The 57,030-nt window shown below is 61.1% G+C and carries 55 protein-coding genes and 1 pseudogene (1 of these 56 only partly in view); 29 read left to right on the top strand and 27 right to left on the bottom strand.

What is annotated here, in order from left to right:
- On the bottom strand, nt 1–91 hold the 5' end (the start) of the coding sequence (locus SB822_RS14400; protein ID WP_410854987.1) for a glycoside hydrolase family 19 protein. Its footprint begins 566 nt before the window's first position; 91 of the gene's 657 nt are visible here — the first part of the coding sequence; it begins with the start codon at nt 89–91; the stop codon falls past the left edge of the window.
- A gap of 372 nt (nt 92–463) precedes the next feature.
- On the opposite strand from SB822_RS14400, the gene SB822_RS14395 reads away from it, so the two are divergent.
- Together SB822_RS14395 and SB822_RS14390 are read left to right on the top strand one after the other, a co-directional pair.
- Nucleotides 464–844, top strand: a complete 381-nt coding sequence (locus SB822_RS14395) for a hypothetical protein (protein ID WP_009770173.1) — start codon at nt 464–466, stop codon at nt 842–844.
- A 180-nt stretch (nt 845–1,024) separates the two neighbouring features.
- Nucleotides 1,025–2,386: a hypothetical protein gene (locus SB822_RS14390; protein ID WP_039902123.1), complete on the top strand. Its 1,362-nt coding sequence runs from the start codon at nt 1,025–1,027 to the stop codon at nt 2,384–2,386.
- A gap of 50 nt (nt 2,387–2,436) precedes the next feature.
- On the opposite strand, the gene SB822_RS14385 is transcribed toward SB822_RS14390, so the two are convergent.
- The 4 genes from SB822_RS14385 to SB822_RS14370 all read right to left on the bottom strand — a co-directional run bounded on the left by SB822_RS14385 (nt 2,437) and on the right by SB822_RS14370 (nt 6,889).
- Nucleotides 2,437–3,483 (bottom strand): porin, encoded by a 1,047-nt coding sequence (locus tag SB822_RS14385; RefSeq protein WP_410854986.1) that lies wholly within the window; start codon nt 3,481–3,483, stop codon nt 2,437–2,439.
- Between the two features lie 185 nt (nt 3,484–3,668).
- A complete protein-coding gene (dctA, locus tag SB822_RS14380) occupies nt 3,669–5,024 on the bottom strand; it encodes a C4-dicarboxylate transporter DctA (RefSeq protein WP_410854985.1) in 1,356 nt (451 codons plus the stop codon).
- Nucleotides 5,025–5,091: 67 nt separating this feature from the next.
- Entirely contained in the window at nt 5,092–6,006 is a 915-nt protein-coding gene (locus SB822_RS14375) for a hypothetical protein (RefSeq protein WP_410854984.1), read from the bottom strand.
- Between the two features lie 31 nt (nt 6,007–6,037).
- The gene (locus tag SB822_RS14370; RefSeq protein ID WP_009770178.1) at nt 6,038–6,889 is read right to left on the bottom strand and encodes an amidohydrolase family protein; all 852 of its coding nucleotides are present in this window, start codon (nt 6,887–6,889) and stop codon (nt 6,038–6,040) included.
- 142 nt (nt 6,890–7,031) lie between these two features.
- On the opposite strand from SB822_RS14370, the gene SB822_RS14365 reads away from it, so the two are divergent.
- Nucleotides 7,032–8,300 carry a LysR family transcriptional regulator gene (locus tag SB822_RS14365; protein ID WP_410854983.1) on the top strand — a complete coding sequence of 423 codons (1,269 nt, stop codon included), beginning with the start codon at nt 7,032–7,034 and terminating at the stop codon, nt 8,298–8,300.
- Between the two features lie 152 nt (nt 8,301–8,452).
- Nucleotides 8,453–8,821, top strand: coding sequence for a hypothetical protein (locus SB822_RS14360; RefSeq protein WP_236674292.1), 369 nt, complete (start codon nt 8,453–8,455; stop codon nt 8,819–8,821).
- A gap of 250 nt (nt 8,822–9,071) precedes the next feature.
- Here SB822_RS14360 and SB822_RS14355 read toward each other — a convergent pair whose 3' ends face one another.
- Nucleotides 9,072–9,731, bottom strand: coding sequence for a peroxiredoxin-like family protein (locus SB822_RS14355; protein ID WP_086919481.1), 660 nt, complete (start codon nt 9,729–9,731; stop codon nt 9,072–9,074).
- Nucleotides 9,732–9,837: 106 nt separating this feature from the next.
- Between SB822_RS14355 and SB822_RS14350 the strand changes: the two genes are divergently transcribed.
- A complete protein-coding gene (locus tag SB822_RS14350; RefSeq protein ID WP_114223601.1) occupies nt 9,838–10,758 on the top strand; it encodes a LysR family transcriptional regulator in 921 nt (306 codons plus the stop codon).
- 15 nt (nt 10,759–10,773) lie between these two features.
- Here SB822_RS14350 and SB822_RS14345 read toward each other — a convergent pair whose 3' ends face one another.
- Both SB822_RS14345 and SB822_RS14340 read right to left on the bottom strand, forming a co-directional pair.
- Nucleotides 10,774–11,184 carry a RidA family protein gene (locus SB822_RS14345; RefSeq protein WP_410854982.1) on the bottom strand — a complete coding sequence of 137 codons (411 nt, stop codon included), beginning with the start codon at nt 11,182–11,184 and terminating at the stop codon, nt 10,774–10,776.
- 222 nt (nt 11,185–11,406) lie between these two features.
- Nucleotides 11,407–12,162 (bottom strand): SDR family NAD(P)-dependent oxidoreductase, encoded by a 756-nt coding sequence (locus tag SB822_RS14340; RefSeq protein ID WP_410854981.1) that lies wholly within the window; start codon nt 12,160–12,162, stop codon nt 11,407–11,409.
- Nucleotides 12,163–12,308: 146 nt separating this feature from the next.
- Here SB822_RS14340 and SB822_RS14335 point away from each other — a divergent pair, with 146 nt between their 5' ends.
- Complete coding sequence (locus SB822_RS14335; protein ID WP_079502393.1) at nt 12,309–13,226, top strand: LysR family transcriptional regulator; 918 nt, start codon at nt 12,309–12,311, stop codon at nt 13,224–13,226.
- A gap of 5 nt (nt 13,227–13,231) precedes the next feature.
- On the opposite strand, the gene SB822_RS14330 is transcribed toward SB822_RS14335, so the two are convergent.
- Genes SB822_RS14330 through SB822_RS14320 form a run of 3 tightly spaced genes read right to left on the bottom strand, consistent with a single transcriptional unit; the run spans nt 13,232 to nt 16,383 of the window.
- Nucleotides 13,232–14,473 carry a metal-dependent hydrolase family protein gene (locus SB822_RS14330; RefSeq protein ID WP_079489990.1) on the bottom strand — a complete coding sequence of 414 codons (1,242 nt, stop codon included), beginning with the start codon at nt 14,471–14,473 and terminating at the stop codon, nt 13,232–13,234.
- A gap of 51 nt (nt 14,474–14,524) precedes the next feature.
- A complete protein-coding gene (locus tag SB822_RS14325; RefSeq protein WP_079489987.1) occupies nt 14,525–15,022 on the bottom strand; it encodes a GAF domain-containing protein in 498 nt (165 codons plus the stop codon).
- Nucleotides 15,019–16,383 (bottom strand): MFS transporter, encoded by a 1,365-nt coding sequence (locus tag SB822_RS14320; protein ID WP_007736857.1) that lies wholly within the window; start codon nt 16,381–16,383, stop codon nt 15,019–15,021. The genes SB822_RS14325 and SB822_RS14320 overlap by 4 nt, the downstream gene beginning before the upstream one ends.
- A gap of 160 nt (nt 16,384–16,543) precedes the next feature.
- Here SB822_RS14320 and SB822_RS14315 point away from each other — a divergent pair, with 160 nt between their 5' ends.
- From SB822_RS14315 to SB822_RS14305, 3 genes are all read left to right on the top strand, one after another.
- Nucleotides 16,544–17,458: a LysR family transcriptional regulator gene (locus SB822_RS14315; protein ID WP_410854980.1), complete on the top strand. Its 915-nt coding sequence runs from the start codon at nt 16,544–16,546 to the stop codon at nt 17,456–17,458.
- Between the two features lie 153 nt (nt 17,459–17,611).
- Entirely contained in the window at nt 17,612–18,385 is a 774-nt protein-coding gene (locus tag SB822_RS14310) for an ABC transporter substrate-binding protein (protein ID WP_007736854.1), read from the top strand.
- A gap of 32 nt (nt 18,386–18,417) precedes the next feature.
- Nucleotides 18,418–19,260: a phytanoyl-CoA dioxygenase family protein gene (locus SB822_RS14305; protein ID WP_410854979.1), complete on the top strand. Its 843-nt coding sequence runs from the start codon at nt 18,418–18,420 to the stop codon at nt 19,258–19,260.
- Nucleotides 19,261–19,276: 16 nt separating this feature from the next.
- Here the strand turns inward: SB822_RS14305 and SB822_RS14300 are convergent, their stop codons facing one another.
- The gene (locus tag SB822_RS14300; protein ID WP_410854978.1) at nt 19,277–20,224 is read right to left on the bottom strand and encodes a LysR substrate-binding domain-containing protein; all 948 of its coding nucleotides are present in this window, start codon (nt 20,222–20,224) and stop codon (nt 19,277–19,279) included.
- Nucleotides 20,225–20,358: 134 nt separating this feature from the next.
- Between SB822_RS14300 and SB822_RS14295 the strand changes: the two genes are divergently transcribed.
- From SB822_RS14295 to SB822_RS14285, 3 genes are read left to right on the top strand one after another with little or no spacing between them, the layout of a single operon-like run.
- A complete protein-coding gene (locus SB822_RS14295) occupies nt 20,359–21,432 on the top strand; it encodes a Rieske 2Fe-2S domain-containing protein (protein ID WP_410854977.1) in 1,074 nt (357 codons plus the stop codon).
- A gap of 1 nt (nt 21,433) precedes the next feature.
- Nucleotides 21,434–22,591 carry an FAD-binding oxidoreductase gene (locus SB822_RS14290; RefSeq protein WP_410854976.1) on the top strand — a complete coding sequence of 386 codons (1,158 nt, stop codon included), beginning with the start codon at nt 21,434–21,436 and terminating at the stop codon, nt 22,589–22,591.
- 15 nt (nt 22,592–22,606) lie between these two features.
- The gene (locus SB822_RS14285) at nt 22,607–23,728 is read left to right on the top strand and encodes a DUF2817 domain-containing protein (RefSeq protein WP_410854975.1); all 1,122 of its coding nucleotides are present in this window, start codon (nt 22,607–22,609) and stop codon (nt 23,726–23,728) included.
- Nucleotides 23,729–23,734: 6 nt separating this feature from the next.
- Here the strand turns inward: SB822_RS14285 and SB822_RS14280 are convergent, their stop codons facing one another.
- From SB822_RS14280 to SB822_RS14255, 6 genes are all read right to left on the bottom strand, one after another.
- Nucleotides 23,735–24,562: an ABC transporter permease gene (locus tag SB822_RS14280; RefSeq protein ID WP_410854974.1), complete on the bottom strand. Its 828-nt coding sequence runs from the start codon at nt 24,560–24,562 to the stop codon at nt 23,735–23,737.
- Nucleotides 24,563–24,592: 30 nt separating this feature from the next.
- Nucleotides 24,593–25,846 carry an ABC transporter permease gene (locus SB822_RS14275; RefSeq protein WP_086919492.1) on the bottom strand — a complete coding sequence of 418 codons (1,254 nt, stop codon included), beginning with the start codon at nt 25,844–25,846 and terminating at the stop codon, nt 24,593–24,595.
- A gap of 67 nt (nt 25,847–25,913) precedes the next feature.
- Entirely contained in the window at nt 25,914–26,969 is a 1,056-nt protein-coding gene (locus SB822_RS14270; protein ID WP_007736835.1) for an ABC transporter substrate-binding protein, read from the bottom strand.
- 1 nt (nt 26,970) lies between these two features.
- Nucleotides 26,971–28,158: an ABC transporter ATP-binding protein gene (locus tag SB822_RS14265; RefSeq protein ID WP_007736834.1), complete on the bottom strand. Its 1,188-nt coding sequence runs from the start codon at nt 28,156–28,158 to the stop codon at nt 26,971–26,973.
- A gap of 32 nt (nt 28,159–28,190) precedes the next feature.
- Nucleotides 28,191–29,339: an SRPBCC family protein gene (locus SB822_RS14260; protein WP_079489960.1), complete on the bottom strand. Its 1,149-nt coding sequence runs from the start codon at nt 29,337–29,339 to the stop codon at nt 28,191–28,193.
- A gap of 189 nt (nt 29,340–29,528) precedes the next feature.
- Complete coding sequence (locus SB822_RS14255) at nt 29,529–30,455, bottom strand: LysR family transcriptional regulator (protein WP_007736830.1); 927 nt, start codon at nt 30,453–30,455, stop codon at nt 29,529–29,531.
- Between the two features lie 243 nt (nt 30,456–30,698).
- Between SB822_RS14255 and SB822_RS14250 the strand changes: the two genes are divergently transcribed.
- From SB822_RS14250 to SB822_RS14225, 6 genes are all read left to right on the top strand, one after another.
- Nucleotides 30,699–32,036, top strand: coding sequence for a flavin-containing monooxygenase (locus SB822_RS14250; protein WP_410854973.1), 1,338 nt, complete (start codon nt 30,699–30,701; stop codon nt 32,034–32,036).
- 54 nt (nt 32,037–32,090) lie between these two features.
- Nucleotides 32,091–32,528, top strand: a complete 438-nt coding sequence (locus SB822_RS14245) for a RidA family protein (protein ID WP_086919494.1) — start codon at nt 32,091–32,093, stop codon at nt 32,526–32,528.
- 10 nt (nt 32,529–32,538) lie between these two features.
- Complete coding sequence (locus SB822_RS14240; protein WP_007736824.1) at nt 32,539–33,216, top strand: DUF1028 domain-containing protein; 678 nt, start codon at nt 32,539–32,541, stop codon at nt 33,214–33,216.
- Nucleotides 33,209–34,378 carry an acetylornithine deacetylase gene (argE, locus tag SB822_RS14235; protein ID WP_114223589.1) on the top strand — a complete coding sequence of 390 codons (1,170 nt, stop codon included), beginning with the start codon at nt 33,209–33,211 and terminating at the stop codon, nt 34,376–34,378. The genes SB822_RS14240 and argE overlap by 8 nt, the downstream gene beginning before the upstream one ends.
- A gap of 123 nt (nt 34,379–34,501) precedes the next feature.
- On the top strand, nt 34,502–35,887 hold the full coding sequence (locus tag SB822_RS14230; RefSeq protein ID WP_410854972.1) for a purine-cytosine permease family protein: 1,386 nt from the start codon (nt 34,502–34,504) through the stop codon (nt 35,885–35,887).
- Nucleotides 35,888–36,273: 386 nt separating this feature from the next.
- Nucleotides 36,274–36,552, top strand: a complete 279-nt coding sequence (locus SB822_RS14225; RefSeq protein ID WP_410854971.1) for a cupin domain-containing protein — start codon at nt 36,274–36,276, stop codon at nt 36,550–36,552.
- Nucleotides 36,553–36,593: 41 nt separating this feature from the next.
- Here SB822_RS14225 and phnC read toward each other — a convergent pair whose 3' ends face one another.
- The 4 genes from phnC to SB822_RS14205 are packed head-to-tail and all read right to left on the bottom strand — an operon-like array spanning nt 36,594 to nt 39,446.
- Nucleotides 36,594–37,397 (bottom strand): phosphonate ABC transporter ATP-binding protein, encoded by an 804-nt coding sequence (phnC, locus tag SB822_RS14220; RefSeq protein WP_007736817.1) that lies wholly within the window; start codon nt 37,395–37,397, stop codon nt 36,594–36,596.
- A 13-nt stretch (nt 37,398–37,410) separates the two neighbouring features.
- The gene (gene phnE, locus SB822_RS14215) at nt 37,411–38,259 is read right to left on the bottom strand and encodes a phosphonate ABC transporter, permease protein PhnE (RefSeq protein ID WP_079502409.1); all 849 of its coding nucleotides are present in this window, start codon (nt 38,257–38,259) and stop codon (nt 37,411–37,413) included.
- A 1-nt stretch (nt 38,260) separates the two neighbouring features.
- Nucleotides 38,261–39,139 (bottom strand): phosphate/phosphite/phosphonate ABC transporter substrate-binding protein, encoded by an 879-nt coding sequence (locus tag SB822_RS14210; protein WP_410854970.1) that lies wholly within the window; start codon nt 39,137–39,139, stop codon nt 38,261–38,263.
- 7 nt (nt 39,140–39,146) lie between these two features.
- Nucleotides 39,147–39,446 (bottom strand): sulfur reduction protein DsrE, encoded by a 300-nt coding sequence (locus SB822_RS14205; protein ID WP_114223585.1) that lies wholly within the window; start codon nt 39,444–39,446, stop codon nt 39,147–39,149.
- Between the two features lie 272 nt (nt 39,447–39,718).
- Here SB822_RS14205 and SB822_RS14200 point away from each other — a divergent pair, with 272 nt between their 5' ends.
- Both SB822_RS14200 and SB822_RS14195 read left to right on the top strand, forming a co-directional pair.
- The gene (locus tag SB822_RS14200) at nt 39,719–40,102 is read left to right on the top strand and encodes a nuclear transport factor 2 family protein (protein WP_007732213.1); all 384 of its coding nucleotides are present in this window, start codon (nt 39,719–39,721) and stop codon (nt 40,100–40,102) included.
- Between the two features lie 243 nt (nt 40,103–40,345).
- Entirely contained in the window at nt 40,346–41,356 is a 1,011-nt protein-coding gene (locus SB822_RS14195) for a GlxA family transcriptional regulator (RefSeq protein WP_114223584.1), read from the top strand.
- 92 nt (nt 41,357–41,448) lie between these two features.
- On the opposite strand, the gene SB822_RS14190 is transcribed toward SB822_RS14195, so the two are convergent.
- Complete coding sequence (locus SB822_RS14190; RefSeq protein WP_079494357.1) at nt 41,449–42,669, bottom strand: MFS transporter; 1,221 nt, start codon at nt 42,667–42,669, stop codon at nt 41,449–41,451.
- A gap of 141 nt (nt 42,670–42,810) precedes the next feature.
- Between SB822_RS14190 and SB822_RS14185 the strand changes: the two genes are divergently transcribed.
- Nucleotides 42,811–43,731, top strand: coding sequence for a LysR family transcriptional regulator (locus tag SB822_RS14185; protein ID WP_097220776.1), 921 nt, complete (start codon nt 42,811–42,813; stop codon nt 43,729–43,731).
- A 44-nt stretch (nt 43,732–43,775) separates the two neighbouring features.
- On the opposite strand, the gene SB822_RS14180 is transcribed toward SB822_RS14185, so the two are convergent.
- Nucleotides 43,776–44,390, bottom strand: a complete 615-nt coding sequence (locus tag SB822_RS14180) for a DNA-3-methyladenine glycosylase (RefSeq protein WP_410854969.1) — start codon at nt 44,388–44,390, stop codon at nt 43,776–43,778.
- A 316-nt stretch (nt 44,391–44,706) separates the two neighbouring features.
- Between SB822_RS14180 and SB822_RS14175 the strand changes: the two genes are divergently transcribed.
- A complete protein-coding gene (locus tag SB822_RS14175; RefSeq protein ID WP_007732225.1) occupies nt 44,707–45,561 on the top strand; it encodes an SDR family NAD(P)-dependent oxidoreductase in 855 nt (284 codons plus the stop codon).
- 482 nt (nt 45,562–46,043) lie between these two features.
- The gene (locus tag SB822_RS14170; protein WP_007732227.1) at nt 46,044–46,532 is read left to right on the top strand and encodes a cache domain-containing protein; all 489 of its coding nucleotides are present in this window, start codon (nt 46,044–46,046) and stop codon (nt 46,530–46,532) included.
- 256 nt (nt 46,533–46,788) lie between these two features.
- Here SB822_RS14170 and SB822_RS14165 read toward each other — a convergent pair whose 3' ends face one another.
- Entirely contained in the window at nt 46,789–47,241 is a 453-nt protein-coding gene (locus tag SB822_RS14165) for an ester cyclase (RefSeq protein ID WP_007732229.1), read from the bottom strand.
- Nucleotides 47,242–48,404: 1,163 nt separating this feature from the next.
- Nucleotides 48,405–49,121 (bottom strand): transposase, encoded by a 717-nt coding sequence (locus SB822_RS14160; protein WP_410854968.1) that lies wholly within the window; start codon nt 49,119–49,121, stop codon nt 48,405–48,407.
- A 671-nt stretch (nt 49,122–49,792) separates the two neighbouring features.
- Between SB822_RS14160 and cysS the strand changes: the two genes are divergently transcribed.
- Nucleotides 49,793–51,199, top strand: coding sequence for a cysteine--tRNA ligase (gene cysS, locus SB822_RS14155; RefSeq protein ID WP_410854967.1), 1,407 nt, complete (start codon nt 49,793–49,795; stop codon nt 51,197–51,199).
- Nucleotides 51,200–51,255: 56 nt separating this feature from the next.
- Here the strand turns inward: cysS and SB822_RS14150 are convergent, their stop codons facing one another.
- Nucleotides 51,256–51,600: a BON domain-containing protein gene (locus tag SB822_RS14150; RefSeq protein WP_035540349.1), complete on the bottom strand. Its 345-nt coding sequence runs from the start codon at nt 51,598–51,600 to the stop codon at nt 51,256–51,258.
- Nucleotides 51,601–51,972: 372 nt separating this feature from the next.
- Here SB822_RS14150 and SB822_RS14145 point away from each other — a divergent pair, with 372 nt between their 5' ends.
- The 5 genes and pseudogenes from SB822_RS14145 to SB822_RS14125 all read left to right on the top strand — a co-directional run.
- Nucleotides 51,973–52,230 (top strand): MmgE/PrpD family protein, encoded by a 258-nt coding sequence (locus SB822_RS14145; RefSeq protein ID WP_410855080.1) that lies wholly within the window; start codon nt 51,973–51,975, stop codon nt 52,228–52,230.
- A 14-nt stretch (nt 52,231–52,244) separates the two neighbouring features.
- Nucleotides 52,245–52,607 (top strand): hypothetical protein, encoded by a 363-nt coding sequence (locus SB822_RS14140; RefSeq protein ID WP_410855079.1) that lies wholly within the window; start codon nt 52,245–52,247, stop codon nt 52,605–52,607.
- A 4-nt stretch (nt 52,608–52,611) separates the two neighbouring features.
- Nucleotides 52,612–53,358, top strand: coding sequence for an SDR family NAD(P)-dependent oxidoreductase (locus SB822_RS14135; RefSeq protein WP_410854966.1), 747 nt, complete (start codon nt 52,612–52,614; stop codon nt 53,356–53,358).
- A 289-nt stretch (nt 53,359–53,647) separates the two neighbouring features.
- Nucleotides 53,648–56,719, top strand: coding sequence for a formate dehydrogenase-N subunit alpha (fdnG, locus tag SB822_RS14130; RefSeq protein WP_410854965.1), 3,072 nt, complete (start codon nt 53,648–53,650; stop codon nt 56,717–56,719).
- A 9-nt stretch (nt 56,720–56,728) separates the two neighbouring features.
- Nucleotides 56,729–57,030 (top strand): annotated as a pseudogene (locus SB822_RS14125) (formate dehydrogenase subunit beta); the annotation flags it as partial.

Raw genomic sequence — 57,030 nt, 5'->3', positions numbered from 1 at the left:
AGCGGTCCATCGCGGCTTGCACTGCGTTGAGCCACAGGGCGGCACTCGCCTGGGTGCTGCCCGTCGCAGCCATGAACGTGATTGGGTCCATGTGGTACTCCATATCGTGAGACATCGAATCAGGGTTACGCCGCACGCATGGCGCGAATGCGAACGGATGCGACAGGGCCGATGGAGTGATGAGGCTGTTTTAATTAAGAGGCCGATGAAGAGCAGGATCGGGCGGGACGTCGGTGCGATACATGGATTGCATCTCTGACCATTCCGCGCGCGAGGCGGGTCTTGTCTAGGGTTTTAGCAGGTATTTTCCAGCGCGCCAGCGGGGCAGGGCATCGAATGTGGTCTTCGACACATTCACTCGCATCTGACCGTAAGCGAGGCATCGCTCATTGCCTGCGCATGTGCCAGGATGAAATGTTGCATCGCTGAGTAACGAGCAAACCGTTGCACAGAGGAGTTCGAAATGAGCGAACGCGAAACGCCGATGATGATCGCGGACCTGCCTCGCGATACCCGCAAGAATGTCGATGCGCTGCCTGGTAAGGTGGCCTACCTCTTCCCCGACGGAACGCGCATCTGGCGGCGAGACGGGAGAATCCACCACACGTCACCGCTGCGCAAGGGAGCGAGCCGAGCGAAGACCGAGGCGGAAATGTGGCTGGCATGCGAGATGAAAAGGCTCGGACTGAAGGGCATGGAGCGCGCGCATTCGCTGGGACGGCCAAATCCGCCCATTGACCACGGCTGGAAATCCAGGACCAACGACCCCGAACTCGCCGCCTGCTTCGGCCGGTTCGATGTCGGGCAGCGAGTGCGCGATCGGGCCTTCTTGGCCCGCAAATAGGCAAAGAAGTCCTGGGCGGCGTTGTGACCGGCGCCGTGCTTCGCGTGATCGCCGACACGACGGACGTTCGTGGTCGAATGGCGCGAGTTGCCTCGGTGGCTATCCTGTCGCCAGATTTCGGTACGTGCCACCCGACCATTTTCTCGACGGGTTGTGTTTCAAGGGAAGGAGAGCCACACCATGTCCACCACCTCCACCATCTTGCCGGTATCGGGCACCTCCCGCAAACCCACCCCCCTCACCGAAAGCCACCTCACCGGCCCGCGCCGCGCGATCATGCTGACCGTGGGCCTCATCGCGATCAACCTCGCGGGCGCGGCATTCATCCATTACGTCGTGAAGGCCGAGGACGCGTCGCTGGAACTCGCCGTCACGCTCGCGGCGTTCACGACGATCATGGTCGGCACGCCGCTCATCGTCTTTCTGAGCCTTATCTGGTTCACGCGCTATCGCGAGTTTCAAAACAGCCTGAAAGGCAGCGCACTATCGGCGTATCTGCAACGCTTCTGGTCGCAGCGGCTCATCTACGCGCTGGAGGACGCCGGCGCGCTACCGTGCTCGCCGCCTGCGCCGCGTCCTGCGGCGGGACATTGGCAGCGCGCGGCTGACGAGAGGCTCGACATCTGCGAGCGCCTGTTCGCGCGTGTCTATCATGAGCAATACGGCCTCGTGCCGTTCGTGCCCGCCGTGTTCATCCTGCTCGCCGTCGTCTACGCGGCGGCGGGGCTCGTCGGCACGAGCTTTTTCGATGTGAGGCCATGCGCGACGAGCGAATCTTCCGGCTGCATCTATGGCATCAGCCAACGCGTGCTGATGGCGTCGTTTGCGGGCTCGTTCATGTTCGTCGTGAGCGATTCCGTGCTTTCCATCCGCCGCAAGTCACTCAACGTTGCCGACGTCTACTGGTACGCGCTGCGCCTCTTTCTCGCTATTCCGCTCGCGCTCGTCATCAACAATGCGACGCAGTCGGACGGCGCACGCGCGGCAATGGCCTTCGCGCTCGGCACCTTTCCCGTCGATGCGCTGCTCAAACTGATCCGCCGCTTCGGCTTTCCGCAGCTCACCGAAGCGGACAAGACGGAGAACGCGCCCGACAGGCTGATCACGCTCGAAGGCGTGACGTTGCCGATCGTCGCGACCTTCGAGGCCGAAGGCATCAACTCCGTCGAGCAGGTGGCGGCCGTCGACCCCGTGCTGCTGTCGATCCGCACGGGCATGCCGTTTCGCTACATGCTGCGCCTCGGCTCGCAGGCGATCGTGCGGCGCCATTTCGGCGATGCGGCGGCGAAGCTGGTTCCCGTCGGGCTTGCGGACGTCGTGCCTGTCTATCTGCTGGTGAAGGCGCTGGATTCGACGGCATCGAAAGATCTGCCGTGCATCGCGCATCCCGACATCGTGCTGAAGGATGCCGCGCAACGGCTCTTTCCGGATATCGCCGACGACCAGCGCATGGCCGTGATCGACATGAAGTTCCGCCAGATTGCCGCGGAGGAATATACGCTGATGCTCGCCCGCATTACGCCACTCGACCCGTCGCTCTGATTGCGTGCTCCTGCGTGAAATGCGCGGCGGCGTGCGTGCGCCCGCCTGTTCTAGAACAGATGGTCGATACCGACGGTGACGGCCGTCTGGCTCGACGCGCCGGCCGGATTCAGCGTACTCACAACAGCGTGCCGGTAAGACGTATAGTCCCCCTCCGCGTAGAGCGTGGTGCGCTTGGACAGCAGATAACCGAGCGAAAGCGCGGACATCCCGCGACGCCCCGATTTGTCCGTCGAGACATTGGTCTGGTAGTACGCGCCGCGAAACACGAGGTACGGCGTCACGGTCCACGCAATGCCGCCAAAGCCGTTGTTGGTGACCATATGCGGCGCGCCCTGGTTCTGCTGGTCCTCGGACATGAAGCCGCCTGAAAACCGTACCGGGCCGAGTTGATAGCTGGCGCCGACCATGTAGTAGCTGTCGCTGACGTAGGTCTTGCCGGCCAGCACATTGCGATGGCCGTACAGGCCGCCAATCCCTATCGGTCCCGTCGTATAGTTGAGGCCGACCGCGCGCGCCGCGCCGCTGCTGAAGTCGCCCGCGACGCCGCCAAATGAATTGTCCGCTTCGACGAGCAGCGGGCCGAACGTGTTCTTGTACTTCACGTCGTTGTTGTTGCGGGTGCCATCGGATGCGACGGTCAATGGAATGATTGGCGTGAAATGAAAGCCGTACGGATCGTAAAAGCTGATGATGTCATGGGCGATCGTGTATTGGCGGCCGAGATCGAGCGAGCCATATTGCTTGTGTCCGATGCCGACGAATGACTGCCGGTTGAATATCAAGCCCGTCGTGTTGTCGAACTGGCCGTTACCCAGATTGAAGCCGCTTTCGAGCAGGAAGTGCGCGTTCCATCCGCCGCCGAGATCTTCTCTCGCGCGGAAATCGAGCTTGTTGGAGCTGTAGTAGCCGTTCGAATTCATCGTCGTTACCGATCCGCCGCCGGCGGCCGCGTTGGTCTGATGCCGCACGCCGCCATCGACGGTGCCGAAGAGTTGCACGCTCGATTGCGCATGCGCCGACGTGGCCGCGAGAAGCCCAATTGCCGTCGATACGCCCAGTCCAAGTCCAATGCGGTTCGTCCACTTTCCTTTCACACCTGTCTCCTGTTTTTTGATGTCTTGTCGACGCTGACGGGCGGTCGAACTTCTCCGCGTCCGTCATGCGATGTCCCGCGACTTCTATACGATTCGTATGACTAACTATTGTGTATGGTTCGCGGGAGTCATTTCTTGTGTTGGCAGGCAGTGCCGGATTCCGTCACCACCTACCGCCTGCCAGATCAACTCCCAGCCGAACTGCCGCCGGACTGTTTCAACGCGCCGATCGATGTGTCCATCGGTTTGAAGCCCGCCTTGAGTTCATTGCGCAGGGCAGTGCGGTTGAGCGCCTTCTCCCAGTTGGCGACCACGATCGTTGCGACGCTATTGCCGACGATGTTCGTGAACACGAATGCACTCGACAGCGCTTTGTGAATGCCGAGAATCAGCGCGATCGATTCCACAGGGATGGTGTTCGACGCGGCCAGCGTAGCGGCAAGCACGGCAATCGCAGCACCGGAAACACCCGCCGCGCCCTTCGACGTCAGCAGCAGCACTGCAAGCAGCACCAGCTGGTCGTGCCACGTCATCGGCGTGTTGGTTGCCTGCGCGAGAAACACGGCGGCAGCGGCGAAATAGAGGCATGTGCCGTCGTGATTGAACGTGTACGCGGTCGGCAAGACGAGGCCCACGACGGATTTTTCGCAACCGAGCCGTTCAAGTTTGTCGATCAGTTGCGGAAACACGGTCTCCGACGAACTCGTGCCGATCACGAGCAACAGTTCGGCGCCGATGTAGCGCATCAATCGCAACAGGCTGAAACCGTTCGCCTTCGCGATCGGCCAGAGAATCAGCACGATGAAAAGCGCGCAGGTCAGATAGAACTCGAGAATCAGCTTGCCGAGCGAGATCAGCGTGCCGAAGCCGAACTTGCTCACCGTGAAGGCGATCGCGCCAAACGCGGCGAGCGGGGCGACCTTCATCGTCAGGCCGATGATCCAGAACAGCGCGCTCGACACCGAATCGATCAGATCCATCGCCGGACGGGCGCGCTCTCCAATCGCTGCGAGACCGAACGCGAACAGCACCGAAAAGAACAGCACCTGCAACACGTCGCCGCCCGCAAACGCGCTGATTGCCGTATGAGGGATCACGTTCAGCAGGAACTCGCTCGTCGTGACGACGTGATGTGCTTTCGCAACATACGCATCGACAGCCGACGAATGGATGCTGCTCATGTCCACATTCATGCCGACGCCAGGCTTCAGCACGTTGATGACGACAAGTCCGATCACGAGTGCGAGCGACGTCACCACCTCGAAGTAGAACAGCGCCTTGATAGCGACGCGGCCTACTTTCTTGAAGTCCTTTACACCGGCAATGCCGCTGCATACGGTGCAGAAGATGATGGGCCCGATCAGCATCTGGATGACGCGGATAAACGCGTCGCCGACGGGCTGCAGGTTGATGCCGAGCTTCGGAAACCAGTAGCCGACGGCAACGCCGAGCGCCATGCCGGCGAGGACCTGGAAAGACAGATCGCGATAGAACGGCTGGCGTCCCCGGGGTTTGGATGCGGCCTTGCCGGGCAAGCTCATGATGTCTCCTTCTGAAACGGCGGCGAATCTGGATTCGCTTGGACTGGTTGGAGCGGTGTCTGTCGAACTAGCGGGCGGCGTCGCCGAGCACGTCGAGGCAGTCTGCAAAAATTTCGTCGACGCTCATCTTGCGCGGCAACAGTTGCTGGCTCTCGCAGAACGAAAGCGTCTCTTCGAGCGGACCGCGCAGCGCATCGATGCCGAACAGCAGCGGATCGGGCTTGCTCGCGTCCCGTACAGTCGCCACCGACTGTTTGCCTCGCAGCAACAGGTCGTAGACGGCCCGTACTGCGTCGGGATGCCGATCGACCAGTTCCTTCCTGACCACGACGACATGATTGATCGGCACATATCGATGCAACCCGTACCACGCGCGATCGGCGGCGGCCGCGTCGGCGATCAGCGGCGCAAGCGCGGGTTCGTCCGGTAGATCGTTGCCGAGGATCGCGGCATCGAGTTCGCCGGCGCGCAGCATCGGCAAGAGTTGCTGGCCCGGTTGCGCGCGGCGCACGAAGGACGGCTCGCGGTATTCGTCCAGATGTGCGCCTTCAAACGTCACCCAATCGATCTTGTCGATGGGCACTCCATAGGTTTGTGCGAGGATGGCCCGCACCCACATGCCCGTGGTCTGCGAATAAGCGCGTACGCCGATTCGCTTGCCTGCCAGATCGTCGACATTCAGTTGTCCGCGTTGCGCATTATAAATAATGCACTTTTGCTGGAAGCGCGCCGCGACCACGGCGGGCAGCAGCACGACGGGCTTGTTGTACGCCTTCGCCTGCAGATAGGTGACGATTGCCAGTTCGCTGACGTCGAATGCCTGTTGGCGCGCCATCGGCGCGAACACGCGATGGATGGGTTCGATGTCCTCGAACACCAGTTCGACGGCGGGATCGGTCAGTTCGCCGGATTTCAGCGCGCGCGTATGCGGATAGGTCTTCAGCGCGGTCTTCAGGCGCAGCGGTGTCCTTACGATGCTCACGTGTTTCTCTCCGTGTCGGCGGGTGCGGCGCTCAGCGGGCGAGCACGGGATAGAGCGCGCGTGCCGTATCGCCGAAAATCGCGTTGCGCGCGTCGGCGGGTAGCGTCGACAGACTGTCGCGCGCATCGGCGAGCAATTGCGGCAGCGTGCCTTCGGCGGCGGGGAAGTTGGAGCCCCATGCGATGCGTTGAGCGCCGAATGCTTCGAGCACGCGCGGGAAGAACTCGGCGGGCGTCGATGCGCCGCGCGAAGCCTCGGCAATCGTGCGATTGGTCAGCTTCAGATACACGCCTCGATGCGACGCAAGGCTGAAGAGCGGTGCGGCCGCTTCGTAGGGCGGGCCGCCTGCCAGTTCCGGGCGCGCGAGGTGGTCGAGCAGCACACGGATGTCAGGGAAGCGCGACAGCATGTTCAGCAACGCGGGAATGCCTTGCGCCGTCATCTGCAGACAGATCGAAACGTCGTGCTTCTGCGCATAGTCCCAGACGGGAAACGAACGCTCGTCGTCCAGCCAGCCCGCCTGGCCCGGCATCGTGCTGCCGGTCGTGAACAGACGCAGGCCACTCAGACCCGCGTCGAGCCAGCGCTGCATCTGCGTGACGGCGTCGGCGGCCAGCACGTCGATCGAGAACACGCCTGCGAAGCGGTCAGGGTGGCTGCGCACCGCCTCGACCACATAACTATTGTCGTTGCCGTATACCGTCGATGCCTGCACGACGACCGCGCGGCCGATGCCGGCTTCATCCATGGCGGCGAGCAAGCCTTCAAAGCTGACGGGCCGCTTCGCCGACCATTCCGATTGATGGCCGCCGACGGGCGCGAGCGGATATCGCACTTTATCCGGGGAAATTGCGTGGGTGTGTGTGTCGACGACGACAGACATGAACTGACTCCTGGCTGAAAACATCATGATCGGACTGACGTAACTGTAAGCGCAGGCGAAGCGAATCCCGCAATATGAACTGCACCCTCCGACATAAATTTTGGTTAAGCTAGGGGTTTTCCACAGCGCATCCTGATGGCATATGTCGACTGTTGAAGGGCTGGAGAGGGACGATGATCTGGCGCGTTTGCGGCGCCTGTTTCTATTCGATGCCGTCTGCGAAACAGGCGGTATCGGCCTTGCGGCGGCGCGCGCGGGACGCACTCAACCGGCCGTCAGTCTTGCCATCGGCAAGCTCGAATCGAGCTTTGGCGGCGCGCTATTCGAGCGCGGTTACGGCGGCAGCGAACTGACGGCAGAGGGCGTGATCCTGCACCGGCGCGTGCGGCGCATGCTCGACCAGATGGAGCGCGCCGTCGCCGATCTGACGGGCGATGCGGACGTGCGTACCGCCCACGTCGGCACGATTTGCCGTCATTTGACGGATTCGCAGGTGCGCTGTCATATCGCCATTGCGCATTGCGGATCGGCAGCCGAGGCCGCGCAACAACTGGGCATCTCGCAACCAGCCGTGCATCGCGCGGCGCGCCAGATCGAGCAGACGGTCGGCGCGACGCTCTACCGGCGCCGCGTGCATAGCGTGTCGGCGAATGCAGCGGGTATCGAGTTCGCGCGCTGCCTGAGTCTCGCGATGTACGAAATCGCGCAGGCTCGCGAAGATCTCGCGCATGCGCGCGGCCAGCTGACGGGCAAGATCTCGCTCGGCGTGCTGCCGATGCTCGCACCGCGTCTTGTCGCGCGCGCGATCGAGCGGCTGCGTCGTCAGTACCCCGATGCCAAGGTGACGGTCGACGAGGGCTCGCATTCGCAGCTGTTGCGAGAGCTGCGCTTTGGCAATATCGATGTGATCATCGGTGCGCTGCGCGAGCCGCGTCTGACGGGATCGATTCAGGAGAACGAGTTGTTTGCGGACCCGTATGTGGTGGCCGTCAGAAAGGGGCATGGGCTCGCGGGCAAAGCGAGGATCGCCGCGCGCGACCTCGCTTCGTTCGACTGGGTGGTGCCGCAACGCAACCTGCCGCGGCGCGCGGCAATCGACTCGATGCTTGCGCGCCTGCCCGGCAAACCGCCGCTCGTGGTCGAGACCAGTTCCCTCGCGATGATGATGGCGATGCTCGTGGAAAGCGATTGCATCACGTTGCTCTCGCGCTCGCAGATCCGCGAGGCGTATCCGGGCAGCGAGATGGTTGCGCTGGAACTCGAGACGCCGGAGGCCAGCCGGGTGGTCGGCTACACGCTCAGAACGGATTGGCTCGGAACGCCGATGCAGCAGGCGTTTATCGAGCAGCTGGTTCAGGAGTGCAGGGCCACGCAGCACGGTCAGGGCGATCGGGACGAGCACAAAGCTTGACCGTGAATCGAAGCGACACGCCATGCCCCTGTAATTCCCGCCTAAGTTTTGGCGCCCAGACTCCGTGCCATGTGTGATCCTTGAAACTTACCGCCTACTTCCAGAGGACGATGATGAAGCACCGATTGGTCACGGGTTTGATAGCAATCAGCATGAGTGCTCTGATTGCCGGGTGTGCATCGCCTGTCGAACGCGCTAACGAGAAAAACGACCTGCTGTCGGCGGCGGGCTTCCATATCGTCCCCGTGACGACCGACGCACAGCGCTTGCAACTGCAGACCTTGCCTCCCAATCGCGTGGTGCAGAAGGTCAAGGACGGCAAGCCTATCTTTCTCTATGCGGACCCGTACTCGTGCGGCTGCCTGTATGTCGGCGACGAAACAGCGTGGGATAACTACAAGCGCGAACAGCTCCAGCAAAAGTTCATCGATCAGGAGCGGATGAACGCGGAGATGAATGAGAATGCGGCGTGGAACTGGAGCATGTGGGGCCCGGGCCCGGGTCCGGGTTGGTGGTATTGACCGGTCGGCTGCGTCGACGCCAGCGATTCATTCGATCGCCCGTGTCGATGCAGCCGATGTAGCGCCTGGACCTGCGTCAGCGGTGGCGATCTTGCCGCCCGGTTCCGACATGCATAGAAGGAAGAAAAGCAGCACAAACCCGGCGACACCCGACAGCACGATGAAGCTCGAGGCAAATCCAGAACGCCCAGATTGACCGCAACCGTGGACGCAGCCAGGCGTCTCGCGCAAGCGAGGTCCGCCCGGAACATCAAGCAGCCGTTTTCAGATTCTCCAAAGCCGCTACCAGCTCGCTCGGGTCGGGGCGCTTCGTGTAATCCGGGCTCACTTCGGCATAAGCGATCGTGCCATCTTGCGCGATAACGTATCGAGCGGGCATCGGCAGCGTCCAGCTCGGCTCGCCGTTGATGACAGGCAGATCGACATTGAAGCCTTTGTAGGTGTCGATCAGCTCGTCTTGCAGCCGGAAGCGGATTCCGAACCCATCAGCCGTCTTGCCGCCTTCATCGACGAGGATCGGATAGCTGAGCTTGTTTTGTCGTTGCGATTTCAGGCTGTTCGTCGCGGTTTGCATCGAGATCGAAACGAGGCTCGCGCCCAGCGCGCGGATCTCGTCCGCGACTTCTTCGATCGCCTGCAGGTCGATGTTGCAATACGGGCACCAGACGCCCCGGTAAAACGTCACGACCAGCGGCCCGTGCTCCAGCATCTCTGCCGACGAGACGACTTCGCCCTCGGCATTGGTCAGCGTGAAAGTCGGTGCGATGTCGCCGACTTTCAGCGAGCGCTCCGCCTGACCCGTTGCGATCAGCTCGGCCGTGGTCCTGTGAAAGACGTCGACGACTGCGGGCGGCGCGACCTTGGTCTCGAAGTTCGACTTGAAGGCATCCAGTTTCTGTTGCAGGTTCATTTCTGACTCCAGTGTTGGCTCGCCGGTGGTGGCGTGAATTCATCATGATTCATTTGCCATGAGCCGGGTATAATGCCTGGATGACTATCAATTATTTGCCACGTGGATGAATGACAAGTTGTCCGTGTTGCGGCTGTTCACACGCGTTGCGCGTACGTCGAGCTTCACCCGGGCGGGGCGGGAACTCGGCATCAGCCAGCCGTCCGTGTCGAGACAGATCTCCGAGCTCGAAGCGGACGTCGGTACGGCGTTGTTCGTCAGGAGCACCCGCGCGGTCAAGCTGACGGAAGCGGGCGTCGATTACCTGACGCGCGTTGAAGCGATCCTCGACGCGCTCGAAGAAGCGGATCACGCCGCGCGCGGATCGACGGAACTGCGCGGACGTCTACGCGTGGCGCTGTCGACGAGCTTTGGCATACGCGAGGTGATTCCGCGTATCGACCGCTTCATGGAGATGCACCCGGCGCTCTACATCGATTTGCTGATGTCGGATGATCGTCAGGATCTGATTACAGAAGGAGTCGATGTCGCAATCCGATTCGGCGCGCTGCCGGATTCGAGCGCGACGTCGAGACTGCTTGGGCGTTCGCCCCGGCTGCTGGTTGCCGCGCCTATCTATCTGGCGCGGAATGGCCGTCCGGTTGAACCAGCCGAACTGAGCCAGCATGCGTTCGTCACGGGCCCGTCGAGTGCCGCGTCATTGGGGTGGACGCTGCGCAAGGACGGGCGTGAAGCGGTTTTTCGAGGGGACGGGCGCATCACATCGACCGTGAACGAAGCGGCCACGGCGGCCGCTGTCGCCGGTTTGGGCATTCTGGTGATCGGTCTGTGGGGATGCCGCAGCGAGATCGCGGATGGCCGGCTCGTGTCAATACTCGAAGACTGGCAACTCGAACCTGTTGAAATCCACGCAGTGTTTCCGACGGGCCGCGCCGCGCGTCCCGCGGCGCGGGCGTTGATCAGCTTTCTGGTGGAGGAGCTTGCACCGATTTCGGTGGATGTCGATGCGAGGATGCGGGGGCGATAGCGACGTTCTAGAAGCTTACGGACGATGGAATCTGGTGCGCGGTATTTCCGCAACGGCAGTGATTTCGATCACCAGATCCGGATGGTAAAGCCGTTCGATCTGGACGGTTGTCGTGACGGGATAGGGCGCTGAGAAAAACTCCGCACGAATGTCGCCGGTTGTCATGAACGCTTCGATATCCGTTGCATAGTGGACCAGCGAAATCACGTCAGTTGTGGATCCGCCCATCGCGCCGAGAACATCACGAATATTTTCCAGAACCTTGCGCACCTGCGCGCGCATATCGCCAGGACCTACCACGCGTCCATCGACGTCCAGCGAAACCTGGCCTTTCAGATGCACGATCTGACCATCGCCCTGAACGACAGCCATCGAGAACGCACCGAATGGTGACCAGACACCGGGAGGGTTCACTGCATCGACCATGGTGTAGCCTCGTGTTGTCAACGACGCGTTCAGATTACGCGCTTTTCCGACTACGGCTTGAGAATCGAGCCCATGCAGAGAGCGTTGATGCGGCGGAACGCGATGTCACCGGACGGGCTTCCTTGGCTTCGCAAAATGTGAATGAGCGAAGAAGCCCGTAAGCAGTGTTAGTGTTGCGTCTTGCCGAAGGCTGATTCGGGTCGATGCGCCGACTCGATCCGCCTACACCTGTGCCTGCCCGCCATCCGCCGTGATCTCCGCGCCATTGATAAAGCTCGAATCGTCGGATGCCAGAAACGTCACCACCCTAGCGATTTCCATCGGATCGGCAAGGCGGCCGATCGGCACCAGCGACGTCAGGTACGACAGCAACCCGTCCTGACCTTCCTTCGTATCGCCTCCGAGTTCCGCGAGGCCGACAGTCCGGGTCGAACCGGGGCTAACGACGTTGACGCGGATGCCGCGGTCCTTCAAATCGAGCACCCAACTCCGCGCGAGGCTGCGCACAGCCGCCTTCGAAGCGCTATAGATGCTGAACGCCTGCGTCCCCGTCGACCCTGCGATCGAGCCGGTGAGAATGATCGACGCGCCGCGCGACATGAGCGGCAGCGCGCTTTGAACGGTAAAGACCACCGCGCGGACATTGCGATTGAAGGTGTCGTCGAAATGCTGCTCGGAAATATCACCGAGCGGCGCCAGCGAGCCGCCGCCTGCGTTGGCGAAAAGAATGTCGAGACGTCCTTCGCGCTCGCGGATCAGTTTCATCAGCGCGTCCAGATCGGCGCTGCGCGTGACGTCGCCCTGAACGCCCGTTGCTGCGTGACCGATTGCGCTCACCGCTGCATCCAGTTCACCCTGACGGCGGCCCGTGACATAAACCTTCGCGCCTTCGCGTGCGAGATCCTGTGCAGCGGCCAAACCGATTCCGCTCGTGCCGCCCGTCACCAGTGCGATTCTGCCTTCCAGTCGTTTGCTCATGATGTCCTCAAATGAAATGAATGAATCGATGTGGCAACGATAAGTGTTTCCTCTGAGTCAATAAATAGGCCGCGCGCTAAATCATTATTTATGGATGTGAATAATCGCGATATGATCGACACGGTCAAACAAAGCGTGGAACCGGAATGGATCAGATGCTCGCATTGCGCGTGTTCGTGCGAATCGCCGAATCGGGCGGGTTCGGCAAAGCTGCCGATACCCTGAACATACCGAGACCTACCGTCACCAAACTGATCCAGGATCTCGAAACTCACCTGCGGGTCAAGCTGTTTCAGCGCTCCACGCGCAAGGTGGCCGTCACCGACGAAGGCCAGGCGTATTACCATCGCGCGCTCAAGGTGCTCGCGGACATCGACGAAATGGACACGCTTTTTGCCGACTCTCGTGGCACACCGCGAGGGCGTTTGCGGGTTGATATAGGTTCGTCGCTGGCCAATCTGATCCTGTTGCCGCATCTTCCGTTGTTCCGGCAGCGCTATCCGGAGATACAGCTCGAACTGGGCGTCAGCGACAGGGAAGTCGATCTGATCGGCGAGGGCGTCGACTGCGTGATCCGGGGTGGCGAACTGACGGACACGTCGCTGATTGCGAGGCGTATCGCGAGCCTCGATTGGGGCACGTATGCGGGCACGGGATACATGAGATCGCGCAAACTGCCGAAGCATCCGGAAGAACTTTACGGCGAGCACGACCTGGTCGGCTATTTCTCATCGCGGACGGGCCGCGTTTTCACGATGTTCTTCGAGCGCGGCGACGAGAAAATCCAGATCGACCCGAAGGGCACGCGAGGGGTTTCCGTCAATGAGAGTACCGCGCATCTGACTTCGTTGGTTAGTGGGCTTGGCGTTGGCCAGACGTTCGCGTTCATGGCGCGTGCGGGACTCGCGAATGGCGATCTCGTTCAGCTTCTTCCTGAATGGAGTCGGCCATTGCATCCTCTACATATCGTGTTTGCGAAGTCGCAACACGACAGCGCGAGGATGCGGGCGTTCGTCGATTGGGCGCTGGAGATTTTCCGGCCGTATGACCGGTTGCACGCGTAGTCCCTTCACAACTCTTCGAACTGGATCGCGCCGCCCTTCATGACTAGCGGAATGCGTTCGCCTTGCCCGAGCAGACACGAGATATCGCGCAAGGGGTTGCCATCCACGACAAGCAGATCGGCCCACGCGCCAGCCGCGATACGTCCGAGCTTATCCGGCAGGCCGAGCACTTCAGCCGCCGTCGTGGTGGCACAGGCGAGCGTCGCTGCATTGCCTAGCACTTCGGCGCGAATGCGGAATTCGTCGCTCTGCAGGCGCTGCGACGGTCCCAGCAGATCCGAGCCAAAACCCATCTTCACGCCCGCGTCGCGATAGATTTCGAGCGAACGCAGCCCAGCCTCGCGCACATCGGCGATCTTCGCAACGCTCTCTTCGCCCAGGCCATACTGCGCGCCCTCCGATGCTAGCGCTTCGTAGGTGACGAGCGTCGGCACGACATACGCGCCCAACTCGGCCATCAGATTCGCCGTCGGTGCGTCGATGAGATTGCCGTGCTCGATCGTGCGTACGCCCCAGCGTACGACGCGCGCAATCGCGTCCGCCGTGTACGCGTGCGCCATCACGTAAGTCTGGCGGGCACGCGCTTCTTCGACGATCGCTCGCACTTCGTCTTCCGCGTAGCCGAATGCGCCTACGGGGTCAGTCGGCGATGCAACGCCGCCCGATGCCATGATCTTTAGATGATCGGCGCCCATCTGCAATTCCTCGCGAGCCGCGCGACGTACTTCATCGACGCCATCGGCGACGCGCGACAGCGCGCCGACCCGCACGCAGCAGCCGCACGGCGCGCTGTCGCCGAGATAGTCCGAGCGGGCGCGCATGTCGCCGTGGCCGCCCGTCTGACTGAGCGCGCGCCCCGCGACGAAAAGGCGCGGCCCCACTGCGAGCCCGCTTTCCACCGCCTGCTTGTGCGGATAACCTGCGCCGCCCGCGTCGCGCACCGTGGTGAATCCGCGCCGCAGCATCGCGCGCATGATGGGCACCGAGCGCAGTGTGACGAGCACATTCGGCATGTGCACCTGCTGGGACAGATTCAGCTGCACGGCCACCACATGCACATGCAGGTCGATCAGACCCGGCATCAGCGTCTTGCCGCGCAAGTCGATCTCGCGCGCGGCTGCGCTTTTCAGCGGTCGGTCGGACACTTCCTTGATAAGGCCGTTTTCGACGAGCACCTGATGCGCTTCGCGCACTTCGCCGCGCTCGACATCGAGCAATCCTGCGTTGGTGAAGAGAATGCTGTCCACTCGTTTCCCCAAGGTTCGGTGAATGATTCGATTCGCTGCGCAAAGCCGGTTTCAGGCTCCGTCGAGCAGCGCCGGCAACGCATACTGCGCAAGCGACTGCGCGATCGGCACGTGATCGTCGCGATACCACGCTCGCGTATGCAACAGATTGAGCGAAGCGAGCGTGCGTCCTTTCCAGCGCACGGGCACGTTCAGCACGCTTTCGCACCCGAGCGACGCGATCAGCTCGTGATCCGCGAACACCGCGCGCAGATCGTCCGGCGTCTTGCCGATGAACGCCTCACCGCGCGTCAGCACGATGTCGGTCCAATTGCCGCCCGACAGCGGCTTCTTTGCCGCCGTTGGATACGCAGCCGGCATGTTGCTGTAGATGCGCGCCGATTCATTCGTCGCGTCGTCGTAGCGCAGTATCGTGAAGAGCGTATGGCCGATCGCTTGCGCAAGGACCTTGTCGAGCGCTTGATAGAGCGCCGCTGGCTGATCTGTGCTCGCCTGCGCGCGAGCCAGCGCGACGAAGGCCTGCAAGCCCTGTTCTTGCACGCCATTCATGCCGCTTCCCCCGCGGCGATGTCTTCGAGCGAACGTCCGCGCGTCGGCACGCCCATCACGACCACGGCAATCGCTCCGAGCAATAGTACGACCGTCGTCACGCCGAACACGCCTGCGAAACCAAAGTTCGGATACAGATAGCCTACAAGAATCGGCGATACGATTGCGCCGATACGGCCGATCGCCGACGCCGTGCCCGCGCCCGTCGTGCGCACCGCCGTGGGAAACACTTCCGCCGTGTAGGCGTATACGCCGGCGTAAGTGCCGTTCATGAAGAACGACAGCCCGATGCCCGCCGCCATGATCTCCTCGTTCGAGCGGGCGAACGCCATGCCCAATGCACACACGCAGCCGAGCAGCATGTACGTCGCGATCGTCGCCTGCCGCCCGATGCGCTCGTTGAACCACGAGGCGCTGAAATAGCCGGGCACCTGCGCAGCGTACATCGCGAGCGAATAGCCGAAGCTGCGCGTGATGCTCATCCCGTGCTGCACGAGCAGGCCCGGAATCCACGTGAAGAACGCGTAGTAGCTGAAGGTGATCGACAGCCACATCAGCCAGGTCATCGTGGTGATGCGCGCCTGGCGTCCCATCCACAGCGCGCGGAAGTTCGCGGCCAGCGTGCCAGTGTGTGCCGGCGGTGGGCTGTTCAAGCTGATGGACTCCGGCTCCGGCAGTGCGATCCCACGAGCCGCGAAGCTGGCTTCGATGCGGTCGAGCACGCGCTTCGCTTCGCCCACATGCCCGCGGCTTTCCAGCCAGCGCGGAGACTCGGGCAGCGAACGGCGCCACCACAACAGCATCAGGATCGGCAGCGCGGTGATCAATAGCACGACGCGCCAGCCTGAATCGAACGCGGGAACGATGAAGTAGCCGAGCAATGCGGCGGCAACGAAGCCGAACGAGAAGAACCCGGCCAGCGCGCCCGTAAAGATGCCGCGATACCGCTTCGCAACGAACTCGGCCAGGTAGGGCGCAATGATCGCGCTCTCGGCGCCCGTTCCCATGCCGGCCACGATGCGAGCGGCAAGAAAGGTCGGCCAGGAATCGGTCATCGCGCTGACGACGGACGCCGCGCAGTAGATCAGCAACGCCGACATCATCACCTTGCGCCGGCCGATCAGATCGCCCAGCGTGCCCGCGAGCAGCGCGCCGAAGAAAAAGCCGATGAAGTTGCCGCTGCCGAGTACGCCTGTTTGCACGCTGGACAAAGCCCAGTCGTGACGCAGTACAGGCAGGACAAACGCGACGGCGGCGGCATCCATTGCGTCGAATGCGTAGCCCATGCCGCCCATCAGCAGCAGGTGCCCATGAAAGCGTCCAAACGGCAGACGCTCGATGCGTGCAGAAACATTTGACACGTTGCGCTCCTTGAGTCTCGACAATCCGGCGTGACGGCGCGGCCGTATGCACGCTCGCGGCGCGCGGTGGACCTTGGTGTGAGGCCGATTCTATGGCTTGTCGAACGTCACAAATATTTATATCCTTGATCCACTACATTGATATCGTGAATGGACGCGCATGAGCTTCCGGTCGCTCGATCTGAATCTGCTGAAGGTCTTCGAAGCCTTGATGACGGAAGGCGCCGTCACGCGTGCCGCCACCAAGCTTTCGCTCACGCAGCCCGCCGTCAGCAACGCGCTGAGCCGTTTGCGCGAAGCGTTCGACGATCCTCTCTTCATCCGCAATGGCGCGGGCGTCACGCCCACACAACGGGCGATGGCGCTGTGGGGACCCGTAGGCGATTCGCTGAGCCGCATTCGCGCCGCGCTCGATGAAGAGACGTTCTCTCCCGGCAGCGCCGAACTCAGCTTCAGCCTGTCGATGTCGGACTACGTTGCGGGCATCGTGATGCCGCGCCTGATCGAACGGTTCGGCGAAAGCGCGCCGCATCTGCAATGGCAGACGGTGCCGAATATCCTGCTTGACGCGCCGGCGCTACTCGAAGGCAGCCGTGTCGACTGCCTGATCGGCGTCTATGTGAACGAGACACTGCCGCCCGCGCACATCCGTTCGCGTTCGCTCTGGAGCGTCGACTACGCATGCGTGATGCGGCGTGGCCATCCGCTCGCGGGGCCTGGCAAGTTGACCACCAGGCGTTTTCTGAATGCGCGCCATGTCGACATCAGCCTTGCAGGGCAGACGCAGCCGTCGTTCGATATTTTTCTCGCGTCGCGCGGTTTGAAGCGCAACCTGGTCGCGTCGGTGAACCACTACACGGTCGCCTGCGAGATCATTCGCTCGAGTGATCTGATCGCCGTGCTGCCGCGCGATCTATGCGAACGCGGCGCAATGGCTGGCGACCTCGTCAGCGTGCGCGCGCCGCTGGAAGCCCCGGAACGCGTCATCAGCCTGTTCTGGCATCAACGCAACGAGACGGTCCCTGCGCATCGCTGGTTACGCGATCAATTGGTCGATATGTTCGTGTCACCTTGAATGCGTCGCCATTCAAGCTTTAGAAAATCTAAATCATCCGCGATCAACGGGCCTCTATTCTTCGTTTTTTTGAGTTCCTATGCTGATCCGTAATCGACGGACAAGCGAATCGTCCGTTTTTTTCAACGGTTGCTGTTTGGAACGGTGATGCTCATGAAAAAGCCGCTGGTTTGTCTCGCACTATTGCTCGCAGCATTGTCCGTACACGCGAAGGAATTGACCGAACTGAAGTTCGGTGTCGATCCCACTTACGCGCCGTTCGAGTCGAAGGCTCCCGACGGCAAGCTCGTCGGCTTCGAAATCGATCTCGGCAATGAGATTTGCCGCCGCCTCCACGCAAAATGCGTGTGGGTCGAAACGGCGTTCGACGGCATCATTCCCGCACTGCAGGGGCGCAAGTTCGACGCGATTCTCTCGGCCATGTCGGTGACGCCGAAACGCGAAACACAAGTGGCATTCTCGACAACCCTGTTCAACACGCCGAGCAGCCTGATCGGACGCGCCGGTGCCGGTCTGCAGCCCTCGGCCGAATCACTGAAGGGAAAGAACATCGGCGTTGCGCAAGGCTCGACACAAGAGGCCTATGCGAAAGCATACTGGGCACCCGCCGGTATCAATGTCGTCTCATACGCCAATCAGGAACTCGTCTACACCGATCTGCGCTCGGGGCGGCTCGACGCGACGTTGACCGACATGATTTCCGGCAGCGAGGGTTTTCTGAAGACGCCGCAAGGGCAGGGCTACGCGTTCCTCGGAGGGCCCGTGAACGATGCGAAGACGCTGGGCAAGGGCGCCGCGATCGGATTGCGCAAAGACGATCCCCAGTTGCGTGAGATGATCAATCAGGCCATTGCCGATATGATCAAGGACGGAACGTACCAGAAGATCGAACGCCGCTACTTCGACTTCGATATCCTGAACGGCTGAGACGATCGAATCGCGCCTTATACGGAGACACCATGCTGCAAGACATCGACGCACGCATCGAACGTGGGCTGACGCCGGAACTGATCGCCGACTTTCGCCGCGATGGCGCGGTGTGCATCCGCAAACTCTTCACCGACGATGACATTGCGCTGTTGCGCGAAGGTATCGAGCGCAACATTGCGCAGCCGAGTCCGCGCGCGAAGGTCGCGAGCCGTCCCGACGATCCAGGCTGGTTCTTCGAAGACTTCTGCAACTGGCAGGACAATGACGCGTATCGCCGCTTTATTTACGAGTCGGCGGCGCCAGCGGCGGCGGCCGCGCTGATCGGCGGCGAAACCGTGCGGCTTTATCACGACCATTTGCTTGTGAAGGAACCGAACACGCGGCAGCGCACGCCGTGGCATCAGGACCAGCCTTACTACAACATTAGCGGCTCGCAGAACGTCAGCATGTGGATTCCCGTCGATCCCGTTTCGCGCGAATCGACGCTGGAATTCGTGGCCGGTTCGCATCTCGGCCCGTGGCTCATGCCACGCACGTTCATGGACAACGAAGCGAAGTGGTTTCCGGAAGGCAGTCTCGCCGACCTGCCGGATATCGAGTCGAACCGCGCCGCTTATCCGATCATCGGATGGGCGCTCGAACCGGGTGACATGTTGTGCTTCAACATGCTGACCTTGCATGCGTCGGGCGGCGTCGGCGGCAACACGCGGCGGCGCGCGTTTTCGGTCCGCTTCATCGGTGATGACGTTCGTCACGCGCCGCGCCGCTGGCGCACGTCTCCTGATTTTCCGGGCCTGGATGCGCAATTGCCCGAAGGCGCACCGATGGACCATCCGCTTTTCCCCGTGCTCTGGCGCGCGAGCGCGAGTTGATGCACGGTTGTCCGTTTCAAGCGACCACGTTCAGCATGCTGTCGTTGAGCTGCTGCTGTTCCTTTCCGCGCGTCACGAGCCAGCGGTGAAAGCTGCGGCAATGCGGTTTGTCGAAAGCGTTCGGCTTCCATGTGAGGAAATACGGCCACGGTAGCGACAATCCGAGCGCGAAGGGCATCACGAGACGGCCTGCGGCGAGATCGTCGCAGACCATCGAGCTTTGTGCGAGCACGAAACCGTAACCGTCGATAGCCGCCTGAATCGCGACGCTCGATAGCGAAAACACCTGACGGTTCTCGTTCAGTTCACTGCAATCGACATCGTTGGCAGCGAGCCATTCGCGCCACGAAGGCGGCGACGCGAACTTCGGCCGCCAGTCGACCGATATCAACGGATAGCCAAGAATCTCGGCGGGCGAGACGAGCGGTGCGTCGGCTGCGAGCAGTCGTGGACTGCAAACGGGCACCACGTAATCGCGGAACAGTTCGACGGAATTATCGACATCCGCAATGCGCTCGCCGTAGCTGATACGAAAGTCGATGTCATATCCATCCGGCGACGGCTCCGTGTGCGTGCCGTCGAGATACACGCTGAGATCGGCGTGCTGGCGCTGCCATTCGAGCATGCGCGGCGCGAGCCATTTCGACAGCAGTGAAGGCAGTGCGCTGACGCTGAGATTGCGAGTGTTCTTCGCCCGCTCGATTTCCGCATGCGCGACACGCAGGCTTTCGAACGCGGCTGCGCAGCTCTCGTGATACTGGCGCCCGATCGACGTCAGGCTCAGCCGCTTGCCGTCCTTTTGCGTGAGGTGCAGTCCGAGCGTGTCTTCGAGCAGCTTGATCTGCTGGCTCACTGCGCCAGCGGAAATGCCAAGCCGCTTCGCCGCTTCCGTCACGCCGCCGCGCCGGCCTACCGCTTCGAACACCTGCAGCGCGCGCAAAGGGGGAAAGCTGTTCGTCGTCATCGTATGGGTGGGGGAAGGTTCGACGATTTAGAAACTCTAAACGAACAGCCAGAGTTTGACATCTGTTCTTTTATGTTTTGGCTTTTTATCCTGATCGGTAAGTGAATACGAAACCGGATAACGGAGGCAGCGCAATGTTTCTGAGGAATGCATGGTACGTCGCAGCATGGGACGCAGACGTGACGCACAAACTCATGCCCGTGACGATCCTCGGCGAACCGGTCGTGTTGTATCGCCGCGAGGATGGCACGCCCGTCGCGCTCGAAGATGCGTGCCCGCATCGCAAGCTGCCGCTGTCGATGGGAAAGCTGATTGGCGATCAGGTGGAATGCGGTTATCACGGCCTGACCTTCGATTGCGAGGGCGCGTGCGTGCGCGCGCCCGGCAGCCCGCGCATCCCGCCCGGCGCGAAGGTGCGCAGCTATCCGCTGGCGGAGCGCTATGGCCTGCTGTGGATCTGGATGGGCGATGCCGACGAGGCGGACGCCGCGACGATCGTGCAGATCGACGAATGGGGCGATCCTGCGTGGGGTGTGAATCGTGGCGACGTGATGACGGTGGATTGCCATTACCTCTATGTCACCGACAATCTGCTCGATCCTTCGCATGTCGCGTGGGTGCATCCGTCGTCATTCGGCAATTCTGCCTGCGAGGCTGAGCCGCTGAAAACCGAGGTCGCCGCGCATGGCGTGACGGTCTCGCGCTGGATGCGCGATGTCGACGTGGCGCCGTTCTATGCGCAGTTCGTCGGCTTCGAAGGGCGGTGCGACCGCAAGCAGCATTACGAAGTGCGCTTCCCGTCGCACGCGATCATCAAGGCGATCTTCACGCCGGCGGGAACGGGCGGCGACGATGCGCCGCTTCATCCCGACGTGTTCCTGATGAATTCGTATAACTTCATGACACCCGTCGACGAATCGCACACGCGCTACTACTGGTTCCAGACGCGCAACTTCGCGCCGCAGGACGAACAGGTGTCGCGCCAGTTCGATGCGGACGTGCGACATGCTTTCGAGGAAGACCGCGTCGTGTTGACAGCCGTTCATCGCGGCATGCAGAACGCCCGCACGCCGAACATCGATCTCGCGATCGACGCTGGACCGCTGCGTTTCAGGCGCGCGCTTGGGCAGATGATCGAACGTGAGCAGCAGGCAACGGTCACGCCCGCGCCGGTCTATGTGGTGAACCGGCTGCGCGCGGAGCACTGACATGCGTATCGTGGACGATCCGGCGACGCTGGCTGCGCCGCGTGCAGCGTTGCGTTTCAGGCGTTTTCGTGTGACGCGGCGCACGCAGGAAAGCGCATCGATCGTTTCGTTCGATCTCGTGCCTGTCGATGGCGAAGCGCTGACCCCGTTCGTTGCAGGGCAGTTCGTCACGGTGCGCCTGCCTTCGCCGTCAGGCGAGCGATTGTTGCGCACATATAGCCTCTCCGGCGATCCCGCCAATAACACGCGCTGGCGAATCTCTGTCAAACACGAACAAGGTAGCGACGCTGTGCCTGCGGGACGCGGCTCGTCATATCTTCACGAACGGGTGCACGCCGGCGACGAACTGGAACTCGCGGGACCTTCGGGCGCGTTCGTTTGCGGTGACGACATTACACGACCCGTCGTGTTGATGAGTGGCGGAGTCGGGTTGACGCCGCTCGTCAGCATGCTGCACCGCTTGCGCGCGATGGACGGCGCGCACAGCCGCCGCGTGTACTTCATTCATGCCTGCGAGAACGGCGCGGTGCACGCGTTTCGTGATGAGGTCGAGGCGGTGGTGGCGGCGTATCCGAACGTGCGTGCGCATGTCTGCTATCGGCTTCCTTCGGCGGAAGACCGCGCTTTGAAGTATTTCGACAGCGAAGGACTGATTTCGCGCGACACGCTGCAAGGCCTTTTGCCGCTCGATGACTACGAAGTCTATCTATGCGGCCCGCCCGCTTTCATGCAGTCGAACTGGAAGCTCTTGCGCAGCCTCGGTATCGCGCGCGACCGCATTCATTACGAGTTCTTCGGTCCGGCGACGGTACTCGAGGAAGATGTGGCCGAGGAGCCTTTAAGCGCGCAACCGCATGCAGCGATTCAGAAAAGCTCAGCCACCACGACGACCATCCGCCTTCACACACAAGCCGAACCCGTCGCATGGGACCCGGGTTGCGGTTCCCTGCTCGAGTTTGCCGAGAAACTCGGCTATGCGCCCGCATTCAGTTGCCGGATCGGCATTTGCAATACGTGCGTGACGAGTCTGATCGACGGAAAGGTCGAATACACGGAAGAACCGCTGGAGCCGCCGTCGCAAGGTACAGTATTGCTGTGTTGCGCGAAGCCCGCAGGATGCGTTACGTTGGCGCTTTCGGAAGACGCAAAAAACGTTTGACTCACCAGAGGCTTTATGAAGATCAGCTTTCCCGTCGATCCCGGTTTCGACACGCTACGCAACCAGTTTCTTGACGGCGCCAAGGCGGCGGGCGCCACCCTGACGACGTACGCCCATCCTCTGAAAGGACCGAATGGCGAAGCGCTTGCGACGGACGTCGCCTGGCTTGGCAATCCCCATGCGTCGCGCGTGTTCATGACACTCTCGGGTACACATGGCGTCGAGGGCTATTTCGGCTCGACGTGTCAGACAGAGTGGCTGCACGAACTCGCAACGCACCCCTTGCCCGACGATGTCGCGGTCCTGATGGTCCATCTGATCAACCCGTGGGGCACGGCGTGGGTCAGGCGCGTGAACGAGGATAACGTCGATCTGAATCGCAACTACGTCGACTTCACGGCTGCGCTGCCCGACAATCCGCGTTACGAAGCGCTGCATGAAATCTACACGTGCCGCGACATCGACGGTCCGCAGCGTCAACATGCCGATGCGCTGCTAGCAAAGCAAATCGACGCGTTGGGGTGGTCGGGGGTACAGGCAATCGTCGGCGCGGGTCAATACCTCCACGCAGACGGTCTGTTCTATGGCGGGCAGCAGCCCACCTGGTCGAACCGCACGCTGCGCGATATCGCAGCGCGATTCCTCAAGCCCGCTCAGGTTGCGATTGCCTTCGACCTGCATACGGGCGCAGGCGCGTTCGGTCATCCGATGCTGATGTCGATTACGCAATCGGTCTATCCGGGGCTCGCCGATGCGCAGCGCCTCTATGGTCCGTGGCTCTACACGCTGCTCACGCATGCGGACGCAGCCGTGAGCGAGACAGGTGTGGTCGCGCGGGCGACGGGCTATACATCGCAAGCGATGCTGGACGCGTTGCCGGATACGCATCTGATGCAACTCGTCATCGAGTGCGGTACCTATCCCGAAGCGCCGATGCACACGGCGCTGCGCGACGACCATTGGCTGCATCTGTACGGGGACCCTCACGATGCGCGAGGACGCGCGATCAGCCGCGCACTGTTCGAATCGTTCATGCCCGCCGATCCCGACTGGCGTGAGCTGACGTGGACGCGCACGCGGCAGATCTGGATGCGCGCGTTGGGGGCGCTGCCAGGCATCACGCCGAAGCAACGCTAAAGCACCTCAAACGAGCGCCTGGCTCGCAGCCGCAGCGCGGCTGCGCAGCCAGTTGATGCTGGCGAACAGCAACACAGCAAACACGATCAGCATCGTGGCGACGGCGAGGATCGACGGATCGATCGAATCGCGGATGCCGCTCCACATCTGCCGCGGCACCGTGGTCTGATCCGGCCCGCCGATGAACAGAATGACGATCACTTCATCGAACGAAGTCGCAAAGGCGAACACACTGCCCGTCGCGACGGCGGGCGCAATCAGCGGCAGCGTCACGCGCCTGAACGCGACCCAGGGTTTTGCGCCGAGACCCGATGCGGCGCGCAGCAGACTCTGATCGAACGACAGCAACGACGCCGTCACGGTGATGACCACAAATGGCGTGCCGAGCGCCGCATGCGCCAGCACGACGCCCGGATATGAATTCACGAGCCCGAGCGGCGCGAAGATCAGATAGAACCCGGCCGCAACGACGACGATGGGAACGATCATCGGCGAAATGATGATCGGCATGATCAGCGAACGCAGCGGAAACTGCGTGCGGCTCAGGCCGAGCGCCGCGAGCGTGCCGAGACATGTGGCGATCAGCGTCGATGCCGCGCCAATCCCGAGGCTGTTCAATAGCGCACGCTGCCAGTCGCCGCTAGTCAGTGCCTGCTCATACCAGCGCAACGAAAAGCCCTGCAAAGGGTACGAGAAATACGAACCCGAGTTGAACGAGAGCGGGATGATCGCGAGAATCGGCGCAATCAGAAAGAACAGAACGAGCGCGGTATGCACCCGCACCCAATGCGTCGCGATGCGCTCCGTCAGCATCTTCTTCCGTTGGTTTTGCATGGCGGTCCCTTGTCGTCGTGTAGGCGTCGCTCAACCGAAGCGCAAACGGTCGATGCCGACAATGCGGTTGAACAGGAAGTAGAAGACTGCGGTAAAGATCACGAGATACGCCGACAGTGCGCCTGCAAGCCCCCAGTTGAGCTGCGTGTTGGTCTGCATCGCGATGAGCTGGCTGATCATCTCGTCGCCCGCTCCGCCGAGTAGTGCGGGCGTGATGTAGTAACCGAGCGCAAGCACGAACACGAGGAAGCAGCCCGCGCCGACGCCCGGCAGCGTTTGCGGCACATACACGCGCACGAATGCGGTGAATGGATGCGCGCCGAGCGACTGCGCCGCGCGCACATAGATCGGCGACACGCTTTTCATCACCGAATAGATGGCGAGAATCATGTACGGCAGCAGCACGTGCGTCATGCCGATCAGCACACCAGCGCGATTGAAGATGAGGGGCACGGGATGCGTCGCGAGACCGAGTCCCATCAGCAGGCTGTTGATGACGCCGCCCGGCTGCAACAGTACATACCATGCCGTAGTGCGCACCAGCAGCGACGTCCAGAACGGCACGATCACGAGCAGCATCAGACGGTTACTGCTTTTCGCGGGCAGATTGGCGAGCATCCACGCTACGGGGTAGCCGAGCAGCAGACACAGCACCGTGACTGTCGCGCTGATCGAGATCGTACGCAGGAACGCTTGTCGATAGACCGACGAATTGTCCGGCACGAATTCGACCGAACCTTGCGGCGTGACTTGCGCATCGACGGCGGCGAGCAGATAGTCCGGTGTCGGCGATGCGGCGGCGCGTTTCAGCAGACGCCAGGTTTCCGGCGAGTTCCAGCGTTCGTCCATTGCAACGAGTGCGGGCTTCCATGCGGGTGGCGCGTCAGCAGGCAAGTTGCGCGCGGTTCGCATCAGCAGGCTGCGAAACTCGGCCTGAGCGAAATTCAGGCGTCGCGCGACCGTCCCGAGTTGCCCGCTCCCTTGCGCTTCCTTCAAACCCGACGCAAGCAGCGCGAACGTGCGCTCGTCCGGTACGCCGCGCCCGTCCCATGCATCGAGCGCGCGCGTGAGCGCGGGCATGCTGTTAGGCACTTCGTGGTTCTGCACGCTGCGCGCGAGCAGCAACGCTATCGGCGCGATGAACGTCGATAGCAGGAACAGAATCAACGGCAGCGCAAGCAGCAGCGCCTGAGCCGACGCGCGGCGCTGCGCCTTCTGGAACGACGCGCGGCCGTTGGCTCTCGTCGGAGAGCCCGAAGCCGCGGCTTGGGCCGATACGGGCATGCTGGTAGTCACGTCGGGCTCTCTTTGCTCTCGTTGCGCTCTTTAAACAGCGAAGTTACTGCCGGGGTTACTGAGTAAGCCAGGTCTGGAAGCGCTTGTTGATCTGGTCCGCGTTGTCGGCCCAGAAGCCCGCATTGATCTGCAACGCACGTTTGAAGTTCTGCGGCGAGGTAGGCAGATCGGACAGCCGCTGCTTGTCGACGAGCGCGATCGCATCCTTGCGCGGCGGCGCGTAGGCGATGTACTTCGACAGATCCGCATAGGCTTTCGGCTGCGAAGCGGAAACGATGAACTTCGCTGCCGCGTCCGCGTGCTTCGCGCCCGTCGGAATGCCCCACCAGTCGAAGTCATAGACCTGCGCGTCCCAGACGGCCTTGAACGGCTTATTGTCTTTCTTCGCGGCATCGTCGATGCGGCCGTTGTAGGCCTGCGTCATTACCACCGCGCCGTCCGCGAGCAACTGCGGCGCCTGTGCACCCGATTCCCACCAGACAATGTTCTTCTTGATCGTATCGAGCTTCTTGAACGCGCGATCGACGCCTGCGGGCGTGGCCAGCACCTTGTACACGTCCTTCGGATCGACGCCGTCGGCAATCAGCGCCCATTCCATCGATACCTTCGGCGACTTGCGCAGCCCGCGCTTGCCCGGGAATTTCTGCAGGTCGAAGAAGTCGGCGACGGTGGTCGGCGCGGTCTTCAGCTTGCTCGCATCGTAGGCGAAGACGGTGGACCAGACCATGCTCGCCACCGCGCAATCGCTGATCGAGCCGGGAATGAAATCGCTCGTCTTGCCTAATGTCTTCTTGTCGAACTTCTGCAGCAGGCCTTCGTCGCAGGCGGTGATTGCATCATTCGTTTCGAGGTCGATCAGGTCCCATGTGGTGTTCTTCGCCTGCTCCATTGCGGAGAGTTTGGCGAGGCCGCCGTCATAGGATTCCGTCGAAAAGCCTACGCCCGTGGCTTGCGTGAAGGGCTCGAAATAGGCCTTCTTCGCAGCCGCTTCATACGCGCCGCCGAACGTCACGACGGAAAGTGTTTCCGCTGCCTGAGCACCGGCGGAGAAGAACGCGAAGACGGAGAGTGCGGCAAGTGCGGCACGTTGTGCCTTGATTTGAGTAAGCATGTCAGTTGGCTCCTGCAGGTGCGGTCGTAATGATGGTAGGTAACGGAGACGGCGGGGAGTAATTGGCAGGCGCGTTGCGATGCGCGCTTGCCGTCATTGCGAGAATCTTGCAATCGTCGTGGCGCCATGCGACCTCGACCATGTTGCCTGGCGCAGGCAGCGCGTGACGCTGCGTGTTGGGCACCTTGACGACGATGGCGTCGCGCGCGCCGAGCTTCAGATGAACGCGGTGATGATCGCCGCAATACACGAGTTCTTCGACGCGGGCTTGCACCACATTGCTGTGTCCGTCGGCGTGCGTGCCTTCGGCGCTTGGGATATGTGCGCGCTCAGGGCGCAGCGCGAGCATCGCGTCGTCGCCTTCGCGCAGACCGCTTTCGCAGCGGCCGCGAATGATGCTGCCGTCCGCCAGTGCGAGGGTCGCGCTGTCGCCGCTCACATTGACCACGCGTCCCGTCAGCCCATTGTTCTCGCCGACGAAGTTCGCAACAAAGGCATTCTGCGCATTCTCGTAAAGCTCGCTCGGCGTGGCGGCCTGCTGGATGCGGCCATCGGAGAACACGGCGACGCGGTTCGACATCGTCAGCGCTTCGGCCTGATCGTGCGTCACGTAGACGATCGTCAGCGACAACTCGCGATGCAGGCGCATGATTTCGTATTGCATCGTTTCGCGCAGACGCTTGTCGAGCGCACCGAGCGGTTCGTCCATCAGCACGACGCTCGGCTCGAACACCAGCGCGCGCGCCAGCGCGACGCGCTGCTGTTGTCCGCCCGACAGTTGCGAGGGGCGGCGGTTCGCCAGATGCGGTAATTCGATCATCTCCAGTGCGCGCTTGACGCGCGTCTTCTGCTCGGCGCGGCTCACGCGACGCACGGAAAGCGGAAACGCAACGTTCTCAGCAATCGTCAGATGCGGAAAAAGCGCGTAGTTCTGGAACACCATGCCGATGTCGCGCTGGTGGGGCGGCTTGTCGTCGAGCCGGCGTCCGTCGAGGCGAATCTCGCCTTGCGTGGGCGTTTCGAAACCCGCGAGCATCATCAGCGTGGTGGTCTTGCCTGAACCCGACGGCCCGAGCAGCGACAGGAATTCGCCCTTGCGCACGTCGAGGTTCAGATCGTCGACGACGTAATGCGCGCCGTCATACGATTTGCTCACGCCCGAGAATGAGATGAAGGAAGGGTTTGACATCGTGCTGGCGTCCTGTCGGTGTTGCGTCGTAGTCAATGCGTGCCGATCTTCGCCGCGAGATAGCGCGCGAAGTCATAGTTAGGGCGTTCGAGATGGCTCAGATGACCGGGCTTTGCAAGCGGTGCATGCACGCCGCGAAACACGGCTTCGACGCCGCGTCGGTCTTCCGCATTCACGTCGTCGAGGAGCTGCTTGAGCGTTGCCATGTAGGCATGCGCTTGCGGATCGGCGACGAACTCCGGCGCCAGTCCGCCGCCGAAGCGGATATGCACGCGCCCTACGCCTTCGGGCTGCAGCACGAGATACCAGAAGTAGCCCGGCGTCAGTGTCACGAGATGGGTTGGGTAAATGGCGAGCAACGCCGTGGTCTTGCGCCAGTGTCCCGTGAGACGCGTGTTGTCCGGATGCGCGTTGCCGATCGGCAAGGACGCTTCCTTCGTGATCCAGTGATAGTTGAAGGCCGGAAGGCCGGGCGGGCATTCCATTTCTTCGAGCCGCGAATGCGGGCCTACCGTCGCGCGATGCAGCATCGGCAGGTGATAGCTCTCCATGAAGTTTTCCGCAAGGATCTTCCAGTTCGTGTCCCACACGTGTTCTTCATAGAAAGTTTCGATGTAGTCGGACATGCCGTATGCGCCGATCAGTTCGTTCAACTCGGCGAGCCGCGCGTGAACGGGCAGGGCGTTTTCATCGCGCGTCACGTAGATCCAGCCTTGCCATTCTTCACAACGCACGGCAGGCAGGCGATAGCTTTCCTTGCAGAAGCCCTCTTGCCGATCCATCAGCGGTGCGCCTTTCAGCGCGCCATCGAGCGAGTAATTCCACGCGTGATACGGGCACACGATCCGGCGCACGTTGCCGCGTCCTTCGAGCAGCACCGACATGCGATGCAGGCAGACATTCGACATCGCCTTCAATTGCATCTGCTCGTCGCGCAGCACGACGATCGGCTGGTCGCCGATCCGCGCAGTCAGATAGTCGCCGGCATTCTTCAGCGCGCTCGCGCGGCCGACGCATTGCCATTCGCGCGAGAAGATGTCGCGCTCTTCCAGCGCGAGAAATTCGGGCGACGTGTAGACACCGGGCGGCATCGAGCGCGCTTCGCTGAAGGGTCGATCGCAACCGGTCAGCAGCTCATCGACCAGCGCTTCTATTGCGATCGTCCTTACCGGATGTGCCATGTCGCCCTCCTTGTCTCGAGCTTGCGAGAGCGCGCCGACGCTGGATTGCGTGGTGTTGCGCTCGACATGGACATCAATCTATCAAGCCAAATTCCCAGCCAAAATATTGTTTTTGGATGCAAAGCAAAGGTTTTTACTATGTAGCGCGGATGCTACTCGCGCGGGCTTTGACGCGCGTTTCAACAGGGTTTACGTGTCCAGATGCAGCCGTCGGATATAGGTCTCGCAATACGACGCAAACCGTTGCACCACCTGTCTGGGCCGCATCGTGCGCGATTGCGCGATCCCGAGTGTCGTCGCGTTGACGTTGTCCTTGAAGCGCTTCACGACGAAGTCTTCGCCGTCCACGGTACGGTTCGACTTGAGCGGAAAGTTGAGGATGCTGTAGCCGAGTCCGTTCGCCACCATGCCGCGCACGACTTCCGGCTGCGACGAGCGGAACGCCGGTACGGGCCGGCTGCCCACGGCATCGAACAGTGCGGCGAAATATTCGCGGCTATGCGGCAGATCCAGCATCACATAAGGCTCGTGCAACAGGTCAGTCAGCGATACCTTGCGCGCGCGGGCAAGACGGTGAGAGGTCGGCAGGATCACGTACGGCGGCAGCGACAGCAGCGGCGTGAAGGCGATGTCTTCCGTCAGATCAAGGCTATAGGTCAGAACTATGTCGAGCGAACCGTCGTGCAGACCTCTTAGCAGGCCGTCCTGATGTGCTTCGACCGTACGAAACGAAATGCCCGCGTGCTCGCTCGCGAACCGGCTGATGAGCCGCGGCATCAAGGGCGGCGCGAGCGAGACGAGGCAGCCGAGAGCGATCGAGCCCGTCATACCGCCGTCCATCTCTTTCGCGGACGTCTGCAATTCTTCGGCGATCTTCAGCAGATTGCGCGCCTGTCCGAGCAGGTCGCGGCCCGCTTGCGTGAGCGACAAGCCGCTCGCGTGATGTCTGATGAAAAGCTGCACGCCAAATGACGATTCGAGGTCGGCGAGTGCCGTCGAGATAGACGGCTGCGAGATATGCAGGCGCTTCGCAGCGGCCGTGAACGACAGCGTTTCTGCCGTGACCACGAAATAGCGCAGCTGACGAAGCGAGTAACGAAGGGGATGGTTTTCCATCGGCAATGCTCCAGATTCGGGCGTTCATTGCGCACCATTGTGAGGCGGTCAAAAAGCGCTGCATAGGTAAATCGGATGCAATGCATTTTTTAAATATATTTTTCGGATTCGAGGGGCACGCGTAGATTCTGCACCAGGACAGCTGATTCACGGTGCTGCGCGCCGTTCGACAAGTCGCTTCGCCCGCATCGAACACGACGTCACGACGGCTCGAATCAAACCGCCTTTGAGAAGGACTTAGCCATGGCAGTGAAAACAACGTCAATCGACACGCTCGTAGTCGGCGCCGGTCAGGCCGGCGTGGCGATGAGCGAACATTTGAGCAACATCGGCGTGCCGCATATCGTGCTGGAGCGCGCGCGCATCGCCGAGCGGTGGCGCACGGGACGCTGGGATTCGCTGGTTGCCAATGGACCCGCTTGGCACGATCGTTTCCCAAATCTGGAGTTCGCCGAAGTCGATCCGGATGGGTTCGCATCTAAAGAACAGGTCGCGGAGTACTTCGTCGCCTATGCGAAGAAGTTCGATGCGCCGATCCGCACCGGCGTCGAAGTGAAGAAAGTGGTGCGCAATGCGGGCCACCAGGGTTTCACTGTCGAGACCTCGGACGGTACGTTCGAAGCCAACCGTGTGGTCGTCGCGACGGGACCGTTTCAACGCCCGTTGATTCCCGCCGTCGCGCCGAAATCAGATCGGTTCACGCAGATTCATTCCGCCGACTATCGCAATCCGCAGCAGTTGCCCGAAGGCGGCGTGCTGGTGATTGGCGCAGGTTCATCGGGCGTGCAGATCGCGGATGAATTGCAGCGTTCGGGCAAGCAGGTGTATCTGTCGGTCGGGCCGCACGATCGCCCGCCGCGCGGCTATCGCGGCCGCGACTTCTGCTGGTGGCTCGGCGTGCTAGGTGAATGGGATGCGGAAGTCATGCGCCCGGGCAAGGAGCACGTGACCATCGCGGTGAGCGGTGCGCGCGGCGGCCATACGGTGGACTTTCGACGTCTTGCGCATCAGGGCGTCACGCTCGTCGGTCTGACGAAATCGTTCGACGATAGCGTCGTAACGTTCGACTCGGATCTCGCGGACAACATCGCGCGTGGTGACGAAAACTATCTGTCGCTGCTCGATGCAGCGGATGCGTACGCGGCCCGCAACGGTCTCGATCTTCCGGAAGAACCGGAGGCGCGCGTCATTCCCGCAGACCCTGATTGTGTAATCAATCCGATTCTCGAACTCGATCTGGTCAACGCAGGCGTGACGTCGATTGTCTGGGCGACCGGCTATGCCGTCGATTTCAACTGGCTGCAAGTCGATGCCTTCGACGACAAAGGCAAGCCGAAGCATCAGCGTGGTGTTTCGAAAGAGCCGGGCATCTATTTTCTTGGTCTTCCGTGGCTGTCGCGTCGCGGCTCCGCTTTCATCTGGGGCGTGTGGCATGACGCGAAGCATATTGCCGATCACATCGCCACGCAGCGCAAATACCTCGCGTACTACGACGCGCCTGATAGCCACGCAAAGGCGACGAACGAACCTGCCGTAGCCGATTCACGTATTCACAAGGTCAGCGAACTCGACTTGAGTTGAAGCGCCCACGAACCCGACCCGCATTCTCCCTTTATTTCGTATCAAGGTGCATTGATGAGCCAACCTACGCATACCCGTATCCGCATGTTCAACACAAAGGACACGTATCCGAACCAGACGCTCGACAACGACCTGTGTCAGGCCGTGCGCGCGGGCAATACGGTGTACGTGCGCGGCCAGGTGGGAACCGATTTCGACGGCAAGCTCGTGGGACTCGGTGATCCGCGCGCGCAGGCCGCGCAGGCGATGAAGAACCTCAAGCAGTTGCTGGAAGAAGCGGGCAGCGACCTGTCGCACGTCGTCAAGACGACCACGTATCTGACGGATGTGCGGTATCGCGAGCCCGTGTATCAGGAAGTCGGCAAGTGGCTCAAGGGTGTGTTCCCGATTTCGACGGGCCTGGTCGTCACGGCTTTGGGTCAGCCGCAGTGGCTGATGGAGATCGACGTGATCGCCGTCATTCCGGAAGGATGGACGCGGTCTCAGGGCTGAGGAACACGACATGACTTTTTCTATCGTCGGACGTTGTGAGCAAACCGGGCAACTCGGCATCGCGATCAGTTCTTCGAGCATCGCAGTGGGAGCGCGATGCCCGTGGCTGCGCGCAGGCGTGGGCGCGGTAGCGACGCAGAACGTGACGCTGCCCGCGCTCGGGCCGCAGATTCTCGATCTGCTGGAGCACACGCTACTGGAACCCGCCGCGGCGCTGGACCGTGCGCTCGGGGCGAACGACTGGAGCGAGTATCGACAGGTGACGGTGATCGATGCCAGCGGCCGCACCGCGTTTTTCAGCGGCAAGGAAGCGCTGGGTACATATCACGCGGTGGCGGGCGCGCAATGCGTGGCAGCGGGCAACATGCTTGCGGGCATCGACGTGATCGAGGCGATGGCGCCTGCATTCGCGAATGCGAAAGGCGCGCTTGCTGACCGTCTGCTCGCGGCGATGCATGCCGCGATGGCGGCGGGCGGCGAAGCGGGCCCTGTGCATTCGGCGGCGCTGAAGATCGTCGGCGATCAGAGCTGGCCGATCGTTGATTTGCGCATCGACTGGGCCGACGACGATCCCATCGGCAAGCTCGACGGCCTATGGCAAGCGTACAAGCCGCAAATGCAGGATTACGTGACCCGTGCGCTCAATCCAACGGCCGCGCCGAGTTATGGAGTGCCGGGCGATGAGTGACAACTCGAGCCGCGCGCTGCTCGAACGGCTAATCGGATTTCCCACCGTCAGCCGGGACTCCAATCTGGAGATGATCGATTTCATCCGGCACTACCTCGGCGATTTCGGTGTTCATAGCGAGCTGTTCTACAACGCGGAGCGCACGAAGGCGAATCTGTTCGCGACGATCGGCCCTGATGATAGCGGCGGCATCGTGTTGTCCGGCCACACCGACGTGGTGCCCGTCGACGGCCAGCCGTGGACGGTCGAGCCGTTCCGTCTGAGCGAACAAGACGGGCGCTTGTACGGACGCGGCACGGCCGATATGAAAGGCTTCATTGCATCGGTATTGGCAGCGGTGCCCGTGTTTCTCGCGCGCGATCTGAGAGTGCCCGTGCATCTCGCATTCTCCTATGACGAAGAAGTGGGATGTCTCGGCGTGCGGCCGATGCTCGCGGAACTCGCAAAGCGTGCGCACAAGCCTGCGTTATGCCTGATCGGCGAACCGACGGAATTGAAGCCGGTGCTGGGTCACAAAGGCAAGCTGGCGATGCGCTGCCAGGTCAAGGGCGCGCCTTGCCATTCGGCGTACGCGCCTTACGGTGTCAACGCGATTCAGTACGCGGCGCGTCTGATCAACCGTCTCGACGAGATCGGCGAGCAGTTGTCCTTGCCTGAACAGCATGACGAACGCTTCGATCCGCCGTACTCGACGGTGCAGACGGGCGTCATCAAAGGTGGCCGCGCGCTCAACATCGTGCCGGCCGAATGCGAGTTCGATTTCGAAGTGCGGGCGCTGCCCGGCTACGACGCAACGAACGTCGCCGACGAGTTGCAGACCTACGCGCAGACCCAGCTATTGCCGAAGATGCGCGCAGTGAATGCCGAAACCGATATTCGCCTCGAGTCGCTCTCGGCCTATCCCGGTCTCGCAACGCCGCCCGACAGCGACGCAGCGCAGCTGCTCGCATTGCTGTGTGGCTCCCGTGAGTTCGGCACGGTTGCATTCGGCACCGAGGGCGGACTCTTCAATCAGGCAGGCATACCCGCCGTGGTCTGCGGACCGGGCAGCATGGATCAAGGACACAAGCCGGACGAATTCGTCACAGTCGAACAACTCGAAGCATGCGATGCGATGTTGACGCGACTGGCGGATCACCTCTCGACCAGGTCCGGCGCGTGATTCAAACGGATGAATGCAAGCAACGAGCGCGCTCGGGCCACGCCTGAGCCGCTGAATATCGCAGCGCAGCTGCGCGAGACAGGAGACAGCATTTTGGCCACCACGGACAGCAAAGCTTCCCAATTGATCGAAAAACACACGATTGGCTATGTGCCACGCGAGGATCGTCACGGCAAGGTGCGTGATCTGTTCACGCTCTGGTTCGGCGGCAATATCGCGCCGTTGCCTATCGTAACGGGGGCGCTCGGCGTCCAGCTTTTCCATCTGAATCTGTTCTGGGGCATCGTCGCGATTGTCGTGGGACAGGCTGTAGGCGGCGTGCTGATGGCGCTGCACTCCGCGCAAGGTCCTCAAATGGGCATTCCGCAGATGATCCAGAGCCGCGCCCAGTTTGGATCATGGGGCGCGCTGCTCGTCACGGTCATCGCGGGCGTGATGTATGTGGGCTTCTTCGCTTCCAACATCGTGCTGGCCGGGAAATCGCTGCACGGAATCGAATCGAGTGTTCCCGTACCGGTGGGCATCATCGTCGGCGCGTTGGGCTCGGGGCTGATCGGCATCGTCGGTTATCGCTTCATACACATACTGAACCGGATCGGGACGTGGGTACTCGGCATCGGCATCTTCATCGGCTTCTGGTACATCCTGACGCACGTTTCGACGGCGGACTTTCTGACGCGCGGCGGTTTCAATATCGCCGGCTGGCTCGCGACGGTCTCGCTGTCCGCGCTCTGGCAAATCGCGTTTGCGCCGTACGTGTCCGACTATTCGCGCTACCTGCCTGAGAATGTCCGTGTCGCGTCGACGTTCTGGGCGACGTATCTGGGCTGTACGATCGGCTCGACGCTCGCGTTCGTGTTCGGCGCCGTTGCCGTGCTGGCCGTGCCGCCCGGCGTCGATGCGATGGATGCCGTCAAGCAGGCGACGGGACCGCTCGGCTTGCCGATGCTGGTGCTCTTCCTGCTCAGCGTCATCAGTCATAACGCGTTGAATCTCTACGGAGCGGTGCTCGCGGCGATCACATCGGTGCAGACCTTTGCGTACCGCTGGATTCCGACGGCCAGGACGCGGGCGGTGTTCTCATTCGTCATTCTTGCTGCGTGCTGCTATGCGGCGCTCGGGGCTTCGACGAACTTCGTGGGCAATCTGGTCGATCTCGTGCTCGCTCTGCTCGTCGTGCTCGTGCCGTGGACGGCAATCAATCTGATCGATTTCTACGTCATCCATAAAGGCAAGTACGACATCGACTCGATCTTTGAGGCGGACGGCGGCATTTACGGACGCTTCAATCCGCAAGCGCTGATTGCGTACGCAGTCGGTATTGCCGTGCAGATTCCGTTCATGAACACACCGATGTATGCGGGACCCGTACCGGGCTATCTGGATGGCGCGGATCTTTCGTGGGTGATCGGCCTCGTTCTGACTTCGCCGCTGTACTACTGGCTGGCAACGCGGAATACGACGTATCGGCGCCGCCTGAATGCAGGGATGCGGGCGACGGTTCGTTAAGCGAGTGTCGATCTGAAACGATAGTAAAAAAGGAGCCCCGCGCATCGCAGGGCTCCGAACAATCATTCTGAGCTAATTCAACAACTCTACGATGCGTGCAGGTGATAGCTGACAGTCACATTGCGATTGTCCTTCACCGACGCTGACCGTGCCGGCCTCGAACGTATGCCGGCGGTCCCTGTTTATTGAGGGGTAGAGCATGCAAGCGCAATTCAGCCAGTCAAAAGAACTCGACGATCTTATTTCCATACCCGCCATCGGGGTCGATATCGAGGTGTGTATCGCACCAACCGCGACGGAGAACCAGGCGACGCTCATCGCGTGCACGGACGAACCCGGATTCGGGCCGCCTCAGCATCGGCACGAGCGGGAAACAGGTTTTCCATGTGCTGCGTGGTCGATATCTGTTCGAAGTCGACGGCAGACGTGTTGTCGCGCACGCGGGAGAGACGGTCGTTGCGCCTGTGGGAAGCACGCACCGGTTCACGAACATCGACGACAAGCCGTCGCGAATGCTCGTTCTGATTACGCCGGGGTTCGACGCAGCTGCTTTTTTTAGTGAACTCCGCGAAATCATGGCGAACGGTCGACCCGAACCCGACGCGCTAAACGAATTCGGCGCGAAATGGGGTGTCGAGTTTCTAGGTCCGCCGTTAGCGACGTGACGAAATCGCGGGCGCATGCTTCGCGACCTGCGAAGGGTTCATCATGTCTGTTCCGTGGAAGGTTCCTTTCCCGCTGTGCGGGCATATAGCCGCTGCGCGTGTCTGTCGTCGAACGCACTGGCCGGCACGTCGATGACCGTGGCGCCCTGCGCCAGCCCGACTACCCGGTCCGCGAACTGCTGCGCCCAGCCAACCTGATGCAGACTGCACAACACGGCCACACCCTGCTCGCCGCAGCAGCGCCGCAGCAGCGCGAGGATTTCCCCGCCGCTGCCTGGATCAAGGCTCGCAACGGGTTCATCCGCGACGATCAGGTCAGGCTGCTGCGCGAGTGCGCGTGCGATCGCAACGCGCTGCTGCTGTCCACCGGAAAGCGTATCAACACGCCGCACCGCATAGTCGAGCAGGCCGACCCGTTCGAGCGATTCGAGCGCAAGCAGCCGGTCCGCACGCTCGAAGCGGCGCGCGATGCCGCGCCACGAGCGCACGTGACCGAGCCGGCCAGCCAGTACGTTGTCGAGCGCGCTCAGACGCTGCACGAGATTGAACCGCTGAAAGATCACCGCGACCTGCCGGCGTGCCCGACGGCGCAGGGCAGCCACCGGAACACCGGCCACTTCGATCGTGCCGCTGTCGATACTGTCGAGCCCCGCCACGCAGCGCAACAGCGTGGTCTTGCCCGCGCCGCTCGCGCCGAGCAAGGCGACGAACTCGCCCGATCCGACGCTCAGGCTGACGTCGCGCAATACGTGTACGCCATGCAAACGCTTGTCGACGCCCGATACGCGTAGGGGCGGAGCACGCTGCGCAGTGCGGCCAGGAGCAGGCTGTGTGAACAGGTTCATGCGCGCGATGCCCTCACACCAGTTTCCTGCGCAACCAGCCCGATATCTGATCGAGTGTCGTGACCACGACGAGGATCACCGCGATGATCGTAAACAGCCGGTTGAAATCGAGCAGGTCCATGCTGTTTTTCAACTCCTGACCGATTCCGCCCGCACCGACCACGCCGAGCACGGTCGACGCGCGAATGTTGAACTCCAGCCAGAACAGCGCGGTCGACGCGAACACGGGCAGCACGTCCGGCAGTACCGCATACGCGATGCTCGTGAAGCGGCCTGCGCCCGTCGTGCGTACGGCATCGTAGGCAGCCAGATCGGCGTTCTCGAGATGATCGGCGAATAGCTTGGCCGCGCTACCCCACGTATGGAACGCGATGCCGAGCACACCGGCGAACGGGCCGAGCCCGACGGCAGCGACGAACAGCAGCGCGAACACGAACGAATCGATGCCGCGCAGCATGTTCAGGAACCATCGCACGGGATAGTAGAGCGCGGGCAGTGGCGTCAGGTTGCGGCTGGCGAACAGCGCCGCCGGCAGCGCAAGCAACGCAGCGGCCGTGGTGCCAACGGCCGCCATCGCAACGGTCTCCGCCGTGCGCTGGATGATCAGCGGCAGTTCGTCGACGCGCGGCGGCCAAGCTTGCACGAGCCAGCCTGCAAGCTTGGGCAGCCCTGTGACGAGGCGGGCCGGGTCGACGTGGGCAAGACTGAAGCACACCGCGTAGAACGCGGCGATGGCCGCCAGCGTCGCACCGAGCCTGAGGCGGCGCACGAAACGCCCGTGCTTCGCCTCGAGTGCCGCGAGCGCCGCCGCGGCCGCCGATCCGACCGTTCCCATCGGGGCGGACGAGGGCGGCGGTTTCATCTCAGGCCTTCGCGCGAATCTTGCCGACAGCGATGCCGGCTTTCTCGATCATCGAGTACGACGCGTGCGTTGCCGACACGAAGCCCGTATAGCGCGGCGGCAGCAAGGTCGCAGCCTGTTCCGGCGTGATCGACAGCAGGATGCGCTGGATCTGGGCGACGCGTTCCGCTGGGACACCGTGCGGCACCACGATCGCATCGTTCGGAAACGGGTCCGACGTCCAGACGATCTTCGTGCCGTCGGGCTTGATCACGCCTTTCGCGACCATCGCGTTCCGGTTGCGATCGAAGTCCGTAGCGAGATCGACCTGACCCGACTGCACCGCGACCTCGTTTGCCGCGTGCGTCGCGCCTTCTGTGTACTTCCAGAACGTTTTCGGATCGATCTTCCAGACCTCCTTTGCGTACCAGGTCGGCATCAGCCAGCCCGACGTCGAGCCGACATCTGCAAACGAGATCGACATACCTTTCGTGTCGTCCGGAAAGCGGCTCACGTGGAGATCCGGACGGCTAATCACGATGCCGTGATAGAACGGCTTGTCGTCGTACTTGACGGTCGCGAGCGCCTGGCAGTCGGTCGAGTTGTTGGCGATCACATAGCCCCACGGCCCCATCCACGCGAGGTCGAGCTGGCCCGAGCCCATCGCGACGGCCATGCCCGCCCAGTCGGTGGTGGCCGACAGTTCGTAATCGACGCCGAGTTGCTTCGCGAGCCACGCGAAGAACGGACCGAAGCTCTTCTTCGTATCGTCTGTCGTGGGTAGCAGCGGGCCGACGCCGAAGCGCATCGGCTTGCTGCTTTGCGCATGGGCGACGGGAGCGAGCGCCCACGACGACGCGAGGCCGGCCGCGCCGGCAATGAACATTCTGCGAGTTGTCATGGGAACCTCAGTAGCTGAGACTGGGGCAGGCGTCACCCATGAATTTGTGCATCGCGTCGCCAATGATTTTGGCGCCGGGGATCAGCGTGTCTTCGTCGAGCGCGCGTTTCTTGAAGCACGGCGAGAAGCCGGCCTCATGGAGGTCGTCCGGGTAACCGGACTGGGACAGGCGAGTACCTTCGATATTCAGGAATACGACGACTTCTTTCTCGCTGGCGATGGCCGCATTGGCAACCACGAACGCGACCGTCGCGCGGTCGGTGTCGTCTTTCGCTCGAGTCAGACTGACCACGAATTCTCCAGACACGATATTCTCCTGATTCTCCAGCAGGTGGACGATAGGAGTGCGGACGCCGCTCCACCTCGGACGACGTCAGCCCTTGGCTCTGATGTAGATGGTGCGTTTCTCCGGATCGGCGAATGTCGGGGAGCGATGTCGCCATGATTCTCATAGTGCATCATTTGGGCCTATGCTGCTGACATTGGTCGCTGGGTTCGCACTTGCAACGGGCGCGCACGCGTTGCTTGCGGCAAAGATTACAAAAGACCGAGTTCACATCCTGATGCTGGAGGTGGCGGATGAAAGAGGAACAGATTCGTGAAGTCTTGAATACGCACTGGCGCGCGTCGGCCGAAGGGGATCTCGACCTGGAACATGATATCTATCACGACGATGCCGTTTGTGATTATCCGCAGTCAGGTGAACGTATTGTCGGACGAATCAATTTGCAGGCGTTGCGCGGGCATCATCCCGGCCGGCCTTCTGGTTTCGATGTCAGGCGAATTCAGGGAAACGGCGATCTCTGGATCACGGAATACACGATCAATTACACGGACCGCGCGACATACGTCGTGAGCATCATGAAGTTCCATGACAGTAAGGTCGTGCACGAGACCCAGTACTTTTCGGACCCTTTCGACGCACCAGACTGGCGCAGTCAATGGGTTCAGCGGATCGGGTGACGATGCCTCTCTGGAAAGCACCCGCTCGCCAACCCTTCCTCCGCGCACATACCACCCGGACTATACGGAGGTATGAGCCGTCCATCCTATTGCAGTGACGGTTTCAAACAATAGTAGGGTGGTTATCTGTAGGCTATACGACTAGCTTTGACAACAAGGTCGAACGTGATTGCGATCATGTCGACCTCGGTAGGTCACGCGTAAGAAAATGTCGTTCCAGTCGCACACGTGCGGATCCGGAAAATGAAAATCGCTATTGTCGTGCTTGACGGTGTGCAAGCGTTGGATATTGCCGGCGCACTCGATGTCTTTTCCGAAGCGAATAGATGCCTGCGAGCAACCTGTCAGTATCAGGTTTCGTTAGTAGGTGAGCGCGCGGGCCATATAGCTTGCTCGAATTCGATGCAGCTTTCCGTCCCGTTTGACTACACAGCGTTTCAAACATCTGTCGATGTTTTGCTGGTGACGGGTAGACCGCACTTGTCGAACTCTCGCCCGAAACGCGAATTCCTGGACTGGTTGCGCGATCGCGCTTTTCAGTCGAAGCGAATCGGCTCGATCTGCAATGGGGCGTTTCTATTAGGGCACGCAGGTGTGCTCAACGGTAGAGAAGTCACCGCCAGTTGGGCCGACGCGAGTTCTCTGGCCCGGGAATTCCCGCTGGCTCGAATTCGTCCCGACAAAGTCCTGATACGTGATGGCAACCTGGTGTCATCCGCCGGTGCGACGGCGGGCTGGCATCTTTGTCTATCTCAGGTCGCAGACGACTGGGGCCATGAATTCGCTGCACGGATCGCGACGCGTCTTGGCATGGACATGGATCATGAGGGCAGACCGTATATCGATCCCGCCGCGGGCAAGAACACGCTCATCGAGAAGGTACAGCGATACGTCACCGATCATATTGCCGATGAACTGTCGATCGAAGAGCTTGCCAGCGCCGTCTCGGTTAGCAGAAGAAATTTTTCGAGACTGTTTGCGAAACATGCGCAGATGACTCCATCCGCATTTGTCGAAGAACTTCGTGTGGACGCAGCGAGAAAGATACTGGGTGGGACTGACGACCCTCTGAAGACCATTGCATTCAAATGCGGTTTCCACAATGCCACGCATATGCGGATGGTCTTCCTTAGGCGTATCAACGTGACACCTATGCAATGTCGACAGCAAATGCGGGGTGTCGAGAGCGTGTATGGCATGCCGCGACGTATGGATCGGGTGGATCAATCCATCGACCTTGAGGCTACTGCGTAACGCGCACTTATATACGCCCCACCATTACACGATGGTACTGGTCGCCACGCGATCGTATCGTTGCCCCGTTCACCTTGATCGCATGATCGAAATCACGATTGGGCTGCGCTTCGCATGCGTCGGTTGCCACCAAGCCAGTGGTATGCGGAAGCGACGAGCCCCAATGCAATGCCGAAGATCACGACGCCCGTCCAGCCGAAGCGGGTCATCAGCCAGCCGCTGATCATGACGCCGATGGCACCGCCGGAGAAGGTGGCCGTCATGTAGAGACTGTTGATGCGGCCCTGCGCCTTGGGATCGACGGCAAAGGCGCGCGTCTGGTTGGACACGAGACCCGACTGCACACCGATATCGAGCACGATGACCCCGATGATCAGGAACGTCAGCGAGGACTCCGCGCCGGCGAGCAGCACATAGGCGAGCGTTACGATGCCGATGCTGGCCGCAATGACGGTGCGTGAGCCGAGTCGATCTGTCGCGCGACCGCCAAGTGAAGCGGCGAGTGCACCCGTCGCGCCGATGATCCCAAAGCCGCCAGCCCACGCACTGCCAAGGTGCTGCGGGCCGTTTGCCAGAAGCGCCGCCAGATTGACCCAGAACGCGTTGAAGCAGGCCCACAGCAGCGCCTGGACAATCATCGATTCACGAATCGGGCGATTGTCCCGAACCAGTGGCCAGAGTGAAGCGAGCAGACGTCCGTAGGAAAGATCGGTGGAAGGCACGCCGCGCGGGAGCAGCAACGCGGCAGCGATCCAGACGGGGATCATGAACAGCGCTTCCACGCCATACACGGCGCGCCAGCCGTAGGTCGCGCCGATCACGCCGCTGATCGTACGGCCCAGCAGAATGCCGACCATGATGCCGCTGACGACCGTGCCGACCGAACGCCCGCGTTCACTCGGCAATGACATGACGGCAGCGAATGGTACGAGCTGCTGAGGCACGCAACTGACGATGCCAAGACCGAACGACGCTCCGATCAGCGGCCAGATGCCGGGTGAAAGCGCGGAACTCAGCGCGAAGATGAAGGCGAGCGCAATCTGCGCGAGCACGAGCTTGCGCCGGTCGAAGCGATCGCCCAGCGGCAACAGCAAGGCGAGGCCCGTCGCAAAGCCGAGCAGCGCCGCGCCGGCGACCAGGTCGACGGTGGTCAGGTCGACCTGCAGGCCGGAAGCGATCAGCGGCAGGATTGGCTGCGTGCAGTAGATGTTGGTGATCACCGCGCCGGCGATGACCGCCATCATGACGATTTTGGCGCGTGACGCGACTGCGTGGGTCTGGGGATTATTGGATGTATTTGGCAGGCCGTTCACGGCACTCTCCTTTTATTTCGATCTTCAGGGCATGTCCAGCAAGATGCCGTGGCACACAGTCTGCAGGCTACCCGCTTGCATTTATAAAGAGAATCTCCCAACATCGGGAATCATCCTTCCATTTTTTGATAGGGCCATCCGATGAATCGGCTTGATTCCATGTCCATCCTTGTCGCTGTAGTTGACTCGGGCAGTTTGTCGGCCGCCGCGCGGCGCCTCGGCATGCCGTTGGCAACGGTGAGCCGCAAGGTCGGAGAACTGGAATCGCATCTGAAGACGCGTCTTATCCAACGCACGACGCGGCAGCTTTCATTGACGGAAGCGGGCGCCTCGTATGTGGCGGCGTGCCGGCGCATCCTCGATGAGATTGCAGAAGCCGAGCGCGCGGCGACGGGGGAATACGCGTCCCCCAAGGGCGAACTCGTGGTCACGGCGCCCGTCGTGTTCGGCCGCTTGCACGTCGTGCCCGTGGTTGCGGAATTTCTCGCGCACTATCCGGAAATCGACGTGAGCCTCGTGCTCACGGATCGTGTCGTGCATCTGATGGAGGAGCAAGCAGACGTCGCCATCCGCATTGGAGAACTGCCCGATAGCACGCTCATGGCGACGAGAGTGGGAACTGTGCGCCGGGTCGTCTGCGCGAGTCCCGCGTATCTGGCAACGCATGGTGAGCCCATCAAACCGCGCGATCTCGCGGCGCACGAGTGCATTACCTTCGAGGTGCTTGCATCCACGCGTGCCTGGGTGTTTGGGTCCGGCAAGTCAGAGGTGTCCGTGCCCGTTCGTTCACGGCTTGCAGTCAATACTGCGGAAGCGGCGATCGCGGCGGCGATGCTTGGCGTTGGACTGGTACGTGTGTTGTCTTATCAGGTCGCGGACGCGATTCGTGACAACGCACTGAATGTCGTGCTCGACACGTTCGAGTCGGCGCCGTTGCCCATCAGTCTCGTGCATAAAGGACAGACGCCTCTGCCGCTCAAGTTGCGTGCTTTTCTCGACTTCGTGGCGCCACGTCTACGGACCCGTACATCGCGCATACTCGAAGACGCCACGACAAAATGATTGCTGCCGCGATATGACAGTTGTGTCGCTTGCAGATTGAGCGTTCAAGTGTGCTTGGGAAACGGCTTGCTCCAGAACTTCGACGCGGCCAGGCCGAAACGCCAGGGCAACGCGATTGCCTTGGTAATGCCGATACGTGGCCCCGACACGACCGGTGCCGGTTCTTGCGGCGCTTCGACGTGAAAAGGCGCTTCCAGTAACGACATGCCGTTGTGCCGGTGTGTGATGCCAAGTGCCTGTCCAACGCGGCCCGGTCCGGAACAGAGCAGGCGGATCGGTTCGAGCCCGCGCCGCTGGCGCATCGTGTCCAGTCCGGTCAACGGTTCGATCGCGCGGATCAGTACCCCGGCGCCGTGACCTTCTTCTCGGCACACGAAATTGAGGCACCAATGAATGCCGTACGACCGGTACACGTAGACGTGTGCGGGCGGCCCGAAAAGTACGGTGTTGCGCGTCGTCGGCCCGCAGAAAGCATGCGACGCTGGTTCCTCGGGATCGTAAGCCTCCGTCTCGACGATACGGCCGCCTACGCCGTCCACCGTCAAGATCGCGCCAATCAGCCGCTGTGCTACCAGCGCCGCGGGCGCTGAAAAATCGATTGATTCGACATTGGAGGAAGGGCGCAAGGTCACGATGGGTAACGATTCTGCTGCAAACATATGCAGCCACTCAGATCAATTCGCGGTAAAGAAAGCTTGCTCATGTCATAGCTTGCCCGTTGAATGCGGCATCGTACGGACGGAGTATTCACTACCGGGACTGATGTTTAAAGACGTGAACGGAAAAGACAGGTTTCGCGTTGCTCAATAGTCTCGCCCGATATGATGCGCGGGCACACTTGAGAGTGCCGGCGGAAACGCCTTGAAGCGACGCGAGAAAGGCGCTCGTGCTACTCTCGTTTCATTCTACCTAACCGCATCGGGATAGCTGCGGTAGGTGCGCAAGCGCCCCGGGGCTCATCAAGGAAGTCGACAAATGTCTCATCCTGCTCTGACCAAGGGAGCCGTTGCCGTCATCACTGGCGGCGCGGCCGGTATCGGCCTGGCTGCGGCAAAGCGGTTTGCCGAGCTCGGACTTCGTATCTGCATTGCAGACCGCGATGCCGATCGAATTGCGTATGCCGTGGAAGAAATCGCCAGGTTGAGCGCGAGCGGCGCGCGGGACGTCTTTGGACTCGAAACCGATGTCAGTGCCATTGACGATGTCCGCCGTCTGCACTCAGCCGTGGTCGAAAGATTTGGCGGCACCGACGTCCTGATGAACAATGCCGGCGTTCAACCGGGCAGCGGTATGTTCGGTCCCGCCGAGAACTGGATGCGCGTGCTGGGCGTGAATTTGTGGGGCCCAATCCACGGCACGCAGGTTTTCGTACCAGACATGATCACGCGCGGTCGACCAGGGCTTGTCATCAATACGGGTTCAAAGCAAGGCATTACGACACCGCCTGGGGACCCGGCGTATAACGTGTCGAAAGCCGGATTGAAGGCGTTCACGGAGGCGCTCCAACACGAACTCCGTAACACCCCCGGGTGCAACATAAGCGCACATTTGCTCATTCCCGGCTTCGTGTTCACGGAGTTGACTCGCAAAAACCGGACGGAAAAACCCACCGGGGCATGGACACCTGAGCAGACCGTCGAGTTCATGCTCGAGCGCCTCAGCGCTGGCGACTTCTACATCCTGTGTCCGGATAACGACGTGCCGCGCTCGCTCGACGAGCGCCGCATGTTATGGGCCATAGGGGATATCGTAGAAAACAGGCCTGCCTTGTCTCGTTGGCATCCGGATTACGCGGCGGCGTTCGAAGCGTTTATCGAACAGCCTCGCTAGTTGGAGCGGACTGCACGCGCTGTACATATTTGCCCGTCGCTCTGTCGCTCGTGGCTGCCGGGTCGTCATGCGTGTGGTTAAACCGTCTGGAACCTGCAATTGACGAGTCAAACGCCTACTACGTAAAACGTTGGTTGAACCGGTGCAATCGGCCAGTTTCCGCAATTCGCGACCGTCCGCTATCGAGCCGACATTGATGCGGGAAAACGATTCTGGCCAGGCTGCGGTTCGTGCACTAGCCTTTTGCGTACAGAAGGCGCTTCACTTCCATAGTCCGCTCTTGTGCGGTGCTCGTCGAGCCTGGCGCCAACGGCTCTGATTTGCGGTCGTCATCCGCGACAGCTGAACAGCCATTGAAGCGGCCCACGCCCAGGAAATGGAACCGGCAATGCGGTCACGCGCAGAGGCCGCACAGACCCAATATCACCATTTCAGGCGCGGAAGAGCGACCGATGTACAGAACAGCCGCTGGAGATACTGCTATGAACGGTAAAGCTCTCGTTACCAGCATATTGCTACTGGTTGGATTATTCTGCGCCGCGTCGCCTGCATTTTCTCAGGCATCTCCCCCGACGTCCGAGACAGCAAAGCAAACCGAAGCATTGGTCGACAAAGCCGCGGCGTTGATCGGAAGTAAAGGCAAGGTCGCGTTTTCCGAGTTCAGAATCAAAGGCAGCGAGTGGTTCCACGGCGACACCTATCTGTTCGTTTACGATCTGAAGGAAAACGTCTTGTTAAATCCCGCCTTCCCAGCCCGTGAGGGGACCAACGTCAGCGGTCAGAAAGATACCAACGGCAAGCCGTTTCATGACGCCATGATCCAGACAGTCGAAACGAAGGGATCGGGCTGGGTTGACTACATGTTCCTGAGACCGGGGCAGAGTCAGCCATCGCATAAATGGACCTATGTGAAGGCAGTCAAGATCGACGGAGTGCCAGGCCTGGTGGGTTCGGGCTTCTATTCGGAGTAGGTTCTGGCTCGCCTTGGTTGACTTTCAACATGTCGCTGATGTACAGCGTCGGGCGGCTATGGCCAATTGCGGGGGGCAGCAGTCGGCCAGGGGACGGTCGATGCTGTCGCTTCGAACGCCCCCTCGTTGCCTCAAGGCTGACCTTCACGGTTAGCGCCATCCCGATGGAACAGGCCGGGACGCGCCCGGCCTGTTGTCGTTGTGGTGTTGGTGTGCAAAGCGTTGCTTGAAGACTGCGGAGGCGCTGCGCCTTAGATCACGCTGCTGCGTTGATGAGTCCAAGTTGTTGCAGCGCTGTCACGCCGTCGTCCAGCCCGATTTCTTCAACTATCTTGCCGTCTTTGAGCCGAAGCACGGTTGTGCCGGTAAAGTGCATTTTCCGACCGGTCGCAGCAGGCAACGATCCGATGAGGAAATCGCTGAATGCCGGACCGGTATGTGTGCCGCCACCCTCCCAGCGGCCAACTACATAGTCTCCCTCGGCGATGAGATCGGCGGCGCCCCAGAAGTTGAGGTCCGGGAAAGCTTCGCGGAATCCGGTCATGAATGCCTTGATGTCCTCGTGGCCACGCCGCGGTTCGTGCAGTGAGTATTGAAGAAGCATGTCGGGCGCGGCGAGTTCATCGACGATGTCGAGATTGCATGTCTTGCCCCAAAAATCGGTGAACCAGCGGCCCACGACGGCCTTGTTGTCATCTTCCTTCGACATGGTGATTCCTCATTGACTGAAGTTGGGAGAGAGAAACGCAATCGCTTCCCTCTGCCTGAACGATATTGGCGTAAGCAGTCGGCTGCCCCCCGTTTCTTGCTGCAACACTCGTCAAACCGACGCGCGGCTTATGGCGACGCGGTTCTTCACGCGTGTTGTTTCGGCTGATGTGGATTACGCCGGAGTATGCAAGGACGACAAGCGGCATAGCAGTTCGCGTTACGCGTTACTTTGTGTTCACAGCAATCAGGCAGCAAGAATCGGGGTTTCTGCGCCGAGCCACTGCCATATCGTGTCCATGCGATCGCACAGCAGACGAGGTCGTCGGACGAAGAATGGTGCGCTCGAATCGCGTGTATCTTGCGGGCGCCCGGTCGTCAATTCGGTCATCGGCGTAGGGCTCGCCTGTCCTTCATTGACTGGAGTCCGATCATGTTGCCGTTTCTCTCGCTTCACGCGCTCGCAGCCCAACGCGGCGATGGACTGCGCCCTGAACTTAAAGCCTTGTTCGAACACCATGCCAGAATGGCGACTGGTCTCGCCGCTACCATCGAGCCTGTCGAAACAGAGTCGCTTTCCCAGGTGGCAGACGCCGTCGCCGACGTTCCTGTGACGGAGTGCGGGGCCAATGGGTCGTCGGCGAGCATCTCACGTTGTCGCGGAGGCAGACAGTAAGGCGAGCATTGAGCGACTCAAAGGGAGTCGCCTGCTGCCGGTCGCGGCCGTGCGAGTATCGGGTAGTCCGTGCCGTTCGCATGAGGCAGTGATTGGCCATGGCCGGTCATCGGATCGATTGAAAGGGCGGTCACTCGAATAGCTGCTTTATGTCGGCTGCGGTAGTTCGAGGCTCGATGGCCCAGTAGTTTGTCTCAACGTCGTACGGAAAATGAAAAACAGGAAGTGTGGCGGCACGCCCAGTCACCATGCAGGAATGCCTACACTGCCATGAACTCTTCTACCCCGAGGATGAGGAGATTCAAGTCCGGCTCGGGCAAAAGGACAGACCGGTCGACGTGACCGCGTATTCCAGTGCGCCCATCGCGTTCGACGATGAACGCGATGGACAGAGTGGTTTCGCGACACCGGCCAAGCGGATTGAAACGCTCTGACCTGACGTAGCACCTCTCAAACAAGCAAGGTTTCCTTGCCTGTTTTTCTTTTGATTAGCCCACGTGTGCAACACCTCGTGTCGTGCGAACCTTGGGCGGGCGGTCGCGCAGCAGCAGGGGCATCAAACGCCGGTTGGCTGTCTGCGCCGCCCACTCGCAATACGCGGCGCTGCCGAGCACCCAGCCCTTGAGCGTCGACTCCATCAGGTTGTTGACCTCGAGTTCGTCAAGGGGCTGTGCGCTCAAATCGCGGTAGGCCTGGTGGCGCTCGAGCGGTGTATTGCCGAGCGACCGGTAGAGCGGATGGTCCTTGATGAAGCTATCGGCACGCAGCCCGATGTGATGCGTGTAGCTCGACCACCGGTAGTTTCCCGGCTCTGCCACAAGGCGGTTGCGCGCCGGCGCATGATCAATGACCTGGCTCGCGAACAGAAAATACCGGTCGGGCTCAATCACTGTTGCGCAGTAACCGCCTCGCCACACCGTACCGCGGCGTCCGTGGCGGCGGTTGAAGGTCTCGACATAGCGGCGGCCGACCGCCTGCATCGCCATGGCCACGCTCGATTCGTATGAAGGCGTGACGAGGAACTGTACCGCGTCAGGCATGAGCACCCACGCATGGATTGCCAGATCGGCGACGCGCGCTGCGTCTGCCAGGCAGGCGAGGAAGTACAGGTAGTCTCCTTCGTCCAGGAAAGCGGGCCCCGTGAGCCCCTGCAAGATAACGTGCTGCGGTTGTTCTGGGACGTAGTGCCGTGCAAGCCGTGTCATGCTGAATTAACCGGAAATCCGATGTGAGAAAGCGATCCGACAGGTATCGGACGCGTGACGATACGTAACAAATTCTATCGGGCATGTGCGCGCGGTTACATCGCGAACAGGCCTTTTTTCTGGCCTCTTTTCGTTGATTTACCGATCGCAACCGGCATCTCTTTTATGCCACCGCTGAATAGCGGCGCCGCGCTACACACCCCCACTGCATGCGCGCCATCTGGCACCAATACGTCTGCGGCACGACGGTACAGCGGTCGATGCGTCCCTAGTTCTCCATTCGCATCCCACCTGAACCGGCAAAGCCGAGCATAATGACGTTCGCGAATTTGATCGGTAGGTATCCGAACGATAACGATCACCTCCAATCCGAGACCCTTCCAATGATGTGAATTCCCGGATTGGCAATGATCAGTCGTTCGCAAGTCGTCACCGAGACCACCCATTCGACGGTATTGACCTGCGCAGCCAACAGACGGTAGGATTGTTGACATGTCTAGTCACGCCAAACTCCTCGCTTTGCTGATCCGTGCATGTTGTCAGAACGTGCCGGGGGGAGGCTGCGTCTAGCGATCTAGCTATACGTTGAAGCCAACGCCTTCTGGCCGCCCGTTGCAAAACCGGCGGCCTTTCTGTTTTCTGGCCGTATGCCTTCGGGATGGAGAGACTCGATGCCGCTTGCGCTGTATGACACCTGGTCGCGTACCGTGCGCCCGTTCACGCCAATCCACGCCGGTCGGGCCGGCATGTATTGCTGCGGACCCACCGTCTATGACTATGCGCACATCGGGAATCTCAGAACCTACGTGTTCGAGGACATCCTGCGCCGCGTACTGATGCGTAACGGCTTCGAGGTCCGGCACGTCGTCAATATCACTGACGTCGGCCATCTGACTTCTGATGCCGACGAAGGCGAAGACAAGATGGAGACAGGCAGCCAGCGAACCGGGCAATCAGCGTGGGCGATTGCTCGACGCTACACCGACGCCTTCGTCGCGGACTGGCACGCCCTCCACCTGCTGGAGCCCACGGTTTGGTGCCGTGCGACCGATCACATCACCGAACAGATCGCGTTCATTGGCGAGCTCGAACGAGCTGGCTACGTGTATCGGACGGGCGACGGTCTCTACTTCGACACCAGTAAGCAGGACAATTATGGCTATCTCGCGCGGCTAGACCGCGCAGGTTTGCACGCGGGGAAGCGGGTCGCGCTCGGCGCGAAGAAGAACGTCACCGACTTTGCCTTGTGGAAATTCAGTCCGCCCGAAGTCAGCCGGCAGATGGAATGGGAGAGCCCGTGGGGTCGCGGCTTTCCCGGTTGGCATATCGAGTGCTCGGCCATGTCTGCGAAATACCTCGGCACATGGTTTGATATCCATTGCGGCGGCGAAGACCATATCGCCGTGCATCACAACAACGAAATTGCGCAGACGGAAGCGGCATACGGCACGCGGCTTGCGAATTTCTGGATGCACGGACATTTTCTGACGCTCGATACGAACACGAAGATGTCAAAGTCGAGCGGGCATTTCATTCGTCTTCAGACCTTGCAGCGTCGAAGCATCGATCCGCTCGCCTACCGTTATCTGTGCCTGACAGCCCATTACCGGAGCAATCTGCGCTTCAACTGGGCGTCTCTCGATGGCGCACAGACGGCATTGAACCGGCTGCGCCATCTCTATTCGACCTGGCCGGACGCAGGTCGCGTCCATCCGGAATTCGCCGCCCGCTTCGACGCGGAGGTGAACGAGGACCTGAATCTGCCGAGGGCGCTTGCCGTACTTTGGGAGCTAACCAGGAGTAACCTGCCACCCGCGACTCTGAGAGCAACCGTGGACAGTTTTGATACTGTGCTTGGTCTCGGTTTGCGCGAATGGAAACCTGTTGTGTCTGATATTCCGGAAGACATTCGCGTGTTACTCAGCGAACGCGAGCGGGCCAGATCTGGACGGGATTGGGAAAGAGCCGATCACATACGGGCAGCGTTAAGCGCGCGAGGCTGGAGAGTCGAGGACAGCAAAGAAGGTCAACGCCTGGTCGAAATCACTAGTGATCAGACACATGTTGGGGGCGGTTAATCACTGCATTGGCGGTGAACTGAATGCGTTCGTCATCCGTTTCCGGCAAAGGCGCGTCATTGCGTCCTGAGGTGCAGATCGTTGCTCAGGGATTGCACCCCCGGCACGCCGCGCGTCACGGCAAGCGCTTTCTGAATCTGCACTTCTGAATCCACGTAGCCTGACAACTGCACGACGCCTCGATACGTCGCGACGCTGATCGGCAACGATCTCAACCCCGCGTCCGCGACGAGCGCCTGCTTCACCCGGGCGGCGAGTGCAGCGTCGTCAGTGGCGATCTGCCCCGGTGCGGTCACGGCCGGCGTGGCCGACGACTGACAGCCGTTGATGAACACGGACGCGGACAACGCGAACGCCGTGACGATCAGCAACCGGCCTTTGCCGTATCGCGCGTTTCGCATGTCGGCTATGACTGCCTGATTCGTGCACGACGAACGTCGTGCGGGTTGGCTTCGCAGGTACACATGTGCGCCCTCCTGAGTCCACCATGATAGTGCAGAGTGGCGGACTTTGACTGAGCCGACCCGGCCGGGTCTGTTCATGCCGGCGGCAACCCGATCCGCGATGAAGCACTAGCTATAATGCAACAGCGACTCGTTACTATGTCCCGAATAGCCCGCGCGAGGCGGTACTGGGAGGTAATGCTTCATGGTCATACCAACGCACGCCCCCCGCGTGCAGTCAACCGTGGCGCAGACATTCGGCCGTTTCCGCGCCGGCCTCGAATATGACGCGCTGCCACCCGTCGTGGCCGAGCGCGCCAAGCATTTTTCATTGACTACATTGCCATCGCGCTGCACGGTTCCACTCTGGATTCGAGCCGACCAGTTCGCATGCTGGCTACCGCACGGCCGATCCCCGGTGGCGCAACGCTGCACGGCCGGTCCGACCCGGTACACGCGGCCTGGGCCGCACTGGCCAACGGAATGGCCGCGCACAGCATGGAGCTGGACGACACATTTCTTCTCGGCTCAATCCATGGCGAGTCGTTGCGGGTATTGACGGGTCATCCACGTGCGTTCGTTTTCTAGCAAAAGGAGAAATGATGGAATGCATCGAGATATACACCAGCGGCGACGGACACTCGCTATTCAGGCACATCAAGGCTTTTGAGGTTAGCCCAGTGTCTTTCATGGGCATTACCGTGTCGCTGTCTTCGCCGCAAGCGTGCGAGAGCGTACTCTTGCACGAGTTCGACAGTGACTATTTCCTCGGTTGGCACAATCCACCGTCCAGGCAATATGTGGTTGTGCTCGCAGGGGAGCTCGAAATTGTTGTGGGGAGCAGTGACGGTGCGCAACGCTTCGCGGCGGGCGCCGTTTTCATTGCAGGTGATTTGCACGGTAAAGGCCATACGACGCGCGCGATCCAGGCAGGCCGCGCACTAGTCGTCAATTTGCGAGGATGAGGCAATGCTACTCAAGCGTGCTTTGGCTGTGGTGACAGGTGGCAGCAGTGGCATTGGCTTCGCAACCGCCGAACGATTCGTATCCGAGGGCGCGCGCGTGGTGATCAGCGGGCGTAATGCGGACAAACTAGCCCAGGCTGCGAAGAAGCTCGGTGAGAACGCTTTGGCTGTCGTCGCAGACGCCGCAAGCCCGAAAGACATGCAAAGGCTATACGAGAGCGCAGTTCGCCATTTTCAATGCGATGTAAACGTGGTGGTCGCGAATGCCGGCATTTCCCGGCAAACACCCGTGCGCGAGACGACGTGGGAGCAATTCTCCGACGTGCTCAACGTCAATGTTGGCGCAGTCTACGCGACTGTACGCGAGTCGCTGCCGTTTCTCGCTCGACCTGCATCGATCATCCTTGTTGCGTCGCTTGCGGCCAATCAGGGCACGAAGCATTTCTCTGCGTATTGTGCGTCGAAAGCAGCGGTGGTTTCGCTCGCCAAGAGCTTTGCCGCCGAGTTCGTCGAGCACGACATACGCGTCAACAGCATTTCACCCGGGGTTGCGGATACGCCGATCTTCGATACATTGGGAATATCCAACGCACAACTGCTGCAATGGTCGAATGTCATTCCGATGAAGCGGCCGGCCAAGCCCGATGAAATTGCTGCAGCCATCCTCTTTCTCGCGTCGGATGCATCGCGGTATATGACGGGCGCCGATCTGGCAGTAGACGGGGGTATGTCAGGGATCAGCCCATTTTGATGGTGCATTGAAGCGACAAACGCGGAGCAGCGCGCGACGGTAGGAACGAACACTCGCTCGAAACCTTACTGGGTAAGCCTTTCAGGCTTGCTCGGAAGAATCATATAGCGATACAGCATGCTTCAACGCGGTCAACGACTCGACGCGGACTGCGACATGAACTCGAGCCACGGAAATAGAAGTTGAGTCGTTGGGCACGCAAGGAAGTGGCCACGTACCCTCCAAATACGCGATACGAGAAGCGACATATACTTTCGCCACTTGCTCAAGCACCAGACGAGAGGCGACCATGTTGCAAATGTCCCGCCGTCAGTTTCTGAAGGTGACGGCGAGCACGCTGGCCGGATCGAGTTTGGCCCTGATGGGCTTCTCGCCGGAACCCGCGCTCGCCGAAGTCCGACAGTACAAACTGGCTCGTACTACCGAAACGCGCAACACGTGTCCTTATTGCTCCGTCGGCTGCGGCATCCTGATGTACGGCCTCGGCGACGGCGCGAAGAACGCGACTGCCAGCATCATTCACATTGAAGGCGACCCGGACCACCCGGTCAATCGCGGCACGTTGTGCCCGAAAGGGGCGAGCCTGATCGACTTCATCCATAGCCCGAGCCGTCTGAAGTATCCCGAGTATCGTGCGGCCGGTTCCGATCGGTGGCAACGCATCTCGTGGGACGACGCGCTCGACCGCATCGCGAAGCTGATGAAGGAAGACCGCGACGCGAACTTCATCGAGAAGACGGAAGACGGCAAAACGGTCAACCGTTGGCTGACCACGGGCATGTTGGCGGCGTCGGCGGCCAGCAACGAGGTCGGCTATCTGACGCACAAGGCCATCCGCAGCATGGGGATGCTTGCGTTCGACAACCAGGCGCGTGTCTGACACGGCCCGACGGTGGCAGGTCTTGCCCCGACGTTTGGCCGTGGAGCGATGACGAACCATTGGGTCGACATCAAGAACGCGGACGTGATTCTGGTGATGGGCGGCAATGCGGCCGAGGCGCACCCGTGCGGTTTCAAATGGGTGACCGAGGCGAAGGCGCACAACAAGGCGAAGCTGATGGTCGTCGATCCGCGCTTTACGCGTACGGCGTCGATCGCGGACTTCTATGCGCCGATCCGCACGGGCACCGACATCGCGTTCCTTGGTGGCGTGATCAACTATCTGCTGACCAATGACAAGATCCAGCACGAGTACGTGAAGAATTACACGGACTTTGCGTTCATTGTCCGTGAAGACTTTACGTTCAACGACGGCATCTTCTCCGGCTACGACGCGAACGCCCACAAGTACCCAGACAAGACGACGTGGGACTACGAGCGCGGCGACGACGGTTATGCAAAGGTCGACATGACGCTGCAGCATCCGCGTTGTGTGTACAACCTGCTCAAGCAGCACTATTCCCGCTATACGCCGAAGATGGTCGAAAAGACCTGCGGCACGCCGAAGGAGAAGTTCCTGCACGTCTGCGAGACGCTCGCGACTACCTCAACGCCGGGCCGTGCTGGCACTATTCTTTACGCGCTCGGCTGGACGCAACACTCTGTCGGCGCGCAGATGATCCGCACGGGCGCGATGGTGCAACTGCTGCTGGGTAATATCGGCATCGCGGGCGGCGGAATGAACGCATTGCGCGGCCACTCGAACATCCAGGGCTTGACCGATCTCGGGCTGCTGTCGAACTCGCTGCCCGGCTATATGACGTTGCCGACCGAGCCGGAGCAGGATTTCGACGGCTATATCAAGAAGCGCGCAGCGCAACCGCTACGGCCGAACCAGCTGAGCTATTACAGGAACTACCGCGCGTTTTTCGTCAGCATGATGAAGTCATGGTGGGGCGCTGCCGCGACGGCCGATAACAACTGGGGCTACGACTACCTGCCGAAGCTCGACAAGCCGTACGACCTGATGCAGATGATCGAGCTGATGAATCAGGGCAAGGTCAATGGCTATATCTGCCAGGGCTTCAATCCGCTCGCGGCCGCGCCGAACAAGGCGAAGACGTCGGCGGGCCTCGCGAGGCTGAAGTGGCTCGTCATCATGGACCCGCTCGCGACGGAAACCTCGGAGTTCTGGAAGAACTACGGCGAATACAACGACGTCGATGCATCGAAGATCCAGACGGAAGTGTTCCGGCTGCCGACCAACTGCTTCGCGGAGGAACGCGGTTCGCTCGTCAGTTCGAGCCGCGTGCTGCAATGGCACTGGCAAGGCGCACAACCGCCCGATGAGGCGCGCAGCGATCTGGAAATCATGTCGGGTCTATTTCTGCGCATGCGCAAGGCGTATGTGGAGCAGGGCGGCAAGTATCCCGATCCGATCGTGAAGCTCGACTGGCCGTACGCAGACCCCGACAGCCCGACGCCCGAAGAGATCGCAATGGAGTACAACGGCCGCGCACTCGCCGACATCACGGACCCGAAAGGTGCATCCAGAGTATTGGTCAAGAAGGGCGATCAGCTGGCCGGCTTTGCGCAGCTGAAGGACGACGGCACGACGACGAGCGGCTGCTGGATCTTCTGCGGCGCATGGACCCAGAACGGGAACCAGATGGGCCGGCGCGACAATAGCGACCCGACGGGCATCGGCCAGACGCTGAACTGGGCATGGGCATGGCCTGCGAACCGGCGCGTGCTGTACAACCGCGCGTCGTGCGACCTGAGCGGCAAGCCGTTCGACCCGAAGCGCAAGCTGATTGCATGGAACGGCACGAGCTGGAGCGGGCCCGACATCCCCGACTTCAAGATCGACGAGCCGCCCGAGAACGGCATGAATCCGTTCATCATGAACGCGGAGGGCGTCGCGCGGTTCTTCGCACGCGATGCGATGAACGAAGGGCCGTTCCCCGAGCACTACGAGCCGTTCGAGACACCGCTCGGCTACAACACCTTCCATCCGAACAATCCACTGGCGACGAGTAACCCGGCTGCGCGCGTATTTCCCGACGATCGTGCGGCGCTTGGCAAGTCACCGGAATTCCCGCATACGGGCACTACCTATCGTCTGACCGAACACTTCCACTTCTGGACCAAGCACGCACGTTTGAATTCGATCGTGCAGCCGCAGCAGTTCGTGGAGATCGGCGAGGACCTGGCGAAAGAAATTGGTGTTGTCGCCGGGGATCGCGTAAAGGTGTCGAGCAAGCGCGGATACATCGTGGCAGTCGCGGTCGTGACGAAACGGATCAAGCCATTGATGATCGATGGCAAGAAGGTGCAGACGGTCGGCATTCCGCTGCATTGGGGCTTCAAGGGGCTCACGAAGCCTGGCTATATCACCAACACATTGACGCCTGCCGTGGGCGACGGAAATTCGCAGACGCCGGAATCGAAGTCGTTCCTCGTGAAAATCGAGAAGGCATAGGGAGGCGTCATGGCATTTCAATCGCTCGATATCAAACGCCTCTCCGCCACGACCGTGCAGCCGACGTCGGTGCGCGAGCCGGTGACGGGCACGGTCGCGAAACTCATCGACGTGACCAAGTGCATCGGCTGCAAGGCGTGCCAGACAGCGTGCATGGAGTGGAACGACCTGCGCGACGAGGTCGGCATCACGACGGGCGTCTACGACAACCCGCGCGATCTCACCGAGCATTCGTGGACGGTGATGCGCTTCACCGAGTACGAGAACCCGAAAGGCGATCTCGAATGGCTGATCCGCAAGGACGGCTGCAT

The organism is Paraburkholderia sp. SIMBA_054 (assembly GCF_046534875.1).
GTDB classification, from domain to species: domain Bacteria; phylum Pseudomonadota; class Gammaproteobacteria; order Burkholderiales; family Burkholderiaceae; genus Paraburkholderia; species Paraburkholderia hospita.
The sequence above is the reverse complement of the archived record's forward strand: the minus strand, read 5'-3'. Positions and strand labels throughout refer to the sequence as shown.

Coding starts and splice junctions, on each gene's coding strand:
- SB822_RS14395 (WP_009770173.1), top strand. CDS start 464: ATGAGCGAACGCGAAACGCCGATGATGATCGCGGACCTGCCTCGCGAT.
- SB822_RS14390 (WP_039902123.1), top strand. CDS start 1,025: ATGTCCACCACCTCCACCATCTTGCCGGTATCGGGCACCTCCCGCAAA.
- dctA (WP_410854985.1), bottom strand. CDS start 5,024: ATGAGCTTGCCCGGCAAGGCCGCATCCAAACCCCGGGGACGCCAGCCG.
- SB822_RS14370 (WP_009770178.1), bottom strand. CDS start 6,889: ATGTCTGTCGTCGTCGACACACACACCCACGCAATTTCCCCGGATAAA.
- SB822_RS14365 (WP_410854983.1), top strand. CDS start 7,032: ATGTCGACTGTTGAAGGGCTGGAGAGGGACGATGATCTGGCGCGTTTG.
- SB822_RS14360 (WP_236674292.1), top strand. CDS start 8,453: ATGAGTGCTCTGATTGCCGGGTGTGCATCGCCTGTCGAACGCGCTAAC.
- SB822_RS14355 (WP_086919481.1), bottom strand. CDS start 9,731: ATGAACCTGCAACAGAAACTGGATGCCTTCAAGTCGAACTTCGAGACC.
- SB822_RS14350 (WP_114223601.1), top strand. CDS start 9,838: ATGAATGACAAGTTGTCCGTGTTGCGGCTGTTCACACGCGTTGCGCGT.
- SB822_RS14345 (WP_410854982.1), bottom strand. CDS start 11,184: ATGGTCGATGCAGTGAACCCTCCCGGTGTCTGGTCACCATTCGGTGCG.
- SB822_RS14340 (WP_410854981.1), bottom strand. CDS start 12,162: ATGAGCAAACGACTGGAAGGCAGAATCGCACTGGTGACGGGCGGCACG.
- SB822_RS14335 (WP_079502393.1), top strand. CDS start 12,309: ATGGATCAGATGCTCGCATTGCGCGTGTTCGTGCGAATCGCCGAATCG.
- SB822_RS14325 (WP_079489987.1), bottom strand. CDS start 15,022: ATGAATGGCGTGCAAGAACAGGGCTTGCAGGCCTTCGTCGCGCTGGCT.
- SB822_RS14315 (WP_410854980.1), top strand. CDS start 16,544: ATGAGCTTCCGGTCGCTCGATCTGAATCTGCTGAAGGTCTTCGAAGCC.
- SB822_RS14310 (WP_007736854.1), top strand. CDS start 17,612: ATGAAAAAGCCGCTGGTTTGTCTCGCACTATTGCTCGCAGCATTGTCC.
- SB822_RS14305 (WP_410854979.1), top strand. CDS start 18,418: ATGCTGCAAGACATCGACGCACGCATCGAACGTGGGCTGACGCCGGAA.
- SB822_RS14300 (WP_410854978.1), bottom strand. CDS start 20,224: ATGACGACGAACAGCTTTCCCCCTTTGCGCGCGCTGCAGGTGTTCGAA.
- SB822_RS14295 (WP_410854977.1), top strand. CDS start 20,359: ATGTTTCTGAGGAATGCATGGTACGTCGCAGCATGGGACGCAGACGTG.
- SB822_RS14290 (WP_410854976.1), top strand. CDS start 21,434: ATGCGTATCGTGGACGATCCGGCGACGCTGGCTGCGCCGCGTGCAGCG.
- SB822_RS14285 (WP_410854975.1), top strand. CDS start 22,607: ATGAAGATCAGCTTTCCCGTCGATCCCGGTTTCGACACGCTACGCAAC.
- SB822_RS14280 (WP_410854974.1), bottom strand. CDS start 24,562: ATGCAAAACCAACGGAAGAAGATGCTGACGGAGCGCATCGCGACGCAT.
- SB822_RS14275 (WP_086919492.1), bottom strand. CDS start 25,846: ATGCCCGTATCGGCCCAAGCCGCGGCTTCGGGCTCTCCGACGAGAGCC.
- SB822_RS14270 (WP_007736835.1), bottom strand. CDS start 26,969: ATGCTTACTCAAATCAAGGCACAACGTGCCGCACTTGCCGCACTCTCC.
- SB822_RS14265 (WP_007736834.1), bottom strand. CDS start 28,158: ATGTCAAACCCTTCCTTCATCTCATTCTCGGGCGTGAGCAAATCGTAT.
- SB822_RS14260 (WP_079489960.1), bottom strand. CDS start 29,339: ATGGCACATCCGGTAAGGACGATCGCAATAGAAGCGCTGGTCGATGAG.
- SB822_RS14255 (WP_007736830.1), bottom strand. CDS start 30,455: ATGGAAAACCATCCCCTTCGTTACTCGCTTCGTCAGCTGCGCTATTTC.
- SB822_RS14250 (WP_410854973.1), top strand. CDS start 30,699: ATGGCAGTGAAAACAACGTCAATCGACACGCTCGTAGTCGGCGCCGGT.
- SB822_RS14245 (WP_086919494.1), top strand. CDS start 32,091: ATGAGCCAACCTACGCATACCCGTATCCGCATGTTCAACACAAAGGAC.
- SB822_RS14240 (WP_007736824.1), top strand. CDS start 32,539: ATGACTTTTTCTATCGTCGGACGTTGTGAGCAAACCGGGCAACTCGGC.
- argE (WP_114223589.1), top strand. CDS start 33,209: ATGAGTGACAACTCGAGCCGCGCGCTGCTCGAACGGCTAATCGGATTT.
- phnC (WP_007736817.1), bottom strand. CDS start 37,397: ATGAACCTGTTCACACAGCCTGCTCCTGGCCGCACTGCGCAGCGTGCT.
- phnE (WP_079502409.1), bottom strand. CDS start 38,259: ATGAAACCGCCGCCCTCGTCCGCCCCGATGGGAACGGTCGGATCGGCG.
- SB822_RS14210 (WP_410854970.1), bottom strand. CDS start 39,139: ATGACAACTCGCAGAATGTTCATTGCCGGCGCGGCCGGCCTCGCGTCG.
- SB822_RS14200 (WP_007732213.1), top strand. CDS start 39,719: ATGAAAGAGGAACAGATTCGTGAAGTCTTGAATACGCACTGGCGCGCG.
- SB822_RS14195 (WP_114223584.1), top strand. CDS start 40,346: ATGAAAATCGCTATTGTCGTGCTTGACGGTGTGCAAGCGTTGGATATT.
- SB822_RS14185 (WP_097220776.1), top strand. CDS start 42,811: ATGAATCGGCTTGATTCCATGTCCATCCTTGTCGCTGTAGTTGACTCG.
- SB822_RS14180 (WP_410854969.1), bottom strand. CDS start 44,390: ATGTTTGCAGCAGAATCGTTACCCATCGTGACCTTGCGCCCTTCCTCC.
- SB822_RS14175 (WP_007732225.1), top strand. CDS start 44,707: ATGTCTCATCCTGCTCTGACCAAGGGAGCCGTTGCCGTCATCACTGGC.
- SB822_RS14170 (WP_007732227.1), top strand. CDS start 46,044: ATGAACGGTAAAGCTCTCGTTACCAGCATATTGCTACTGGTTGGATTA.
- SB822_RS14165 (WP_007732229.1), bottom strand. CDS start 47,241: ATGTCGAAGGAAGATGACAACAAGGCCGTCGTGGGCCGCTGGTTCACC.
- SB822_RS14160 (WP_410854968.1), bottom strand. CDS start 49,121: ATGACACGGCTTGCACGGCACTACGTCCCAGAACAACCGCAGCACGTT.
- cysS (WP_410854967.1), top strand. CDS start 49,793: ATGCCGCTTGCGCTGTATGACACCTGGTCGCGTACCGTGCGCCCGTTC.
- SB822_RS14150 (WP_035540349.1), bottom strand. CDS start 51,600: ATGCGAAACGCGCGATACGGCAAAGGCCGGTTGCTGATCGTCACGGCG.
- SB822_RS14140 (WP_410855079.1), top strand. CDS start 52,245: ATGGAATGCATCGAGATATACACCAGCGGCGACGGACACTCGCTATTC.
- SB822_RS14135 (WP_410854966.1), top strand. CDS start 52,612: ATGCTACTCAAGCGTGCTTTGGCTGTGGTGACAGGTGGCAGCAGTGGC.